A 55561-nucleotide genomic window follows, 5' to 3' on the forward strand; every position below is an offset into this window, starting at 1 on the left:
GCATGGGAAATGAACCGGGAGGTGGTTCTGAACCCGGACGAAAAGTGAACAATTTTTTTCAAAAAAAAGCGACATCTCTGTTGACATAAAGCGCCTTCAATCCTGCCTTGCCACCAAAACGCTACCGTTACATTGCGAAAAACGATACGATCCACAAAACCCGAAAGAGCTTGCGGACTTTAAAAAACAACTGCACTCATTCCTCGCCAATCTGGCTTCCGAATCCCCCTACATCGCTCGTGGCATTATTAATCAAAGACCATATGCCCCTGAAGAGCCATCATCCCGTTTAGGTCTTGCAGCCATACTCGTCAAACGTCTCGATGCCAGAAACGCACCCGGACTTCAAGCATTGAGCGATGAGGAAAAAGATGAATTGAGAGCAAAGGCAAAAGAAGAGCAAGAGTGGCTCAAAAACTCAGACTGGTAAAACACTCACCGCCCAACGAACGGGTTAACGATTCTCAAGCCCATAATGTTGTGCTCGTTGTGAAGGTCTTCTGAATAGAGAGTATCGCAATCTGCCTGAAGCGCGGCAGCGACAATCAGTGAATCGTAGTAACTGTAACCCCAACGCTCCTTTACGTCGAGCGCTACCCGGCAGAGATCAATCGTTGTGTTGACCCGACACAGTCCTGCAAGCACCGAATCGAGATATTTCCGGCAATCAGCGACTGAAAAGGGAACCTCGAACTTTTTGGTCGCTACGTTGATGAACTCCTGAACGACCTGCGCGCTGATGCCCCCTTTGCCACCCTGCAAGGCACTCCTGATGAGGCCGGTCGCAACCTCCTTCTTTGAGGGATTCGCTTGATCCAGAGAGTAAACAATAATGTTGGTGTCAAGAAAATAGTTACCGCTCATTCATCTCCTCCCGGCTGAACTTTCTTCCCGGCCTGACGTAGTTAAGAGAGTGCATCAGTGCATCGAACTCCCTTGCCCGCGCTTCCGCCTTCACATATTGCCGGAGCCAGCCCCTGAAAGTTTCGTTCAGGGTGGTATGCTCACGTTGCGCCTTCTCCCGCGCCTTGCGAATCAGCTCTTCATCGGCGCTGAGGGTAATGTTTTTCAACATTTTTGACTCCTAATTAATCTTCTTGGTGTACACGGCTTTCGCGTACAATATACCAAAGAATCATCAAAATAGTTCATGAGATACTCCCCGATGCCGATGGAGTAAAATCCTATCCCACCCGCTCGAAACAGGCTACCGTCTCGATGTGGTTGGTCTGCGGGAACATGTCCACCGGCTGGGCGGAGCTCATGCGATAGCCTCGGGCGGCGATCTCTTTGCCGTCGCGGGCGAGGTTGTCGGGGTTGCAACTGACGTAAACGATGCGGTCGGGCTGAAGCTTGAGCATGGTGTCGAGCGCTTTGGGGTGCATTCCGGCGCGTGGGGGGTCGGTGACGATGATGCGGGGTTTGGCGTAGGGTTCGAGCGCCTCCTGCATGGCGTGGAAGTTTTTGAGGTCGGCCTGAAAGAAAACTGTGTTTGCGAGGCCATTGAGTTCGGCGTTCATCTCGGCGTCCTTGACGGCGCTTTCGACCACCTCGATGCCGATGGCCTGCTTGCAGTGGCGGGCGAGGTAGAGCGTGATGGTGCCGGTGCCGCAGTAGAGGTCATAGACCGTGTCCTCCGGCGTGATGCCGCCGACGGCGATGATCTGGTCGTAGAGCGTTTCGGCCTGGCGGGTGTTGGTCTGGAAGAAGGAGTTGGCGGAAATCCGGAAGTCGAGGTCGCCGAGCCGTTCGGTCACAAATCCTTCGCCGCTGATGACGTACTCTTGCTCACCGACCGCGACCGTGTTTTTGCGCGTGGTAACGTTGTTGAGCAGGGTCATCTGCTGCTCCGGCATGGCCACTTCGAGCTGCTCCTTCAGCGCTTGCATAAGCGCCGCGTCATACCACGAGGTGACGATGTTGACCATGAGCTGATCGTAGCGCTCGCTGTAGCGGAGCATGAGGTTGCGCAGGTACCCTTCGTGCGCTTTGGCGGCGTAAGGCGCGAGGCCGCGTTCGAGGGCGAAGTCGCGTACAGCGTTCAGCACCCGGTTCATGCACTCTTTGGCGAGGTAGCAGGTGTCGAGGTCGAGCACCTTCTCGAAGTTGCCCGGCGCGTGAAAGCCGAGGGCGAAGGTTTTGGGTTTGGCGAGCTGGTCGCTGTCGATCTCGCTCTGGAGCAGGTAGCGCATGTTGGAGCAGGAGAACTCCACCTTGTTGCGGTAGTGCAGCGCGTCGGGCGCGGCCAGCACCGGCAGCACCTCGGGGTTCTCGAAGCCGCCGATGTGCGCGAGCGAGTCGGTCACCTTTTTGTGCTTGTAGCGAAGCTGCGCCTCGTAGCTGACGTGCATCCACTTGCACCCGCCGCAGGAGCCGAAGACCGGGCAGACCGGCTCGACGCGATCCGGCGACGCTTCGAGCACCTCGATAGCCTTCGCTTCGAGGTAGCGCGACTTGACCTTGTAAACCTGCGCCGAGACGCGGTCGCCGGGTGCGAGAATGCCGGAGACCATCACGCCCATCCCCTCGGTTGTTTTGCCGAAGCACTTGTCGCGCTCGGCGTGGTCGATGATGTTGAGTTCGATGATGTCGCCTTTTCTGTAGCGGATTTCCTGTTGTTCCAATGGAGTTCGATGAAAAGATTATCGTGAATGCAATGGCGGGCCGACAAGCAACGCAGCGCCGAAGACCCCCGCGCTGTCGCCAAGCAGCGGCGGCAGAAGCGGAATGTCGAACGAGTGGTTGAAGACGTTTTTGGCGATGGCCTCGCGCGCCTCCGGGGTGTAGAGCTGGCGGATGTTGCCCACGCCGCCGCCTATGATGACGAGGTCGGGGTCGAGAATGTTGATGACCGCGGCCAGCGCTACGCCGAATTTTTCGACGAGCCGCTCGATGGTCTGCCGCGCGAAGTCGTCGCGGCCCGTCGATGCGGCGATCTGCTTCAGTGAGGCTTTGCGACCACTGAGAGCCGCGTAGTGACGTTCGAGCGCCGGGCCGGAGATGACCGTCTCGACGCAGCCGCGCCACCCGCAATAGCATTTCGCGTTTTCACCCGGCACCGGATTGTGGCCCCACTCTCCGGCGATGCCGTGCGCGCCGCGTACCACCCGCCCGTCGCGCACGATGCCGCCGCCAACGCCGGTGCCGAGGATGATGCCGAAGGCCGTCGCGCCGGGCCGGGCCATCTCGTCGCGCCCCGCGCCAAGCATCGACTCGGCGAGCGCGAAGCAGTTGGCGTCGTTCTCGATCAGTACCTCCAGCCGGAGCGCCTCGCGCAAATCGCGCAAGAGCGGCATTCCGTTCAGGCAGACGGTGTTCGAGTTGCTGATAACCCCGTCGCTGCCATCAGCGCGTCCGGGCGTACCGATGCCGATTTGCTCCGGCAGATCGAGGCCCGACTTTTCAGCCATCGTCTCGACGAGACTTTTGATCTGCATCAGGATGTGGCCGTAGCCTTGCTCCTGCTCCGTGGGGATTCGGTGGCGCAAGACGGGGCGCGATTCTTCGTCGAGAATCACCCCCTCGATCTTGGTGCCGCCGAGATCGATTCCCCAGCGATTCATTCCGCGCCTCCTGTCCGCATCGCCCGCTGGTGGATGAAGTTTTTGACAAACCAGGCGAACGCCGTATAGATCACCGCCGCGCAGGCGAGGCCGATCACGATACCGCCAAGCACGTCGCCGGGGTAGTGCACGCCGATGTAAATCCGCGAAAAGGCAACCATGGCGGCGTAGAAAATCACGACCACGGCGAACGCCTTGTCAACCGTTTCGCCCTTCCAGAAGAAGAGCCAGACGAGGCTCGCGATGACGGTCGAGTTGGCGGCGTGCGAAGAGGCGAACGACCACGAGCGCGTCTGATCAACCAGCAACCGCACCCCGTCGAGAGCGAAGCAGGGGCGCACGCGCTGGAACAGTGGTTTGAAAATACCGGAAGCGGTGTAGTCAGCGAGGCCGATGGCGAGAAGGATCAGGGGAACGACGTAGAGAGCGTCCTTCCCCTTTCTGACGAAAATGAAGAGTCCGAAGAGCACGAAAAGGTGAAACGAGAGCTTCGGGCTGGTCAGCATCAGCATCAGGTCGTCCAGCTCCGGACGGACCAGGCCGTGGTTCAGGAGCTGGAAAAGCCACGCATCCGCCTGTTCGAGACCGCCCATCTTGGGTTACTTTTTCTTGCCTCCCTTTTTCGAGCCCTGCGCCGGTTTGGTGGCGGCGGCAACCTGCTTGGCCGCAGCGGCCTTGTCCTCGTCGGTGATGGTGGCGTTCATGTAGGCCTGCTGGGCAATGCTGAAGACGTTGAACATCAGGTAGTACAGCCCCAGGCCCGCCGGCATGTTGTTGAAGAAGAGCAGCATCATGATCGGGAACATCCAGAGCATGATCTTCATCTGCTCGTTGGGCTGCGCGGTCGGCGTGATCTTCTGCTGGAAAAACACGGTCACGGCCATCAGGATCGGCATGAGGGCGATATGGTCGCCGTAGAGCGGAATCGAGAAGCCGAAGTCGAAGATCGAATCGGGCACAGAGAGATCCTTCGCCCAGAGGAAGCCGTGCTGGCGAAGCTGGATCGAGGAGCGGAACACGTAGAACATCGCGAAAAGCAGCGGCATCTGGATCAAGGTCGGCAGGCACCCGCCGAGCGGATTGACGCCCGCCTCCTTGTAGATGCGTCCGAGTTCGCTCTGCATCTTGGCGGGGTTGTCCTTGTACTTCTCCTGAAGCTCCTGCATCATCGGCTGCAGGGCGGCCATCTTTTTCATCGACTTGGTCGAGGCCAGCGAAAGCGGATAGGTCACCATCTTGATGAGGAAGGCGAAGATGATGATGATGAGACCGTAGTTGGTCACATACTTGTTCATCCAGTTGAAGATCGGCAAAATGAGATATTCAGCGAACGGGCGGGTAAGCCAGTCCCAGCCGAAGTCCATGATCTTTTCGAGCCCGACGCCCAGCGAGCGCACGGTGTTGTAGGAGAGCGGCCCAACATAGAGGCGGTAGCGGTCATCAACGACGTTCTGGCCCACCGGAACCGCCATTTTCAGGGCCGCGACGTAGTTCTCGAATTCGCCGCCAGCCTTTTTCGAGCCTTGCAGATAGACCCCTTCGGTGCTCCTCTGCGGTATGATTGCCGAGACGAAATACTTGTTCCTGACAGCAATCCATTCAGCCTTTCCCGACTCCTCTTCCTGATAGGATTTCTTGGCGTCGCTGGCATCGAGCTTGAGCAGACCGCCGCCGAGATAAGCGCCGGCAAGCGCGTTGGCCGACTCGTCCACCTTATCCTTTTCGGAGTACACCAGGCCCCCGTCCCAATTGAGCTGGTACGCATTGCCAGCAATGGTCGAACCGAAACCATTGAGCTTGAGGTCGTAATCGACCACATAGCTGTCGCCGCTGAAGGTGTAGGTCACCGTGATGCTGCGCGCGGCATCGACATCGAGTACATAGCTGACCGAGAGCTTCTCTTTGCCGGTTACCGTTTCGGAGGTTTTGGCGTCGAGACTTCTGAAATAGAGATCGCGCGTGTCGATGCGCTTGCCGTCACTGCTCAAAAAGAGCATGGAGAGCGCGCCTTTATCGCCGGAGGAGACCAGATTGAAGGGCTTGCCGTTCACATCGAAGTGCTTTTTGAGCACGAGCGACTTGAGCGTGGCGCCTTTGGAGGAGAGCTTCGCCGTGAACAGATCGTTGTTGACGGTGATGGTTTTTTCCGTGCCGACCGAGGCCTGTGCGAACGAACCGAAGCTGTCCGCCTTTGCCGTCGCCGCCATTGCCGGTGACGGAGCAGGCAATGAATCCGTGGGTGCTTTCTGAACCGCCTCGCGTGGAGCCGTCGCCTTTTCAAGCCCCAGCTTCTGCTCGGGCTTCATGAACTGGAGCCATACGATCATGATCGCAGCAATCAGGGCAAACCCTATCACCGAATTTCTGTCCATTACTTCGAATCTTTTGAATTACCTGCGGATTTCACTGATTTTGGCGGCACCGGATCGTAACCGCCTTTTGAAAACGGATTGCAACGAAGCACCCTCCAGACGGTCAGCCAGGAGGCGTAGAAAAAATTGTGCTGCCGGAACGCCTCAATGGCATAGTGGGAACAGGTGGGATGGTACTTGCAGGAGGGGCCAAGCATCGGAGAAATGAACGACTGGTAAAACTTTATCAGGAGAATCGGCACGAAGTTCAGCAGTTGACCAGGGGTACTGCCGTTGTTTTCCGTCCCGTTATTCCGTTGATTGCCCGTATTATTCAACCCTGTCGCCCTCCCGCGCCTGCGGCAGCCTGTTCGATAGAAGATTTTTCAGCATGTGCCGTATTTCAGCCCGGAACCTCTCCAGCGCCGGAATGGCATCGGCCCGGCCCCGGTATAAAAACGCCAGCATCACCTGATAATCAACTTTCCCGGCTTCAGAAGCAAGCGCTCTGGTCAAAATATTTTTTTCGAGCCGGTAAGCCTCGCGCATCAGGCGCTTGATCCGGTTGCGATCAACGGCTCTTGGGGCAAGCTTCTTGCCAACGGTAAACAGCACCCTGACCGGCATTCCGGGGGCCTGATCGACCGGTTGCGTAAAAGAGTAGATCAGCAGGAGCGAACCTCCCTTTAAGCGGCCGCCCTGGTTGAACAGACGGGAAATGGCGCTTTTTCCCCGGACTATTTCGGCCTTTGGCAGGGCATTTGAGCGTTTTTCCGAAAGCATGCCGTTCATGCACGCTGAACAGTCCGGAAGTCGAAGCATGGCTCCCTTCCGGCCTGTACGTTACCGTTTCGACGAGCTCATCGAGCTGCTGACGCTCAGGGAGTGACGACCCTTGGCGCGGCGGGAGTTAATAACCCTGCGACCGTTCTTGGTAGCCATTCTCTGCCTGAAGCCATGCTTGTTGCGCCTTTTCCTGTTGCTCGGCTGAAAAGTCCTTTTCATCTCCTCAAAACTCCTCTCAAATGATTGATTAAAAATACAGGACGTTCAATGTATCATTTTACTCACTGATAAACAAGAAAACTCGACATTCAAACACTTGTCAACACCCTCGACCCAAACAGATTTCCACACTGTGGATAACTTGTGGATAAAAATATTTCCGCCCACCAGAACCCAATAAACAGCGCCATACCAAGCCATCAACATATGTGGACAACTTTTCCGCACAAAACCAATAAGTAAATACAAAACAACAGGATACGATGTTGAGAAATCCGTTTGCGAACCACACTCGATCTGTTGCCAAAATCGGTAGCGTGATTGTTTTTTGTCCACCGAAAACAGTACCTTGTAAACAGAAAATGTTGATGAATCACCAAAACAGCGCCTTTCCCGCTCCACTCCCATGCCCGATACGATCCAGCAAGAAGCTCCAGAGCAACTGAAAATAACCCCGACGCATGGCAAGCCATTCGCGGAAAAGGTATGGAGCGCGTGTCTCGGGCTGATCGAGGAGAACATCAACAGCCTGGCCTTCAAAACCTGGTTCCTGCCGATCAAGCCACTCTCGTTTTCCGGAAGCGAACTGACCATCGAGGTGCCGAGTCAGTTTTTCTACGAGTGGATCGAAGAGAACTACTCGGTGCACGTCAAGCAGGCGCTCCGCCAGGTAATCGGTCCGGAAGCGAAGCTGATGTACTCCATCGTGATGGACAAATCACAGGGCCAGCCAGTGACCATCGAACTACCCCACCAGACCGACGCCGCTCCGGCGGAAAGAAAGGGGCGCGCAGAGGATTTCGGAGAGAAAGCTCCGACCAGACGTGAACGATTCGAAAACGGACGCGCCAGGTTCGAGTGTAACCTCAACCCGAAATACACCTTTTCGACCCTCATCCGGGGCGATTGCAACTCGCTGGCGTTCGCCGCATCAAAATCGATCGCCCAGAATCCCGGCCAGAACGCCTTCAACCCGCTGGTCATCTACGGTGGCGTGGGGCTGGGCAAGACTCACATGATGCAGGCCATCGGCAACTCGGTACTTGAAAACCGCATCTCCGACGCCGTACTCTACGTGTCGAGCGAAAAGTTCGCCATCGATTTCGTCAACGCAATCCAGAACGGCAACATCCAGGAGTTTTCGTCGTTCTACCGGAACATCGACGTGCTGATTATCGACGACATCCAGTTTTTCGCCGGCAAAGAGAAGACCCAGGAGGAAATCTTCCACATTTTCAACACCCTGCATCAGTCCAACAAGCAGATCATCCTCTCGGCTGACCGGCCAATCAAGGAGATCAAGGGGATCGAAGATCGGCTCATTTCGCGCTTCAACTGGGGACTCTCGACCGACATCCAGGCTCCGGAGTACGAAACCCGCAAGGCGATCATCCAGAGCAAGCTCAAGCAGAGTGGCGTGTCGCTCGATCCGGTAGTGATCGAATTCATCGCGACCAACGTCACCAACAACGTTCGCGAGCTCGAAGGGTGCATCGTCAAGCTGCTGGCCGCCCACTCGCTCGACAACCAGGAGATCGACCTGGCCTTCACCAAATCGACCCTCAAGGATATCATCCGGTACAATACCAAGCAACTCACTCTCGAAACGATTGAAAAAGCGGTCTGTGGCTATTTTTCGATCACCCCGAACGACCTCAAGGGCAAATCGAAAAAAAAGGAGATTGCCGTCGGACGGCAAATCGCCATGTATCTGTCCAAAGAGATGACCGGCTCATCACTGAAAACCATCGGTCTGCACTTCGGTGGACGCGACCACTCAACGGTCATCCACGCCCTGAACACCATCGAAAAAAAGGTCGTCGCGTCAAACGATGAGCGCAAGAAAATCGAGGAACTCAGGAAAAGAATCGAAATCATGTCGATGTAACCGGTAAACTGTGTATAACCTGTTAAATTCCTGTTGACGGATTCTTGATGAGTACGCACTTATCAACACTGAGCGGAATTCATGAAAATGCCCCAACAAACCACCAACATGGCCCCCGGTAAGAAATGCACAGTTCATCCACACAAAAAAACGTCTCAAGCATCCCGGTAAACTGTTCATTTATAAAAAGATAGAATCAAGGGGCGGCAAGCAGTCCAGATTTCCACACGATCAACAACAACAACAACTCCTTTATATAAAAGAATAAAGATTGTAAGAAGATGAAATTCAATACGACCATCAAGCGACTCCAGGAGGCTGCCAACCGGGTCATTCTTGCCGTACCGGCCAAGTCACTGGATGCACGTTTCGACAATATCAACATGACCCTTGAAAACGGGATGCTTACGATGTACGCTACTGATGGTGAGCTGTCGATCACCACGAAGTGCGACGTGGCTTCGACTGACAAAGGGAACATTGCTATCCGGGCCAGGACATTGCAGGATTTTCTGCGCAGTATGTATGAAACCGACGTCACCTTCGATATTGAGCGGCAGTCGATCGGCGAACTCGGTACCATTCACATCGCTACCGACAAGGGGCGGTACCGCATTCCGTGTACCTTCACCTCAAAACCGGAGAACCAGGAGCGGAATTTCGACCTCTCCATTGAGCTTCAGCCCAACGAGTTGCAGGACATGATCCACAAGACGCTCTTTGCGTGCAGCGTTGATGGCATGCGCCCGGCGATGATGGGGGTTTTGTTCGAGTTCGATGAAGAGCACATCACCGCCGTATCGACCGACGGCCATCGGCTTGTCCGTTGCCGCAAAAAAGCCGTGGTAGCAGTTACCGAAAAGCAGAAGATCGTCGTGCCTGCACGAGTCCTCTCCATCATTCAGAGAATGGTGACCGGCGAAGAGGTGAAGATGACCATCGACTCGGAACGCCGGAACGTCAAATTCAAAACCGATACCATGGAGCTGGAGTCGGCGCTCATCGTTGAACCCTATCCCAACTACGAGGCGGTCATACCGGTCGAGAACGACAAACAGCTCGTCACCGATCGTGGGCAATTGCACGATTCGGTCAAGAGGGTCGGAAGGTTTTCGAGCATCGGCGACCTGAAGCTCAGCGCCCAGGATTCGCAGATCAGGGTGATGGCCGAGAACGCCAGCGAGGGAGAGTCCGCGCAGGAAGAGTTTGGGTGTACCTTTAACGGAGAGGAGATCACCATCGGCTTTAACACGAAATTTGTCGAGGCGGCGCTTTCGCATATCGACACCGACGAGGTGCTGATCGAGATGAATTCGCCGAAAACCGCCGTGCTTTTCAAACCGAAAAGCGCGGAAAAGACGGATGACCTCATGATTCTGGTCATGCCGGTCAGAATCAATAACTGACTGGAAGTGAGTTGCGGCTGAAGAACATCACCGTCGAGCATTTCAGGAACCACCGCCACCTGGAGTTCGAGCCGGGACAACGCATTACCAACATTCACGGTAGTAACGGCTCAGGTAAGACAACGATACTCGAGGCGATCCACTATTGCGCACTGACCAGAGGGTTCAGTGGTAACAGCGACAGGGATTGCCTCAGGTTCGGGGAGGAGCTGTTCACCATACGCTCCTCCTTTGAGAGTGACCGTGGCGGCGAAACCAGGGTCGTCGTGGCATACGAGCCAGAGAGGCAGAAGCGGATTCTGGTCAACGACCAGGAGTTACCGACCTTTTCAAAGCATATTGGCCTCATTCCGTGCGTAACCTTCACGCCGAGGGAGCTGGTCATCATCACCGGTGGGCCGGTTGAACGACGCCGGTTCATCGATACGGCTATCTGCCAGTACGACAGGAAGTATCTTTCCGATCTGTTGCAGTATCGCAGAGTACTGCAACAGCGTAATGCCCTGTTGGCTTCATACGGCGACCCGGCGGCCGTCGAAACATCGCTGGAGGTGCTCACCGATCAGCTCGTTACGCACGCCGTAGAGATCGTCGCGGCAAGAGAGCGATTTATCAACAGTTTCAGCGTAATGCTCGATGAGGTGTATCGATGGCATCCGGATGGGGCAAAAAACGCAATTACCTATCACTCAACGCTTCAGCACGGTGAAACGCACCTCTCGAAAGCAGAGATGCTTACCTGTTTCAGCCAACGGTATCGCGCCCTGAAGCGGCAGGAGTTGCTGAGAAGACAGACCCTGGCAGGCCCGCACAGGGATGATCTGCAATTATACCTCAATGGCAGGGAGATACGAAAATACGCCTCGCAGGGACAGCAACGCGCGTTCCTGGTGGCGATGAAAATGACCATGCACGCCTATCTGCACGAACATTCAGACGAGATGCCGGTCGCGTTGCTCGACGACCTGTTCAGCGAACTGGATTCGAAGGTATCGGCCATCATGCTTGAAACGCTCTCGTCGAAGGGACAGGTCATTATCACATCGACGGAAAAAAGAGAAGGAGAGGCAATGACGGCATTTTCAATCGATGATTACAGGATTACGTCAGGAAAAGAAAAATGACGAAAAAAAAATCACCAAGAGCGCTTGGTTCACTCATGTCTGATGTGTGTCGGAAAATTGGCATGACCGAGGCATACGAAGAGTACAGAACGCTTCAGATGTGGGAGAGCGTTGTCGGAGAAGCTATATCGAGGGTAACGTCGGTTGAGAAGATCAAAGAGGGTGAGTTGTATGTCAGGGTACGGAATCCATCGTGGAGGATGGAACTCAATTTTCGGAAACGGGATATTGTGGCGCGACTGAACAAGGCTATCGGTTACCAGATGATCAGAACGATCATTTTCAGATAAACAGGAAACGCTGCTTTTCCACAGCGTTTCCTGTTTATTATAAGTTACTATAAATAAATAACTTAATCAGATATTGCAGGTGAGGTTGTACATCTCGATCATCTTTTCCGCGAATGATTTTCCAAACACTCTGCACTGCTCGAATTCAGGCTCGTGAGGTTGGAACTTCACCATCAGGTTCTTGTCGAACACCTTGAGCTTGAGATTGGCCAGATTGCTTTCGATGATCTTCACACCTTCACCGCTCCAGCCATATGAACCAAAAGCTGCGGTCAGTTTGCCACGATCGCGCAAAGGATTGAGCACAGCAAAGATGTTGTAAATCTGCTGGACGATGTTCTGGTTGATGGTCGGAGAACCGATGATGATGCCCATCGAGTGAGCGATCTTCTCTTCGAGCTTTTCGGATGACATATTCTCGATATCACAAACATCGACGTTGAAGTCACATGCCGACCGCAAACCTTCGGCAATCTTCTGGGCGAGCACCGAGGTGTTTTCGTACGCGGAGACGTAGGCGATGAGAATGCTCTTTTCGTTTGGCATCGCGATGGCCGCTTGTGAAAAACGCTGGGAACGATCGACGTACTTTTTCCAGTCCGAACGGAGAATCGGGCCGTGACCGGGACAAATTGTGTGAATGTCAAGCGGACGAATCTTTTCAATCGCCTGAAGCATGTACTTGCTGAAGGGTCTCAGAATTGCGTCAAAGTAGTATTTGAAAGCGTCGTCGAAATCACCGCAAAGGTCGTCATACATCGCTTCGTTGCAGTAGTGGGAGCCGAAAGAGTCGCAGGTGAAGAGTACGCGATCTTCTTCGAGCCACGAGTAGATCGTGTCGGGCCAGTGCAGGTTGGGCGCGCCGATAAAGTGGATCGTCTTGTTGCCGAGGTCGAGCTTGTCGCCGTTCTTGACGACAATGTGCTTGAAGTCGTGACCGGTCTGGTCGCGCAGAAATTTGATGGCGTTACCGCTACCGACCACGGTGGCGTTGGGCGCAACAGAGAGTAGGTTATGCACGTTGCCGGAGTGGTCTGGTTCGGTGTGATCGACGATAATGTATTCGATCTCCTCGGGATTGACCACCTTCTTGATTTTCTCGAGGTAAGTTGGCCAGAACTTCAGCTTGGTGGTTTCGACTACTGTTTTTTTTTCGGCATTGATGAAGTAAGAGTTGTAAGTGGTGCCGTATTTGGTTTCCATGACGATATCGAAAGTGATAAGGCCCGGATCGAGTACGCCAATCCAGGAAACATCGTCGGTAATCGGGAGTATTTTGTCGTCAATCATAAAATGTTAAGTATTTTGTTTGATAAAATCATGATATATAATCGCAAGATCGTATGAAAAGTTTAAAAAATTAGGAGAATTAAAACGGCGTTGCATCCCGATAAATATCCTGCGTATCAAGAATACGAATTTCGCGAACTACTTCGATACCGTCAGGCGAAAAGGCGAACAGGGTGTCAGCGGAAAAGATCGTGCTGAAATCCTGTGGTTTGAAAAATGGCAGGAACTTCTGTGTGAATTCATCGAGGCGTTTCAAATAGAAACCGGTGTTTTCATCAGGTTGTTCCTTGTTCCAATCATCAGCAAGACGCCCTTTGTCAACGAACGTCGAAGGATTACCGGTTCCGGCGATGTAATAGGTCATGCGGTCGCCTTTTGAAACTTCCATTCCCTGCCTGAGTGCGATTTCGTAAGTTATTGATTTGGAACGCTTTCCGGAACGCACATCAGCCGCATACTGATCGAGCGGAGTTTTCATAGATTCGGTTCTGGAAAACTCGGTGATATTGAGTCGATGGTTCATGAGGTCGTCGCGATAGCGGACGTACAGATCGTGAAGAGCCTGAATGTCATCCCTGAGCAGGAGAATGAATCCTTCCCGAATGAAATCACGTCCGAACTTTTCCCCGCTTCGGCTCACGAAGGCTGACCCTTTCAGCTTCAGCTTGTCATGATAGTCGAGCAACACGTAGTTCTTTTTCATGTAGGAGATCATCTTTCTGAAACGGCCGTCGAAAGAGATTCTGATGCCAGAAGGCATGGTCGATGAAACCTCCTCGACCAGCTTGCGTTCATCTTCTTCGGAGATGACGTTGGTCGGAGGAACCAGAAAAATACCGTCGGTATCGACTTCGATAACTTGTGCTCCGCGAGACTCGAACTCTCTTATCATTGATTTGGCTATCTCTTGTCCTTTGGAGGTGACGCGGTCAGCTTCTTCAAAATCATTGAAAATACCACTGCTGAAGCCAAGATAACCATACATGGCGTTGATGATGATCTTGAACGATGATTGCATGGCGTCGAAGTTGTAGGCAACTGATCGATTACCGGCCTCACTCTCCTCTTGTGCTCGTTTCTTGGCTGAAAAGCGCAAGTCTTTGATATCCTTGAGAATAGTAGGAAATGCTTTCAGGGTGTCGGTTTTCGGACAGACTCCGTACGAAAGCATGATCGAAGGATAGAGCGATTCAACGTCGGCATAGACAATCGGACCGAGAATGCCTTTGATGAAAACTTCGGTAAATCCACCGGAGTGCTGCTGACCGATGGATGGACGGGGAATGGAGACTTTCTTTTTGAGATATTCACGAATCATAATTGCTTCGATCTTGGCGGCAGGTCCGAGTCTTGACGTGTTGGCATAGGTGTAGGGCACCATGCTGGTCATGCTGAAATTGGTGCCGGAAAGCAGGGTGGCTAATTCACGGGTTTCACGCACATCGTCGAGCGCGTAGGCGAGTAACGTTTCGGGATTGTTGTCCCAAGTCGAGGCGATATCCTTGTAGCTGACGTAGGTCCTGTTCGGAGAGGCAAAGCCGAAAAATTTTGCGACCGCCTTCAGTCCGTAACTTGGGAGAATACGTTTGGAGGTGTCGTAGTTCTGGACGAGAAAATACGTGTCGATAACGTGCCGTCCGGGAATGTCAAAAAACTGGAAATCCGCCGACCGTTCAGCGAAACGGATGGTTGATGGATAAGAGCGAGGCATCTGGCCATCGCGCCCGATGGCAAAGCGAACGCCGTTCAGTTCGCAACGACGTTGCAGATAGGGAAGGTCAAAGCCGAAAATATTGTGTCCTTCGATAACGTCAGGGTCTTTCTGTGCAATGATGGCAACCAGCTCTTCCAGCAACGCCTTTTCGCTTCTGCTTTTTGAGTGAATGACGTGCTCCCACGAACGGTTGTCGCTGAGAGAGACGATGATGACCGGATCCTCGCCAATTCCCTTTCGGTTGCCATCGTTTTTGCCTGGGCGGAAGTAGGTTTCGATGTCGAGCTGGAGGCGATACAGGTCGTCGAACAGCATTCCTTTGAAAAGGGTTTTGCCGGTTTGCATGAGGTACTGTGTGATGGCATCACCCCTGCTGTAGGTCAAATGACTGTTAAAGCTGGAACTGTTCTGCGAATCGCCACCCGAAGAGGAGTCAGCGTTGCCCGAATTAACAAAATCGAGCGCCGCGCGATAATTTTTCCAGCTTCTGAAGATGGCGAGATGCTGGTAATAGTTTGCGCCTTCGAGCGGAATCAGCCAGAATTTCTCCTTGTCGAAGGGAGTGAAGCCGTCAAGCAGTTCGCTGTCGGAAAGAAAAAAAAATGGGTAGAATGGTTCGTCTCGCCGGGTAACGCCGTCAGAAGATCGGATGAACAGGCGTATCTGTGAATCATTGAGCTGATACGCACCAACAATGTTTTCCTCGGGGTCTTTCCCGAAAAGCAAATTATTTCCGCGGGAAAAATCGACAATGTTGTTCATGGTGCCAGAAAGCAAGATTGAAAAAATGTTTCACGTGAAACAGTGTCACCGGCCAAGCCTTATTATGAGTATCGAGACGTCGGATGGCGAGACGCCGAGAATTCTCGACGCCTGCCCAATGGTTGCAGGACGGTGCTTCACGAGCTTTTCTCTCCCTTCGTTCGAAAGAGAATTCAGTGAATCATAATTGAAATTTTCTGGAATATGCAAGAAGTCGAGTCGAGCTATCCGATCGGCGACAAGCTGCTCGCGCTTGATGTAGCCCTCATACTTGATCTCGATCTGCACCTGCTCTATAACTCTTGGATCATGGCAAAGCTCTTCTGCGGAAGAGCGAAGAGAAAAAGAGTGATCCAGTATATCCTGAAGTGTAATTCCAGGCCGCTTTATCAAACTCAACGCGCTTGCGGGTGATTTGAGTTCCTGTAACCCTTTATCAGAAAGAAGGCTATTGATCTCGGTCGGTGTTACTTTGATTGTCTTCGTCAGTTCGAGACAGCGGCGAACACGGTCGATAATATTTTCAGCCAGCGTGAGATCGGTAGCGGATACGAGGGAGCAGTTGTATCCAATTTCGCGAAGACGAAGATCGGCGTTCTCGTGCCGCAGGATCAGGCGATGCTCCGCCGATGAGGTGAACATGCGATAAGGCTCTCTGGTCTCCTTCGTTATCAAATCATCGACAAGTACGCCGATGTATGCCTGGTCGCGTCCGAGGACGACGGCATCTTTTTCAAGAATCTTGCGAACGGCATTGATTCCTGCCATAAGGCCTTGCGCGGCAGCCTCTTCATAACCAGATGTGCCGTTGATCTGACCTGCAAAAAAAAGGTTTTCAACGGGCCGTGTCTCCATTGTCGATCTGATCTGCCAGGGATGGAAAAAATCGTACTCGATGGCATAGCCGGGCCGGATCATCTTTGCCTCTTCGAGGCCAGGAATAGAGCGTAGTCCTGCGAGCTGAACATCTTCAGGCAATGAGGTCGAAAAGCCGTTGACATACATTTCGATGGTATCAACCCCTTCAGGTTCAAGAAAAATATGGTGGCTCGTTTTGTCCGGAAACCGGAAAATTTTGTCTTCGACTGATGGGCAGTATCGCGGCCCAATCCCCCGCACCTTGCCGGTAAAGAGCGGCGAGCGATCAAAGCCGGTTCGAAGAATGCCGTGAGTCTTTTCCGTGGTCTTGGTCAGATAGCAGCAGACGAGGTTTCGGTCGGCAACGCTTGTTGATGAAAATGAAAATGCTACAGGGTTGTCGTCACCGGGTTGTTCGGTGACAATGTTGTAATCAACGCTTCTTGAATCGATTCGAGGCGGCGTACCGGTCTTGAGTCTGCCGAAAGAAAAACCGAGTTTCGCCAGAGATTCGGTCAACCCGTCAACGGGCGGTTCGGCGGTGCTGCGGCCACCGGGGAAGTGGTTCATGCCGATATGAATCAGGCCGTTCAGAAAGGTGCCGCACGCAAGAATAGCCGTTTTGGCCGTGATGGCCCGGCCGGATCGAACCGTGACAGAACTGAATTTTCCACCGGATGCGGACACGCCGATAACCGTATCCTGCAAAAGGTCGATGTTTGGTTCATGCTCCACAACCCTTCTCATGTAGAGGCTGTAGAGCGTCTTGTCAGCCTGTGCGCGTGGCGAGTGCATAGCCGCCCCTTTGCTGCGATTCAGCAGGCGGAACTGAATGCCTGTGGCATCGATAGCTTTAGCCATTTCGCCGCCAAGCGCATCGATCTCGCGGGCCATTTGCCCTTTCGCGACGCCGCCAATCGCCGGATTGCACGACATTCGCGCGATAGCCGAAAGATCGGAGGTGATGAGCAGGCAATGCAGGCCACTTCGCGCAACGGAAAGCGCCGCTTCGCAGCCGGCATGTCCAGCGCCGACAACTATGACATCATACATGAAGAAGAGGTTGTTTCACGTGAAACATTGAAAGAGAGTGATTGAAGAGCTATTGAAATACAACCGATCAGGATACTGTTTTGATGCGTTATCTTTATATTAAAAAATGAGATACGGGCATTTTTCCGGATAGCCCTGATCCGGTAATCCTAAAGATTTCATGGAATCGGATTAAAGAAAAACGGTTTGCCTTCTGCTATTTCAGCGATTATCGATTAGCCGTCCGACTTGTTATGGCTTTTCCGGTTGGCAAAAACCTCATAATAGTAAAAAAAGGTTAAAGAGGTCAACGCAACGGAATGAGATTAGCGTAAGCGCAAGATGATTGCCATCACAGAATCTGACGACGTAAGGCTTGGAAAAAACAGGTATCAAAAGTGATTCACCGCAATGGAGTCGAATATTATTACTCCGTCCATTAACTCGCTTAACAATTACCTCGTCCCGAAAGCTTTCGGGACGAGGTTTATGAGTAATGCTTAATAAGTCAGGGTGTTAGCTCAATTTCTTTCTGCGGTGACTTTTGCAACTTATTGTTGTTGGAGCCATAACTCCAATCCACTGCATGAGTGTGGTCGCAAGTGGTCAATGGTAAGGCTCTCGGCGGCGGGCGATTTTTCAGTTATGTGATTGATGATGTCCTCAAAGCGAAGGCGACTGAAAGCTCGTTCAGTCGCCTCGTGGGGATGCTTGCGCCGTGCAGCGGAATTCAGACGCTGCCGCTCGCTTCGAGTTCGCGCTTCAAGGCTTCACGCTCGATTTCGAGGCGGCGAAGTTCGCGGTTGATTCGGTCGAGCTCCTCCGGCTCGCTGTCGATTTCAAGCCTGAGCCGCGAGGAGGCCTCGTCAATCAGGTCGATCGCCTTGTCGGGCAAAAAGCGGTCGGCGATGTAGCGGTTCGACAGCTCCGCGGCAGCTACCAGCGCAGCGTCCTTGATGCGCACGCCGTGGTGGATTTCGTACTTCTCTTTCAGGCCGCGCAAAATCGAGACGGTGTCCTCGACGCTCGGTTGATCGACCACCACCGTCTGGAAGCGCCGTTCGAGCGCCGCATCCTTTTCGATGTGCTTGCGGTACTCGTCGAGCGTGGTCGCGCCGATGCAGCGCAGCTCGCCTCTGGCCAGCGCGGGCTTGAGAATGTTGGCCGCATCCATCGAGCCTTCGGCGGAGCCAGCTCCGACCAGCAGGTGCAGTTCGTCGATGAAGAGAATCACCTCGCCGTCGGAGGTTTGCACCTCTTTGACGAGAGCTTTCAGCCGCTCCTCGAACTCGCCCCGGAACTTTGTGCCTGCCACCAGTGACGCGAGGTCAAGGGCGGCGATTTGCTTCGACTTGAGGTTCTCCGGCACGTCGCCCCCCACGATGCGCTGGGCGATGCCTTCGACGATGGCCGTCTTGCCAACGCCGGGTTCACCGATGAGCACCGGGTTGTTCTTGGTGCGGCGGGAGAGAATCTGGAGCACCCGGCGGATTTCGTCGTCCCGGCCAATCACCGGATCGAGCTTGCCCTTGCGCACCAAGTCGTTCAGATTGCGGGAGTATTTCTTGAGGGAGTTATACTGATCTTCAGCGGTCTGGCTGGTCACGCGCTGTGAGCCGCGGAACGAGGTCAGCACCTTGAGGATGGCATTGCGGTCGATGCCCGCGTCCTTCAGGAGCTTCGAGACCTTGACGCCCGCCTCGCCGAGGGCGATGAACAGGTGCTCGGAGCTGATGTACTCGTCCTTGAGTTGCTCGGCCTCCTTGAGTGCCGTGTCGAACACCTTGCCAAGATCGCTTGAGATGTACTGGCCGGTCGCTGATGCGCCGGTCACTTTGGGAATACGGTCGATCTCCCGATCTACGACGTTAAGCAGCGTATCGATGGGTGCTTCGAGTTTCCGCGCGATCTGGCAGGCAATGTTGTCATGATCGCCAAGCATGACGCTCAACAGGTGCTCTGGTTCGATCTGCTGGTTCTGCTTGCTGCTGGCCATCATCGAGGCCGCCTGGAGGGCCTCCTGGGCCTTGACGGTGAATTTGTTCGGATCGAAATGCATAGTGGATCGTTTCTTGCTGTTTTCGTTACGTTCTTCATCGGGGCGGCCAGCTCAAGAGCTTTTGCCGCCTTGCCTTGTCATCATAACAACCACCAAAAAAGCAAAAACGTCACACCATGGAATCCGAAAAAAGTGACGGACGCCACGTTCAGACTCCAATGCGTCATCCAGTCACGAAAAGCATTTTTTCGATCAACCGCGATCGAAATTCTTCGGCAGGTTCTGCATAAAGGAGCGAGTGATGAGTTTGACGATCTCTCCACCTGTAACCAGAAGCTCCGCGCCTTTTTCGCGGATATGGATCTGGGTGGCCACCTGATCCTTGAAAAAATCGACGCTCGCCGGGTCGTAATTCTTGCCACTCACGTACTCGTCGATCAGCACTTCGGCCTGGCTGTAGGGCAGATTAAAAACTTTCACGCCAAGTTTGGCGCGTTCGATGGGATCGAGAATTCTCTGTCCCGTTGCTTGCTGCTCCATATCGCTGCGTATTGTTCTGGTGAAATGAAAAGATGAGCGTCGCCCGGAGCCGCTACAGCTCAGGCTTTCGGGAATTTAACAATCTTTCCGTCAAGATACCAGCGCCGCTCTTTCCATGCAGGAAAGTTCAGGTGCTTTGCCTCGGCGGACGACGGACATCGGTCATCATCGAGCCGGAGACGAAAAGCAAGAGGGCGGCAAGAATTGTCTCCCCGTGCACCGGCGTCCGCTGACCCGGCGCCATGATCCAGCGGGCGTCGGCGGCCTCGGCGGCAATATCGGCCGCGACGGCATCGTGTACCGGAGCATCGGGTCGGCTGTAGTAGAATTTTCCATCAGCCGTTTTGATAAGGCTGCCAAGCAGTTCAGGCCGGAACGAAGTCAGGACGACGTTTCCCTGCCGGTCACGCTTCGGGCCGCCCGGCATGGGGATCGGCACCGGCTGCACCCCGCCAACGCCGATCACATGGAGATGAACGCCCCGCGCTTTCATCATCGCGGCAAGATCGCCAAGATCGCTGCCGTGATCCTCTCCGTCGGTGGCCAGCACCAGCACCGTTTCGTTGCCCGACGGTTCGGCGCCTGAACCGGTCAGTTGCAGGGCCGCTTCGAGGGCGCGGCGGTAGTCGGTGCCCTGCGTTGTTATCAGATCGGGTGTCGCCATATCGAGCAGGAGTTCGAAATCGTCCTCGTCGTCGGTCAGCGGGCACTGCACGACGGGCGTTCCGGCAAACAGCAGCAACGCTTTTCGACCCTCGCCGACCGATCGGCTGATTTGAAGCAGCTCCGATTTGGCTCGCATCAGCCGGTTGGGCGCGGTATCCCTGGCAAGCATTGAGTTGGATATATCGAGCATGAAGACGACATCAATCCCTTTCTGGCGCACCGGCTTCTGGCCTCGGCACAGTTGCGGGCCAGCGATCGAGACGATCATGAGTGCGACGGAGAAAAGCAGCATGATCCGGCGCAGAACGAGTTTTCTGAAGCTCATGGCAGGCAGGATTCCGGAGACGCCTCCGGTGGCGTCGATGTTTTTCCAGACCGAGAGCTTGCGATGTACGCCGTAGAACACCAGCACGGCAAGCGGAACGAGCAGCCACAACAGGAGGAGGTAGCCGGGCCTTGAAAAGCACATGGTTATGGAATCCTGATGAAACGGGTTGCCGAAAGCGCCTGTTCGACAAGTAGAAGAAGGCTCGCCGAGATGAGCAGCCACGGATACAACTCCGTGGTACGACCTGGAATTCTGCCTTTCAGGCGTGTTTTTTCGAGGCGGTCGATGTCGCGAAAGCTCTGCATCAAGCCAAAAACATCTCCGGCGCTGAACATGCGCCCGCCGCTGATGCGGGCCACTGCGTCCAGCTCGTTGCGCCCTTTGCGGCTCAAATCCGCCCCCTTGACGTTCTCGAACGGGCGGGCCTCCTTGCTGGCGAAAACCGTGTAAATTCTGATCCCGTTTTTTGCGGCAAGACGGGCCGCCGTCTCCGGCGTGACCTCTCCGGCGTTGTTTTCGCCATCGGTAATCAGCACGAGCGCCTTTTCTCTTGACGATGAGGCTCCGAGGCGGTTGGTGGCCGTCAGGATCGCCGTGCCGATTGCCGTGCCCGGCTCCTCGAAAAAGCCGGGAGAAACCGTTTCGGCCAGCCTCGCGAGCACATCGTGATCGAGCGTCAGCGGGCAGCGCGTGAAGCTTCCGCCGCTGAACACCACCAGCCCGATCCGGTCGGCAGGCCGGTTGTCGATAAAGCGCATCGCCGCGTCGCGAGCGCCCTCGAAACGGCTCTTGCCGCCGAAATCGGGCGTGTTCATCGAATCCGAAACATCGAGGGCGATCACAATGTCAATGCCCGTCGTATCGCGCGAAGAGGCCGGAAACGGCGCTCTTGGGCCGGCGAGCGCCAGCACGACGAGCACCAGCACCAGCCAGTGCAGCCATTCGGGAAATTTCGAAAAGAGCGACAGCGCAGCAAAGCCGGAGTTGCGCAGCGCCGAAACCGAGGGAAAGAGTACGCCTGGCCGGTTCTTGCGCCAGAACAACCGGTAAACAGCCGAACCGGCAACGGCCAGCGGCAGCAGCAAGAGCCACCAGGGTTCATCGAACCGGATGCCGCTGACTATCGTGAACCAACCATTCATCTCCAGGCCGCCTTTTTCCGGAAGATGCAAAATCCCCCGAACATCCACAGCATTTCACCACGCCCTGTTCGACTCGCAAGGCAGAACTCTTGGCTATTCGAGGGCAATGGAGCTTTTTTTCGAAGAAGCCCTGAGTGTGCTTTGCTCTCTCTAAGGGATGCCACTGCGTATTTCATGGACAGATTCAAGAGGAACAACCGCTATTTCGTCGCCAATACAGCAAATAGATCAAGGCGGCCTCGATAGGCCGATCAATCTGAGCGAAGATATTGCTGTTTTGAAAAAAATCTGGTCGGCGTTCATCTCGCGCCGGTACCCGCGATCTCCTCCTCTCAGAGATTCTCCTGCAGCTTTTTGAGGCGTTTGGCCGGGTTGCTGAATTTTACCTTCGTGATGTCGAAGATTTCGGGATCGAACGAACCGGCGTCTTTGTGCTGATTACTGAGCCACGTCATGACCTCTTCATGTCCTTCAGCGTCCGGGTCTGAAAGCACTTCAAGCAGTTCAGCGTATCCGCCGCGGCCGCCCGAGTCTTCGGGTGGCGCGGCTCGCCTGCCGTCGATGCACCGGGGCAGCTTCACTCCTTTTTGCCAGAGCAAGATGCCTTCAAGCAGTACTTCGTGCACCCAGTTGTCTCCGAAATCATAGACATAGTACATCTTGTCGCCCGGCCTCCGGAAGTGATCGCCGATGTTGACTTGCCAGCACGCGACGAGGTTCGGGTCTATTATTTCGTCGTCATCGAGCGGAATACCGAACCGCATGCTGTGGCCGGAGGGGTGATGCTCATGCCGGAATTCGTGCAGGTGTTCGTCAAGCCAGCCCATGGCGTCCTGGATGGCGACATGAAGTTCCCAGAAGGTGTACTCTCCGGGCACCTGAATGACCCGCCAGACCTCTGGCTTATCCATTTGCAGGGTGATCCTGAACTGTAAGAATACTTTCGCTTTCGGCTTGATCCGGGTGATATTCGGGTGCTGCATGGCACGGGTAAAGGGTTGCGTGCAGTGTTCGATGAAGTGCGCCTCTAAAAAACTTCTTGCGCATCCCTGTCGCTACGTCGGGGGCGGTGCTCGAACCGCTCATGACACATTTCAGCAGTGCGCTTAAGTTCGGCCCGGCATTTTCCTGAAAAAGAAAGACCGGGCCGACGAGGAACTCTTATGGCGGCGGCAGTGTAATTACTGGAGTTTGGAAGGGCTTTACGCTTCCGCGCCCTTGCGGCTCCGCTCCTGCGATATCATGACGAGGGCGGCCACCACTCCGGGTACCCAGCCCCATAGGGTGAGAATGCCGGTAAGCATGATGGTGCCGGCTTCCTTGTTCATAACGGCGGCGGGCGGCAAAACGAATGCCAGAATAAGGCGGCGAATGTCCATGATGATCTCCAGGTTTGAGGTTGTGCTTGCTGACACGAAATTTACGATTTGCGTCAACAACAAACAATGCCTAAGCCGAAGGTCAGCATTTCCGCGTAACTCCCCGGTACCTCCAAAAACTTGTTTCTCGACGCCGATTGCCGCGTTGGCGCCGAACGCTTTCGAGCCTTCCGTTGACTCTTTTGAGCGGCAACTTCAGATAAGGGTGCGACAGCAAAACACCGTTTTGCTTTTTTCAGGCGAAATTGTTAATTAAGGGTCCTTGCCGAAAACGCCCCAAAGCTGTTTGCCGCTCAAGGTTTTGTAAACTTAACGCTCTACCAACTTGTACAACAAGATTCATCCTGACGTGGTCCTGGATGAGGCTGACGAGGCTCTCGACGAGCCTAACTATAATAATTTCAATACGTCGCCGGACCCACCGAGTCCTTATGCCGACCTTGAAAAAAAGTACCGCAAGAACAAATTCAACAAGACCCGCACCAGCACCCCACCCGGTCTTTACGGTACTCACGGGCTTGTTCCGGTCAATGGCGTCAAGCCTGCCGGCAAGAACTTTCAGAAAAAAAGAAACAAGAAAGCAGTAGCGCACAAACCGTTCAGGGCGTCGAACGGAAACAAGAGCGCCTGAGCTGACGGGCGAAACCGCGTGCCGTGACTCTGATGGATCGCGAGAAAGGAATTTGCCTTTTGCCTGATTCTTCAAAGCCGGAAGCCTGCGAGGGTTGCCTGTGGCCGGTGCTGTTCATCAAACTGCTTCCATGACGTTTGAAATTCAGGCTCATCGCGGAGCCAGGGCGTTTTATCCCGAAAATACCCTTCAGGCCTTCTGCAAGGCGGTCGATCTGGGGTGCTGCGTGATTGAACTCGATCTCAATGTTTCCAGAGACCTTCGCCTGGTTGTCGCTCACGATCCGAGGGTGCTTGCCGGAGGCTCGTCGATGCGTTCTCTCTACGCCATGAGCTACGACGAGGTCGCCTTGCTCGACTGCGGCGACCCGTCGCCCGATTTCCCGCTCCAACAGAGGGTTTCGGCGGTTCGTCCGGAGCTGCGCGAGGTTTTTCGGGCGGTAGAAGCGCGCCTTCGACGTGCGGGCCGTCCGGGAGGGATGATCTACAATCTCGAAGTGAAGTCGTGGCCGAAGCTGGACGGCGTGGCGCATCCGCCGCCCGAGGAGTATGCCTCGCTCGTGATCCGGCAGATCGCTGCTTCGGGGCTTGAACGCCGAGTGCGGATTCAGTCGTTCGACGCTCGTATTCTCGCCGAGGCAAAACGTCTTTCGCCCGATCTCTGCTATGGCCTGCTCGTTGAGGATCGAGCGGCGCTGGACGCTTTTCCGGAGTGCCCCGGTTTTGTGCCGGAGTATGTCAATCCCCGGCTCGATCTGGTCGATGAATCGCTGGTATCGCGGCTGCACAGCCTCGGCGCGAAGGTGCTGGCGTGGACGGTCAATCGTCCGGAGGATATGCTCAGGATGAAACGCTTTGGCGTGGATGGCCTCATCACCGATCATCCCGAAATCGCCCTGCATCTGCCTGGGCTGGCTGGCGTCTGAGGTTTCCGGGCCGGGGTTTTTACTTGATTCGGCTATCCTTTACCTCGTCCATTTTCTCTATCGCAGCCAACCTTGTCCACGGCATTACCTGCAAATTGCCGTCACCGTTTCGACAGACTCGCCATAATCTCGGCGGCGTTCCGGTTCATGGTTTCGAGCTTTTTTGGCGAGACTTCGCCCGGCGCGTAGAGGGCGTGGTCGATGGCCGAGAGCAGCGCGGTTATCTCCGAAATGGGTTGCGTCTTTACCCCTTTTTCCTTCAGCAGTTTGCCCAGCTCCTTCGAGGTCAGGCCAGACGGGTTTCTGATCCCGGTTTTTTTCAGAGCGCTGTACAGCTCGTTTCGGAGCGCTTGCGGTGATTTTTCTCCACCGGCGCTCTGCGCGGGCGGAGCGCCGGATGGTTTTGACGGTTCCGCCGGATTTTTTTGAGAGGCCCCGCTTTGCTTGTACCGCTTCAGGAACCGAAGGTGCAGGCCGAAAATGAGCGCCAGCACCGCGGCGGCCATGATCGCTATGAGCGGCCTGCTCATAGCGTCCGGCGATTCCGCATCGCCACGGGGCGGTATTTTAGTGGCGGGCTGCGGTTGTGTTGGCGGCGGCGTCGTCGCCGTCTGGGCGGGCGCGACCCGGATCGCGATGGCGTTCGAGGCGATGGTTTCGTAACGCCCGGTTTCCGGATCGAAAGCGGTCAGCTTTACCGGCACGAACCGGAACGCGCCAACCTTCGACGCAATCAGGGTCATTGTTATGCTGACTGACGAGGTGGAAGCTTTTTTCGAAGCGGTGCCGCCGGGTGGCGTGGCCGAGGCTTCTCGCTGGATGCCGTCCGGCAGCAGCACTGTCAGGGGCGGCGGCGTATCGAGGTTTCCTTTGCCGCTGATGGTGACGGAAAGGCTCAGTGGCTCGCCAGCATGAACCGTGCTGGCCTTCGGTGACACCGTGAGGATGAAGTGGCCGACGGCTCCGCTGAACTCTGCGGGCGCGGGCTTTGGCAGCGCCCTTGCCTGAAGCGTGGCGGTTGGCGCGGTCACGATGGTTTCGATGTCGTTGCGGCTGTCGAGCGACGCCTCGCCCTGTTGCGGCACGAGGCCGCGCAGGCGGTAGCCGGTGACCGGCAGCTTGCCGCTCTGCAACGGCACCAGCCGGAGTTGCTTGACGACCGCTTTGCGGAAAAGCTCGCCGTTTTTCGACACCGGGGTGCTGTCGATATAGTTTTCCGGCGGGAGTTCATGCGCCCAGATGCCCGGATGCTCCGGCTGGCTTTTGTCCTCTATCTGCGGCGCGGTGCCGCTGAAGAAGAGCGTGTAGGTCAGCCGCACCTCCTGGCCGACCCACGGCGCGGCGTTGTCGAGCGTTGACTCGATGAAAAGCATGCCGGCGGGAGGCGTTCCTGAGTTCGCTGCCCGTACGTTCGGCGCAGGAATCGCGAGCAAAAGCGGCAGCAGCCAGAAGAACAGGCGCGTGAACATGGTCGCTACTTCATCAACTCTTTCGAGCGGGCGGCGGCGGCCTTGACCGTCTCGATGAGCGCGCCGCGCAGGTCGCGCAGCTCCATCGCTTGCAGCCCGGCCTCGGTCGTGCCGCCGGGGGTGGTCACTTCGCGAACCAGCTCTTCCGGGCTTTTCCAGCCCGACAGCACCATTCTGGCCGCGCCGAGCATCGTCTGGGCGGCGAGCAGTTGCGCGGTATCACGGTCGAGGCCGCACGTCTCTCCCCCTTCTGCAAGGGCGTCGATAATCCGGAACATGTAGGCCGGGCCGCTGCCTGACACCGCCGTCGCGCCGTCCATCCCGCCCTCTTCGATGATGGCCGTTTTTCCGATGGCGTTGAAAATCCGTTCGGCGGCCAGAAGGTCGTCCGTCGTGGCGTGCAGTCCTTTGCACAAGGCGGTCATCCCCTCGCCCACGAATGCCGGAGTGTTGGGCATCACCCGCACCACTCGTGCGCCTTCAGGGCAGTTTGTTTCGATGAAGCCCGTCGAGATGCCCGCCGCCACGCTGATGATGAGATGCCGCCCGTGGAGCGCCGACGTCAGCTCCGCGAGCACCTCGGCCACCTGGTAGGGCTTGACGGCGATGACGATGACCTCTACATCGCGCGCGAGACTTTCGATCGACGTCTCCGCCACGACGCCGTATTGCAGGGACGCCGAGCGCAGGGCATCGGGCATCTTGTCGTAGCCGCAGATGACGATGTTCGGGTCGTGCGAAAGCCCGGAGATGAGCGCCTGGGCGATGCGGCCGGTACCGATGAAACCTATGGAGAGCCGTGTCATGATGATGGAAATATGATGTTCAGGATTCGGAATTACCCTGATCCCGGATTTTGAAAAAAAGGATGATGAAGAGCAGCACGAGGGTAACGCAGTTAGCCAGAATCATCGGCAGGCTGTGCATCATGATGCCGTAGCAAAGCCACAGGAACACGCCGGCGGTCATGGTGATGGCCCAGGTCATGCTGACATCGCGAGCCTGCCGCGTACGGATCATCCGGAGCGCCTGGGGGAAAAAGGCGAAGGTGGTCAGTATGCCCGCAGCATAGCCGAGCAGTTCGGTATCCATGGTCGGTTCCGGTCGTTATGATGATTTCGCTCGTGACGAGCTACAGGCAAAGATAACAAAATATCGGATCACCGGCGGGAGGCGAGAGTGAATCGGGGTATTGGCGGGCAACAAAAAACGGGAGGCGAACTCCCGTTTTTTGTTGGTATTGCAAAGAGAATTTATTTGCTCAGGCCAACCATGTAAGCAACAGCGTTGCCGACCTGTGCATTGGTCAGTTTCGGGTTGCCGCCCTTGGCAGGCATCATGCCCTTGGCGCCTTTGTAGCCCTTGATCGAATTGGCGACCATGGCATCCATGCCTTTTTTGATGTGAGGAGCCCACGCGGCTTTGTCGCCGGTTTTTGGCGCGCCCATCATGCCAGCTTTATGGCACATGGCGCAGCTTGCATCATAGGTGGCTTTGCCGGCAGCAGCATCGTAAGCGAAAGCATTGCCGGAGAGCAGGAGAGCTGCACCAACGAGGGCGGCGGAAACGAAACGGGACATAGTTCTTTCTCCGTTGTGAGTTGTTATTGCTTTTTTGATGACTTAATGACGATGTAACGATATGGAGTTTATCATTTTGAGCGCTGACCTCCAAATCATTTCAGAACCGTGAACGGACAATGCAGACCGTTGAGCGGAGTCCACGTTGTTCTTGAAGTTCGTCGCGTTCATAATGAAAACCTGCGGGAGGTCTGGAATTACGGGCCTCCCGCAAAAAAACGGGGCGCTCTTATTTCACGTCCTTGATCATATAATCCACAGCACCCTTAAGCTGTTCGTCGGTCAGCTCCGGGTGTCCACCTTTTGCAGGCATACCGTTCAGACCTTCGATGGTGTTCTTCATCACGGTATCCATGCCCTTGGCCAGGCGCGGTTCCCATGCTGCCTTGTCGCCAGGTTTCGGCGCGTTCATCATACCGCTGTCGTGGCACATGGCGCAGCTTGCGTCATACGCCTCTTTGCCTGCCGCAAGCGCGGGATCGAGCGGGGTCGCAGCGGGAGCCGGAGCAGCGGCGGGCGCGGCGGCTTCGGTCTTTGGCTGATCAGCCTTGCTGGCCTCGTCGATCTCTTTGGCTAATTCGGCTGGCGGTTTTTCCAGACCGCAACCGCCAAGGACAATGAGTCCGGTGGCGAGTAATGGCAGAAAACGTTTCATGTCTCTCTCCTTGAATTTATCGGTGTTGGCGTTGAGGCTATTCTGTAAAAAATAAAATGAATTTCATTTTAATCATAATTCATCTCCTCTCAAAGCACTTTCAGTTGTAGCCAAGCGTTTCGAGCTGCTTGCGGAGGTCGTTTCTCGACAGACGGTACAGATGGGTGTAAAAAAGGTTGAAGAAGAGCACGGCGGCGTTGATGCCCGGAGCCTCCAGGCCGCGCCGGAAGGCGTTGCCGACGTTGAAGACCTTGCGGGTCAGCTCGGAATAGCTTTCGATGAACTCCGGCAGCGGGATGTTTTTCGGACGGTAGAGCATCTCCTGGCCGAAGGTGTAGCGAAACGCCGTGATGTCGTCGGGATCGAAAAGCAGCCGCCCCTCTTCCCGAAGCCGGTCGAAGACCTTCGTGCCGGGAATGGGGCGCAGGGTGTTGATGCCGGGCACGTCGAGCCGCGTTTCACGGATGAAGTCGAGGATGGCTCTCGGTGTCTGGAGCGTGTCGCCGTCGAGGCCGTAGATGAAGCTGCCGTAAAGACTTATGCCGCTCTGCCGGATTGCCCGGATGTTGCCTGCCAGCTCGTCGGTGCGGTTCTGCGTTTTGTGATGGGCGCTGCGGCTCGACGGCTCGATGCTCTCGATGCCCACCAGGAGAGCGCGGCAGCCGGAGCGGGCGAAGGTGTCGAGCAGCTCCGGCTGCTGGCCGAGGGCGGTGGTCGCCTGACCGAACCAGGTGATGCCGAGCGGAATCAGCTTGCCGAACAGCTCCTGCGCGAAGAAGGGGTCGCCGTTGATGGAGTCATCGACGAAAAAGAAGATGCGCTTGTCGTCCTCGCTGAATCGCCGGACTTCATCGACGATGTGGTCGATTTTGCGCTGCCGGAGCACTCGCCCGTTCAGCACGTGTACGTTGCAGAAGTCGCACTGCCAGGGGCAGCCTCGCCCGGTCTGGACGAGGTTGGTGGTGAAGTAGCGGCTTTTTTTCAGGAATGCGCGGCTGACCGGGCGGTGAAGCTGCAAATCCGGCGCGGCCTCAGCGCTGTACTCCGGCTTGAGCGACCCGGCGACGAGATCTTCGAGCACGTCGCGCCAGAGGTCGTCGGCTTCGCCGTGCACGAGGCAGTCGGCGTGTGGGCGGCACGAGTCGGCAAACATGGTGACGTGCGGGCCGCCGAGCGCCACCGTGATGCCCCGGCTCCGCAGCCTTCCGGCCAGCTCGAAGGCTTTCGAGGCCATGCCGGTCTGCACACTGATGCCGACAAGATCCCACTTTCGGTCGAACGGGAACTCATCGAACCGGAGGTCGCAGAGCGTTTGCTCCACCCCCTCGACCTCGATCGAGGCGAGAATCATCAAGGCGAGCGGCGGAATGGCGAACTGCGTGCGCTTGATGAGGTTCCTGACGCCAGCGTCGAGCCATCGCTTCAGGCCGGATGGCTCGGTGTCGCCGTAAAGCGATCGAGCGCCATCCACGCCGCTGTCGGAGGGCAGAAAGACCAGGGCAACCTGTTTGTTCAGCGCCATTTGGTTCACCAGTCGGGTTGGTTCCGCTCCGAGGGCTTCGTTGGCAGCGGCTTGAAATATTTGCGCATCTGCCGGGCCTCCTCCTGCCGGGCGTTTTCGAGAATCAACCGAGAGACCGCGCCACCGCCATCCTGCCCGTTGCCATCCGGAGCGCCGCCGCCTTGCGGAGCGGGTGCGGGTGGCGGCGGCTGGTGGCGCTGCATCGCCCGCAGCACGATTTCGTAGTTGATTCGCGCATCGGCGTTCTGTGGATTTTCAAGCAGGGCGCGTCGGTAAGAGGCCAGCGCCCGGCCAAGCAGCTCCTGCTGGTCAGCGCCCTTGCGGTTCCGGAACGCCTCCATCGCCAGCGCGTTGCCCTGGTTGTAGCCCGCCGTCCGGCTGAGCGCGGCGTTGCCGGGCGGGAGCGCGGCGAATTGCTCCGCCGAGCGGCGGTAGTGCTTCATGCGGTATTCGGCGCAGGCGAGATTGAAGGAGGCCTCGCATCGCAAGAGGCCGTCCGGGTACCGGTCGAGCAACTGCCGGTAGTGCTGAACGGCTGATTTGAGCTGACCGGCCTGGGCCAGCCGGTTCGCGTCCCGGAACCGGCTGTACTGCTCAAAATTGGACTTGATCGCATTGAATGAAGAGAGCGCGATCAGTAACAGCAAAGCTCGTTGCATGGCGGATTTTTCTGCAATATAGTCAACCGTGCCCGGCCATTCGGCAAAACATCCGGAAGCTACGCTCCGAGAAAGGCCTGCTGGACGGCGCTGACGCCAGCTCCGACCTCGAAAGGCATCTCCATCATCCTGAGCGTGTGCTCCAGGCCGCCGATCATGGTGAGCATGTCGAGTTCGTCGTAGTAGCCGAGATGCGAAATGCGGAAAATTCTGCCCTTGTACTCATCCTGTCCGGCGGCGACCGTAATGCCGTTTTTGACCTTCAGGGTGGTGTTGAACTGCTTCCAGTCCACCCCTTCGGGCAGCCAGACCGCCGTAACGGCGTACGAGGGCGAGTCGCTGAACAGCTCCATGCCGAGCGCCTGGCATCCGACGCGGCAGGCTCCGGCAAGCGCTTTGTGGCGCTGCCACACAGTTTCGATTCCTTCATCGCGCAACATCCGCAACGCTTCGTCAAGGCCGATGATGAGCGACACGGCAGGCGTGAACGGCGTGTCGTTGCCCGCATGGGATTTCAGCGCTTTTCTCAGGCTCAGGTAGTAGTTCGGCTGATGCTTGTGGTTGTGGATGATGTCCTGCGCCCGCTCCGAGATCGCCACCAGCGCCAGGCCGGGCGGCATCATGAGGCCCTTCTGCGATCCGGTGATGCAGATGTCCGCGCCCCAGTCGTCGAAATGGAACTCGTGCGCTCCGATGGCCGTGATGCCATCGACGAGGATAAGCGCGTCGGACTTTTCGTGAATGGCCGCGCAGAGCGCCTGGACGTCGGATGCCGTGCCGGTCGAGGTCTCCGAATGGGTGATGCAGACTCCCGCCGCGTCCGGATGCTCGTCGAGCAGCTCGCCGATGCGTTCGGGCGAAATGGCCGTGCCCCACTCGATCTTCTCCTCGACGCAGTTGCCCGTGTAGAGCCGGGCCAGCTCGCCCCAGCGTTCGCCGAACTTGCCGCCGTTGACGGTGATGACTTTGTCTCCCTGCCGGAAAAGGCTCGAAATGGCCGCATCCATGCCGCCGGTGCCCGAACAGGTCATGACCACCACCGGCTGGGTCGTTCTGAACAGGTACTTCAGATCTTCGTGCACCCGCTCCAGAATCTCCATGAATTCAGGATTCCGGTGGTGGATGATCGGCGCAGCCATGCGAAGCATGACATTTTCCGGAACCGGAGTCGGCCCAGGGGTGAAGAGTCGTTTTTTCATGAAGCAAGCGTTGCCTGAACGGCGTCTTTTTGTTTGATGGTGAAAACCGGCCTCGACCAAGCCGCCGCCAACAGCGATTCAACGGTCGGGGATCAAGTTGAGACAGGGGGACAATATAAGCATTTCAGGGAAGCTGTAAAGCGGTTGACGGGTTGCTCAATGACGAGCATGATGCAGGAAGCCGTGATGGTCACAATAAAAAAACCGGAAGCAGCGATTGCTTCCGGTTTTGATTTGCGCTGATGTTTCAGGCGTGTATCAGAACTGATACCTGAGACCAAGCGTCACGTTGTGAGACTCGAATTTCACATTGTTATCGAAATCATTCGGTTTCAGATAGCGATATCCGAGGTCGAGCGTTGTGCATTCGGCGACTTCAAAGCCGAGTCCTGCGCCGACCTGCCAGGCAAAGACCGTTTCGCTGTCATCATCGGAAGAATCGGCATTAGCAATACCGGCACCGGCCATGACGTACGGCTTGACGCCTGAGCCTGCATCGAAGTCGTAGTACGCATTCGCCATAACAGTCAGGAGCGATACATCTTCATCGTAATTACTCAGGTCATGCGACTGATAGCCAACAGCAGCTTCGAGCCTTGCCGAACCAAAATTGTAGCCGAGTGCGCCATTCAGCACAAGACCGCTATCAAGGTCGTCGTTGAAAATATTCTGTCCAGAGTCTAATGAGGCGAAGCCGATACCGGCAGCGCCGCTGATGTACATGCCTTCGTCACAGGCTTTCACAACCGGAGCCGGAGCGGGAGCTGGCGCTTCCATAGGTGCCGGAGGAGGGGTGTAGGGGGCTGGTTCCGGAGGCATCTCTGTGCCGTTAGCCCAAGCGTTACCGCTGAATCCCGCGAGGAGCGCAGCAGCAACCATTACCATTTTCGATGTCTGTTTCATGGTTGTTCCATTTAAGGTTACATGTTAAAAAAGAACTGCGTGCAAAACTGACTACTCCAATAATCGGTCATGTCGTTATAGTTCATGGCCTATCATATGAAAGAATATAAGTATTTAGAACACTCTTAATAACAGAAAGACAACATTGGGATAAAAAAAATAGTTCCATGCCCGATCATGGAGCGCATCGGTTATGGCGCGAGGCGGAGGCGGACGCCTGAAAAGAGAGCGCAGGATAAGGGCAGAGAGGCTGTCCCGGTTTTGCTTCCGGTACAGCCTCTGCCGATTGGCGTCGAATGTTTCAGGCGGGCATCAGAACTGGTACCTGAGGCCAAGCATGATGTTGTGGCACTCCAGTTTGCCGTCACCCAGGCTATGAGAATCGAAATTGCCGGGCTTCAGGTAGCGGTATCCAAGATCGAGCGTCGTGTTTTTGGCGACCTTGACGCCAACACCCGCGCCAACCTGCCAGGCAAAAACATCTTCGGTTTCATCCGTCCATGACATATTGACATGGGCCATGCCAGCGCCACCCATGATGTACGGCCTGATGTTCGACTCTTTGCCGAAGTCGTAATAGACGTTCGCCATGACGGTCAGAAGCGAAAGGTCTTTATCTCCTTCGTTGAAGTCGTGCTTCTGATAGCCCACCGCGCCTTCAAGCCGGGTCGAGCCGAAATTGTAACCGATAGCGCCATTGAGCGCGAGACCCGATTTCAGGTCGAATTTGGAGCCGTTCGCCGTGTCGAGGGCCTCTACGGTTTGAGTCGTGCAGGTCTGCTGTGGCACGTAGCGACTGGTGCGCATGTCGCGTTTGTCACGTTTGTCGTAGCTGTCGCGCTTGTCTCGTTTATCGCGCTTGTCGTAGCCGTCACGCTTGTCGCATCCCTGGTCTCCGCTGGTGCACGTTTCAACCGCGCGCTCGACCATGCTGTAATCGGTATTGAAGGTGCCGGGAATTCCGATGCCGACCGCGCCGCTGATGTAAAAGCCTCCGGTCGCCGGTGGTGGCGGAGCCGGCATTTCAACCGGAGCGGGTGGCGGCGTGTAAGGCGAAGGTTCCGGAGGAGGTATTTCCGTGCCGTTTGCCCAGGCGCTACCGCTGACTCCGGCCAAGAGCGCAACGGCGAGCATCACCGTTTTTGAAGTCTGTTTCATGGTTGTGTCGTTGTTGAGTGTTTAAAAAGAACCTGTTGCGCCACTTTTTCACCAACCAGCCATGCTGTCGTAATCAGTGACGGGTTTCGTTAAAGAAGTAATTTATCAAAAGGTCTTTCTAAAGTAAAGCTAATTGCGAATAAAAAAGCCGGTGATGGTCGATCACGGTTTCTGTCGGGAATAGTACGAGCGGAAGGGGGGGGGAATGCGTACGAGCGCGAACGGAATAAAGAGGAGCGGCGCGGATGCTCATATCGGAACGTCCGCGCCGGGAAGGGTCAGTTCTTCGACCTCTCCATCAGTTCGGTGAACTCTTTGAAGAGGTAGTGCGAGTCGTGCGGGCCGGGGGCGGCTTCGGGGTGGTACTGCACCGAGAAGCAAGGCAGCTCGCGGTGGCGGACTCCCTCGACGGTCAGGTCGTAGAGGTTTTTGTGGGTCAGTTCGAGCGCTTCGGGCAGCGTTTCCATCTCGACGGCGAAGCCGTGGTTCTGCGAGGTGATTTCGATGCGGCTGTCGAGCAGGTTCTTGACCGGGTGGTTCGCGCCATGGTGGCCGAACTTGAGCTTGTAGGTTTTTGCGCCGAACGCCAGCGAGAGCAACTGGTGGCCGAGGCAGATGCCGAAGATCGGCAGCTTGCTGTTCCGGGCGGCCAGCTCGCGGATGGTGTCGATGGCATACGTCACCGCGAAGGGATCGCCGGGGCCGTTGGAGAGGAAGACGCCGTCGGGATTCAGGGCGAGCACCTCGTCGGCGGTGGTTTTCGCCGTGACCACCGTGACCTTGCACCCCTCCGCCTTGAGCTGGCGCAGGATGTTGGTTTTGATGCCGTAGTCGAAGGCGACAACGTGATAGTTCGCTTCCGGATTGTCAACCGTGTAGCTCTCGCCGGTCGTGACGCGCTGCACCAGGTCGAGGCCGGTCATCTCCGGGATCGCCGCCGCCTGCGCCTTGAGCGCCTCGACGTCGTCGCCTGCGGTCGAAATCACCGCCCGCATTGCGCCCTTCTGGCGAATCTCTCTCACCAGTTTGCGGGTGTCGATGCCTGCCAAGCCCATCACCCCAGCCTCCTTGAGGGTTTCGTCGAGGCTGCGAGTTGATTCGTAATTACTGTAAATATTCGATGACTCGCGCACGATCAGCGCCGAGGCCCAGATTTTTTTCGACTCGTCGTCGTTCGGCGTGATGCCGTAATTGCCGATCAGCGGATAGGTCATGACCACCATCTGCCCTGCGTAGGAGGGATCGGTGAGAATCTCCTGATAGCCGGTCAGCGAGGTGTTGAAAACCACTTCGCCGGTCGCTTCGCCAGCGTGGCCGAAGGCCGTGCCGCGATAGACCGAGCCGTTTTCAAGAACCAGAATTGCGGGTATTTCCTGCATCGATCTCTCTTACTCCTTCGAGGCGAGCTTGTCGCCGGTTTCCTGTTTTTCTATGTTGGCGATCGCCGAACGCTCGAACTTGAGCTTGACGTTGTCGGCAACCTGCACAAGAACCGTTTTTTTCTCGGTTTCGATCCCGGCGACGGTTCCGTGGATGCCGCCGATGGTGACGATCCGGTCGCCGCGCTTGATATCGTTGAGCAGCGACTCGCGCTCTTTCTGTTTTTTCTGCTGCGGGCGGATCATGAAGAAGTAGAAGACGACGAAGATCAGGACGAGCGGTACGAGCTGGACGAACGGATTCGGCGTCGCGCCTCCTGCTGGCGGGGCGAAGAGCATCAGGGCAAGGATGGTGTCAGACATGGTCAGTGGCTTGCGGTTGGTATTCGGAGCTTGCCTTTCCGGCGGAATTCGGGCCGGATCGGGCGCTTTTTTTGGAATCCGAAGATAATTTATTTCCCGAACTATTTCAACGCGCCCCTTTTCTGGCCGCCTCGAAGCGGGCGAAGGGGGCGACGCCGTAGGAGTTCATTTCGGGCCGGTACTTGCCGCGCTCCAGCATCAGTCGCGCCATCGTGGCGATCATGGCGGCGTTGTCGGTTGAGTAGGCGGTTTTGGGGATGAAGAGGTCGAAGCCCTGCCTGTCGCAGGCCGCCTGCATCGCCCTGCGCAGGCCGGAGTTGGCGCTCACGCCGCCCGCCACCGAAATGGCATTGACTTTATAGAGCAGCGCGGCGGCGATGGTCTTTTCGACCAGCACCTCCACGATGGCCGACTGAATCGAGGCGGCGAGGTCCGCCAGGCGCTCTTGGGCGTACTCCGCGCTGTGACCTTCGAGCCAGGTGCGCACGGAGGTTTTGAGGCCGGAGAAGCTGAAGTCGAAGTTGCCCCGGTAACTCTTGCTGGTCTGCGAACTTGACGTCAGTGCGCGGGGGAAACGATGGAACGCCGGATCGCCGTCTCGCGCCAGCCGGTCGATCACCGGCCCGGCGGGATAGCCGAGGCCGAGCATCTTGCCGGTCTTGTCGAACGCCTCGCCCGCCGCGTCGTCGATGGTGCGCCCGATCACTTCGTAATCGAGCGTCTGCCGCACGACCGAGAGCAGCGTGTGGCCGCCGGAGACGGTGAGCGAAACGAAGTCGCCCTTCGGCTCGCGGTGGCCCGTCTCGTCGCTGATGAAGGGCGAGAAGATGTGCGCCTCGACGTGGTTGACCGGCACGAACGGTTTGCCGAGCGCCCAGGCCAGTCCCTCGGCGAAGCAAAGCCCAACCATCACCGCGCCGATCAGCCCCGGCCCGGCGGTGGCGGCTATGAAGTCGAGGTCATTTTTTGCTATATTTGCTTCGGTTATGGCGGCCTCGACAATCGAGACGATCAGCCGCTCATGCTCCCGTGAAGCCAGCTCTGGCACCACGCCGCCGAAATCGGTATGGCATCGCTGGGAACTGACGACGTTCGACCGTACCACGCCATCGCCGAGCACGGCTGCCGAGGTTTCGTCGCAACTGGTTTCTATCCCTAAAATATTCATTGTTCAAGAGTGGAAATGCGTAATGGCCAAAGCTAACAAAGAGGAGAACAATAGCAAACCGCGCCGCAGAATCAGCTTTTTCAAGGCGTTCCTGATTCTCATCGGCGCCGATCTCGTCCTGCTCCTGGCGCCAGGCATCGGCCTGCTCAACAGTGCGTTCTATGTGGGTGACATGGTATCCTGGCCAGCGCTCCTCATCGGCCTCGCGCTGCTCGCGGTCGGCATCAAAGGCCTTTTCCGGCAGGAGTAGGTGATAATGGATAATGGACAATGGATAATTTCTTGTAGGGGCGAACGGCGATCCCATATTCAGGCGGGTTTCAACCCGCCGGACATTCAGAATTCTTACATTCATGTTGCCCCGGCTTTCAAGCCGGGGAGAGGAATCACAAGCTCCCGAACATTCGTAATTCACCCATGAAACAGGAAACGGATATCGAATCGCTCGGACGGCAGATCGTCGAGGAGTCGGCATTTATCGACCGGGCGCGCCAGGCGCTCTCGACGACCATCATCGGTCAGACGGCGGTGATCGACAAGGTGATGATCGCCCTGCTCGCCAACGGCCATCTGTTGCTCGAAGGGGTGCCGGGGCTTGCCAAGACGCTTATCGTGCGCACCTTCGCGTCGGCGATGAACCTCTCGTTCCACCGCATCCAGTTTACCCCCGACATGCTGCCCGCCGACCTGATCGGCACGATGATCTACAATCCGAAAACGATGGAGTTCCATCCGCGCAGGGGGCCGGTGTTCGCCAACGTGATTCTGGCCGACGAGATCAACCGCTCGCCCGCCAAGGTGCAGTCCGCCTTGCTCGAAGCGATGCAGGAGAAGCAGGTGACGATTGGCGATGTCACCTACCCGCTCGGTGAGCCGTTCATGGTGCTGGCCACGCAGAACCCGGTCGAGCACGAGGGAACCTACATGCTGCCCGAAGCGCAACTCGACCGCTTCATGATGAAAATCATGGTCGAGTACCCGACCTTCGAGGAGGAGCTCGAAGTGATGCAGCGGGCCTCTGCGGTGCAGGCTCCCATCGAGGTGCGGGCGGTCGTGCAGCCGGAGGAGGTGTTCCGGTCGCGAAGCCTGGTGGATCGCATCTACGTCGATCAGCGGGTGCAGCGTTATATCGTCGATCTGGTGACGGCCACGCGCTCGCCGGAGCGTTACGGCCTCGGCAACCTCTCGACGATGATCGAGTACGGCGCGTCGCCGCGAGCCTCGATCTTTCTTTTGCTCGCCTCCAAAGCCCACGCCTTTTTGCAGCGCCGCGCCTACGCCACGCCGGAGGATGTCAAGAGCATCGTTTATGAGGTGCTGCGCCATCGCGTCCGGCCGAGCTACGAGGCGGAGGCTGAGAACATGAAGCCGGAGGAGTTCATCCGAAGCATTCTCGAACATGTCCAGGTGCCCTGACGACCTTCGCGTCCTCAACGGAGCGCCCGATCCGGGCGAACTGTCCGCGATGGTGCGCAAGCTCGAAATCCGGTCGAGGCGGCTGGTCAACGAGCTGTTCAGCGGCGAGTATCACTCCTCGTTCAAGGGGCGCGGCATCGAGTTCAGCCAGGTGCGCGAGTACCAGTACGGCGACGACGTGCGCACCATCGACTGGAACACCTCGGCGCACAAGAACGACCTGTACGTCAAGATGTTCACCGAGGAGCGCGAGCGTACGCTGATGCTGGTGCTCGACGGCTCCGGCTCGATGCTTTTCGGCAGCGGGCGGCTGAAAAAGGAGCTGGCCGCCGAGGTCTCGGCGGTACTCGCCTTCAGCGCCGTGCAGAACAACGACATGGTGGGGTTGCTGGTCTTTTCCGACAAGGTCGAGACCTACATTCCGCCCCGTAAGGGTCGCGCCCACGCTCTGGTGATTCTGAACGAAATCTTCTCGCTGAAGCAGTGCGGGCGCAAGACCGACATCGACGCGGCGCTCTCGTTTCTGCGTCGCACACAGAAGCGCAAGGCGATCATCTTTCTGCTTACCGACCTCTGCGGCTCGGAGTACGAGCGGGGCATGAAGCTGCTCAACACTCGCCATGAATTCGTGCTCATCCACATCGGCGACCCCCTCGACCACGAGCTTCCCCGCTCCGGCCTGCTCGATCTGGTCGATCCGGAGACGGGCGAGCGCATGACGGTTGACGCCGGAAGCCGCGCCTTCCTCGCCCGCTACGCCAAAGAGCGGCAGGCGGAGCGCGAGGCGGTGCAGCGGCAACTGAGCCGCATGAAGGTCGATGCGGTCTTTCTCGATACCGGCAAGTCGATCATCGGCGGCCTGAACGCATTCTTCCGCCACCGTGAGCGCAAGGTGTAACATCCGGGCGGTTGTGGCGCTGCTGCTGGTGATTGCTTGCGGACCGGCCAGCGCCGCGCCGGTTCCGGGCGACGTCACCGTCAGCGCCGAGCCGGACAGCCTCTTTGCCGGCGAGCGGCTGCACTACGTCATCACCGTGCGGCACGACCGGCGCGATTCGGTCTCCGTCGCCTCGCTCAAGACCGGCCAGGGCACGCCGTTCGAGATCACCGGCGCCAAATCCTTCTTGAAAAAGCTGCCGGATGGCCGCGCCGAATTCCGCATGGACGCCGAACTTGCTGTCTTCGGTTCGGGCCGCCAGCCGCTGCCTGGCTTCACGGTCGTCACCGGCAACGCATCGGCGGCAGGCCCGGAGCGTCTCGCCATCACGCCCACGGCCTCGGTGACGGTGCTCGGCATGAGCGACTCGACCGTCACGGAGCTGCGCCCCATCGCGCCGCCGGTCAGTGCGCCGTTTCCGGCGTGGCTGCTTGCGCCGGTGCTCATCGCGCTCGCCGCGCTGGGGCTTGCCGGATACCTCGTCGCCCGGCTCGTCACCGCCTTGCGCCGCCACCTCGACGACCCGGTACGCGCCGCCCGCCAGAAGCTCCGCGCCATCCGTCGCCAGCTCTCGAAAGGGCTTGTCCCGGCTGACGGTTACGAATCGCTCAGCAACATTTTGCGTGAATTTCTCCAGAAGCGCTACCGCTTCGGCGCGATGGAGATGGTCACGCAGGAGATCGCCGAGGAGCTTGCCGACCGCAAGATCAACATCCGCCAGGAGCTGATCGAGCTGCTCGACCGGGCCGACCTCGTCAAATTCGCCGACCGCCGCCCCGACATCGAAGAGTGCCGCCGCTCCCTCCGAGTCGCCGAAGTGCTCGTCGCCACCGCCGAAGTCGAGGCGGAGACGACGGCGGATGTGGAGAATTGAACACTGAAGGCGGCCACAAGAGCCGCCCCTGCAGAATTCGCGCGGCATCGTCAGCCTGACCCGGCTGATCTCGTATTTTTTGTTACTTTTGACGGTTAAGCCCATTCAACCGCCATTCACCATGCCACCAACCCACAAGCGTATTATCGGGATCGATTTCGGCGCCAAGCGGATCGGGGTGGCGGTGAGCGATCCGTTGCGGATGTTCGCCCGACCGCTGGGCACGTTTGATTTCGAGGGACTTGCGAAGTCGCTGTCGAGGGTGCGAGACGATGAGGGGATCGAGTTGATCGTGGTCGGCTATCCGCTGAGCGACCGGGGCGAAGAGAACCGCATGACTGGCGTGATCGACCGGTTCGTCGCGGAGCTTCGGGAGGCGTTTCCCGCCGTTCCGGTGGAGACCTTCGACGAGCACCGCTCGTCACGCAGCGCGATGAAGATTCTCGCCGCTTCGGGCGGCAGCCGCAAGAAGCGCAACGAGAAGGGGCGGCTCGACGCCGCCGCCGCCTGCCTGATTCTGCAAGGCTGGCTCGACAGTCGCCACTGAGCGCATTCTGGCGACCTTCCGCCGGATTTTAGGTTTAGCATTTCGCAAGGGCTTCTGTATCTTTACAGGCTTGTCCTTCTAATGTTATAATGACCGATTTTCCCCCATGACCAATTCGGAAACCCTCGCGATGTTCAAGTCGAGCGGCGCTTTGCTCGATGGCCATTTCCGGCTCACTTCAGGCCGCCACAGCAACTCCTATTTCCAGTGCGCCAAGGTGCTGCAATACCCGGACTACCTTTCGGCGATTTGCGGCGAAATCGCCGGGTTCTTCAGGGAGAGCGGCGTCACGACAGTCATTTCGCCCGCCATCGGCGGCATCGTCGTCGGCACGGAGGTCGGGCGGCAGCTCGGCGTCAAGACTATCTTCGCCGAGCGCAAGGATGGAACCATGATGATCCGGCGCGGCTTCTGTATCGATCCGTCCGAAGAGGTGCTGGTGGTGGAGGATGTCATCACCACCGGCGGCTCCGTGGCGGAGGTGATCGAGCTGGTCAGGGCCGCCGGAGCCACGGTGGCGGGCGTCGCCTCGGTGGTTGACCGCAGCAACGGCAAGGTGCGGCTGGCCGAGCGCCAGTTCTCGCTGCTCACGATGGAGGTGGTCAGTTACGCGCCGGAGGAGTGCCCGCTCTGCAAGGAGGGCGTCCCGATCGACGCGCCGGGCAGCCGAACCAATCCCCAGGGCTGAACAGGCAGATGCAGCAGGGCATCCACACCATTTCGTTCGTCGGACTCGGGCTGATCGGCGCGTCGCTGATGCAGGCGCTCAAACGCGCCGCCGAAGCGACCGGGCGGAAGATCAAGATGATCGGCTTCGATCCGTGCTTTGAGGCCGAAGACATCGCGGCGATCACCGGCGAGTGCGGCCTCGACCGCTTCGAGCCGAATCCGGCGAAGCTCTACGACGCCGATCTGGTACTGCTTTGCGCGCCGGTCGTCACCAACATCGCCCTGCTCGACGAGGTAAAGCGGCATATCCGCAAGGACGCACTGGTGAGCGACGTATCGAGCACCAAGGCTGAAATCGCCACGAGAGCGCGGGAGCTTGGCATCGAATTCATCGGGATGCACCCCATCGCCGGGCGCGAACAGCAGGGCTACCGCGCGGCATCGCCGGAGCTGCTCGACGGGCGGCTCGTGATTCTCTGCGCCGATTGCGCCAACCCCGAAACCGCCCGCGCCGCCGAACTGGCCGGGCTGCTCCGCGCCGCCGGATGCACGCAGCTCTTCATGACTCCCGAAGAGCACGACCGGGTGTACGCCAACATCAGCCACCTGCCGCAACTCGTCTCGACCGCGCTGATGGAGCACTGCCGCGAGAACGTCGCGTGGGGCGGCCCCGGATTGGCCTCGATGACGCGGCTGGCCGGCAGTCCCTGGGCGGTCTGGCGCGACATTGTCGAAACGAATCGCAACAACATCGCCGATGAGCTGGAGGCGTTTTCCGCGCTGCTCGGCGACGTCGCCAAAGAGGTGCGCGGCGGAAACGTCCAGCGCCTCGACATGCGATTCCGCGAAGCCAACGATCTCTATCAACGCCTTCAGGAGAGGAGCCGCCCATGAAGTTCGCCATCTTCGTGAACATCACCAGAGACAAAGCGCTGGAGCTGGCCCGCGAACTGGTCGCCTGGCTGGAGGCGCACTCGATCGACTACGCTTTCGACCCCCAGTCGGCCAAGGCGCTCGACTGCGGAAAGTGGGAAGAGAAGTCGGACCTCAGCCAGCACTGCGACGCCTTCGTCGCGCTCGGCGGCGACGGTACGCTGCTGCTCGCCTCGCACTACTCGCGCTCCAAGCCTGTGGTGGGCATCAATGTGGGCGACCTCGGCTTTCTGACCGAGTTCAGCCCGGACGAAATGTGGACGGCCATGGATCATCTGGTGAGCGGCAACTACTCGTTCCATACGCGCTCGCAGCTTGAAGCTACGCTGAAATCGGGCGAACTGCTGACCTCGCTCAACGACGTCATCATCGAAAAGGGCACCGCAACGCGGCGGCTGCCGGCCTTCACCATTTGGCTCGACGACGAAATGCTCGCCTCCTACCGCGCCGACGGCATCATCATCGCCACCTCGACCGGCTCGACGGCCTACTCGCTCTCGGCAGGCGGCCCGATCATCGCACCAAAGTCGAACGTCTTCGTCATCACCCCGATCTGCCCGCACATGCTGACCGTCCGGCCAATCGTCATCAGCGACGACAAGACGGTCAAGGTTTCGGTCGATTCGCAATCCGGGGAATTTCCGCTGAAAATGGATGGCATCCAGAAAAAATCGCTCCTTCCGGGCGAGGTGGTCACGGTGAAAAAGTCGCCGCACCACATCAATCTGGTGGCCAACGAAAAACGGAACTACTGCGAAATTCTTCGCAAAAAGCTGCTCTGGAGTCACGAGCATCCCACGGGAGAGTGACCGCCGCCGCCGTCGATACCCTCTCATTATCGTCCAACGAACGAGTTACCTTTTCCATGACCCGACACCTCTCCCCCTTCTGGCTGAACCGGCTGCTCGGCATTCCCGCCTCGACGCCGCTCACCCCCCGCGCCATGGCTTCGACGTTGCGCGTGGCCTTCTGCCCGCCGCAGGAGGAGAGCCCGCGCCTCGACCGCTTTATCGCGGCGTTGCGGGAGGCGTTCGCGGAGTGCGGGGTGACGATGGCCGAGACGGCGGCGGCAGTGGCGGGCGGGCGGGAGTCACGCGTCGAGGCGGGCACGGCGCTCATCGCGCCGGGCAGATTCGCGGACGGGGAGCTGCCGATCAGCCGCGTTTCGACGCTCTACAACAACCTGATCGTCGGTGTTTACGACGAAGCGCCGCCGGTGCATAACGGCCAGACGCCGCAGGAGACGCTCGACGCAGTGGTCGGCAAGCTCGCCTGGGAGATGGTGCATCTGCTTATCTACGTGACCGAAACGTCGTGGACGGTGTGCAGCATGAACGGCGGCATCACCACTTTCGACACGCCGCTGCCGGAGCCGCGCGATGTGCTCGAATCGCTGATTCCGAAGCTCACCGCGCAGGTGGTGCCGCCGCGCGACGGCGAGCTGGAACTTCGCCCCGGCTCGCTCGACACCGGGGCCCCGGAGTTCCTGAAGTTCGCCGCTGATTTCGTGGAGTGCGGGCGCATCTGGGCGAAAAACCCGCGCTTCATGAACCACACCTCGCGCGAGTCGCTCGACTACCGTAACGGCTTTTGCCGCAAGATCGTCTCGCGCTACCTCGACGACCGCAGCGGCATGAGCTACGGCTTCTTCGCCCGCCAGCTCCCGGTGAAGGTCGCGCCTGCAATCGAGGCGGACGGCGGCGGCGAAGCGTCAGGCAACGAAGTATTCGCGCCGGTGACGATTGCCGGGAAGCGCCTGCTTGTGCCGGTGCCTGCCGTGCGCATCCTCACCACCCGGTCGGGCTGCCGGAAAACGGCCCTCGACCCGCGCCACGACCTGGTGGAGATCGGGCTGGAAAATGGCCGCGCATGGCTGGCCACGCCTGCCGGATTGCCGGAGGGCCTCGTCTCGAAGCCCTCGTTCGACACCCTCACCATCATCGCCCACGCCGTCGGCAACGCCATGATCTCAAGCATCCTGCTCGCGCTCGCTCCCGGCAGCCGCTTTCCCGCACTGCTCGAACGCTTCGGCTGCGGCATGACGCACTGGCACCACTACCCCGACGAGGACATGGTTCCGGACGGCTACGTGGTGCACGGCTTCGACAATCCGCCGGTCTCGTGCTCGACGCCGCAATCGGCGGCCTACAGCCTCCTCGGCAAGCTCGACGCGCTGGAGCGCGCAATCGAAGATGGCGACGGCCTCGACTACCTCGGCGACGTGCACATCGAGCCGGGCCACGGCACCAACGTCGTCGGCACCAGGTCGCTGGCGAAAATGGCGATGTTTCTCAACGCCGACTGCTGCGTTTGTTCAAAAAGTGAGGAGTGAGGGGAAGAATCGAGCGTGTTGCATTTGTGTAGGGGTAGGCCTTGCGCCTACCCTTGCAGGGCAATCAAAAAACCTTCAGGGCAGGCGCAAGGCCTGCCCCTACAGGAAAATTGCCGATCCCCTAATTTTCAATTATTCGGCTTTTCGCTGTGCTCCCAGCGGTTCTGGTGGTCGAGGATCATTTCGGCGATTTCGCGCACGCAGCCTCGTCCTCCCTCGAACACCGAGATGTAGGCGACGCGGTTGCGCAGGTACTCCGCGCCGTTGATCGGCGTCACCGGCAATCCCGCCTTTTTCAGCAATTCCAGATCGTCGATGTCGTCAGCGATGCAGGCGCACTCGTCGTCCTGCAAGCCGTGGCGGCTTTTGAACGCTTCGTACGCTTCGAGCCGCTCCTCGCCGTCGAGAAAGAGATCGACCGGTCCGGCAGCTTCGAGCACCTGGCGGTAGGCCCCGGCCTGCCGTCCGGCGATGACCGCCACCTTCATGCCGAGGCGCAACGCCTCGCGGATGCCGACGAGGTCGCGGGCGTAAACGCCGGGCATTTCGCGCCCCTCGCCGTCGAGGGTGATTGTGCCGTTGGTGAGGACTCCGTCGAGAGAGATGACCAGCGCCTTGACGGCGTCAAGGGCGGCGTTGATCTGTGAAGAGGGGTCAGCCTGGTAGGGCTGCATTCCGAAAAACTGGAAAGAGCTCAAGAGTGTAACTGGTTAACGTGAATGAAATTCTTCCCTGATCGACTGCATACATCGCTGGAGCTGCATCAGCGCCCGCACCATTTCGCCGAATTCGGCGAGCGGGGCCTGCGTCGAGGCGTCGGACATGGCGGTCGCCGGATCGGGATGCACCTCGAAAAAGAGGCCATCGACTCCTGTGGCGACAGCGGCGCGGGCCAGCGGCATCAGGAACCGACGGTCGCCACCCGACACGCCCGCCCCCGCGCCCGGAAGCTGAACGCTGTGCGTGACGTCGACAATGACCGGCCAGCCGGAATCGGCCATGATCGGCAGCCCCCTGAAGTCAACGACGAGGTTGTGGTAGCCGAAGGTGGTTCCCCGCTCGGTGAGCATGATTTTTTTGTTGCCCGTCGAAGCGGCCTTCTCCGCAGCGTAAGCCATGTCCTCCGGCGCGAGGAATTGCCCCTTTTTGATATTGACGGCGAGGCCCGTCGAGGCGGCGGCCACGATCAGGTCGGTCTGGCGGCACAGGAACGCCGGAATCTGGAGCACATCGACGTACGACGCGGCGAGCTCGACCTCGGAGGTTTCGTGAACGTCGGTCAGGACAGGCATCCCGAAATAGTCCCTGATCTCGCGCAGGATTTCGAGTGCCTCGCGGTCGCCGATGCCGGTATATGAAGAGGCCGACGAGCGGTTCGCCTTGCGGTAAGACCCCTTGAAGATGATGCGCACATCTTCCTGCTTGCGGATGCGGTCGAGTTCGGCGGCGACCTCCATCGCCATCCGGCGGTTTTCAATCAGGCACGGCCCCGCGATGAGGAACAGCCCCTTCGGGCCAGGCAGCGACACAGGGCCAACCGAGAACTTTTGCATCCTTTGTCCTGTTTGATTACAAGAGTTAACGGCAGCAACAAGTGAGGCCGGTTTGTTTTGACTCTGATGAATCAGGCACTGAATTTAATCAATAATTTATCTTTTCATTCTCCAACAAAGATAGCTGATTATGAATACCGCAGATACCAGACAGAGGCTGCTCGACATCGAAAAGCAGATCGCAAGCCTCAAGGAGGAGCAGGCGACCGTCAAAGCGCAGTGGGATGCCGAGAAGGAGCTGATTCATACTTCACGCCGCCTCAAATCGGAGCTTGAAGAGCTGCGCGTACAGGCCGAGAATTATGAACGCAGCGGCGACTACGGCAAGGTGGCCGAGATACGCTACGGCAAGATCGCCGGAATCGAAAAGGAGCTGGAAGAGAACAACCGCAAGATCGAGGCGCGACAGGCCTCCGGCGACCTCATCATGAAGGAGGAGATCGACGCGGGCGACATCGCCGACATCGTCTCGCGATGGACGGGCATTCCGGTCAGCAAGATGCTCCAGTCGGAGCGCCAGAAGCTGCTCGGCATCGAGGCCGAGCTGCACCACCGCGTGGTCGGCCAGGACGAGGCGGTGCGGGCGGTCAGCGACGCCGTCAAGCGCTCCCGCGCCGGCATGGGCGACGAGAAGCGCCCGATCGGCTCGTTCATTTTCCTCGGCCCGACCGGCGTCGGCAAAACCGAGCTGGCCCGAACGCTTGCCGAATATCTTTTCAATGACGACGAGGCGCTCATCCGCATCGACATGAGCGAGTACATGGAGTCGCACACCGTCAGCCGCCTGGTCGGCGCGCCTCCCGGCTACGTCGGCTACGAAGAGGGCGGCCAGCTCACCGAAGCAGTGCGGCGCAAACCATTCTCTGTAGTGCTGCTCGACGAAATCGAAAAAGCGCACCCGGATGTGTTCAACATCCTGCTCCAGATTCTCGACGACGGGCGCCTGACCGACAGCAAGGGGCGCACGGTGAACTTCAAGAACACCATCATTATCATGACGAGCAACATCGGCGCGCAGCTCATCCAGAGCGAGATGGAGCAGCTCGAAGGGCGCGATGCTGACGTGGCGATGGCCGGTTTGCAGGAGCGGCTCTTTCAGCTCCTCAAGCAGCAGGTGAGGCCGGAGTTCCTGAACCGCATCGACGAGGTGATTCTCTTCACGCCGCTCAACAGGGAGCACCTGCGCGAGATCGTCACCATCCAGTTCAACCGGATCAAGGAGACTGCGAGGCGTCAGCGCATCACGCTCGAAATCTCGGACGACGCGCTCATGTGGCTCGCCAAAACAGGCTTCGATCCGGCCTTCGGCGCGCGCCCGCTCAAGCGCGTCTTGCAGCGGCAGATCACCAACCGCATCTCCGAGATGATTCTTTCCGGCGAGGTCGGCGAGAACGACGCCGTCGAGATCGGGCTGGAGGGCGAGCGCATTGTTATGCACAAAAAGTAGCCCTTAAGCGCAAGCTGGACGGAGCTTCTTGCAGTTCCGTCCGGCGTAAACAATTACAAAAGGCGTAACAGGATGAAATTGGGCTAAAGCCCCGATTTGTATTATTGTAACTCTCGACCCCGGACTGAAGTCCGGGGCAATGGTTTTAAGAGAATTACTGGCCGGAGCTATAATGGATGCAGCTATAACCACCCTGCGCTATATGAACAAGAGCCTCCTCGCCGCGCTGCTGCTTCTTTTGAGCTTCACCTCTGCGCTTGCCGACACATCACGCCAGCCCGACAGTCTTTCGATTAAAATCGGCCAGATGCTCATGATCGGCTTCCGGGGCATGGAGGCCAAAGCGGGGTCGCCTGTCGCCGCCGATATTCGCGAGCGGGGCATCGGCGCCGTGGTGCTCTTCGATTACGACGTACCGTCAAGATCGCCCGTGCGCAACATCGAGTCGGCGGAGCAGCTCCGGCGGCTCTCCTCGGAGCTGCAACAGCGCTCGTCGATTCCGCTGTTGGTCGCCATCGACCAAGAGGGCGGGCGCGTCTGCCGTCTCAAGCCGTCGCGCGGCTTCCCGCCAACCCTCTCCGCCGCCCGCCTCGGCAAGCTCGACAACGCCGACAATACACGGCAGGCCGCCGGATCGACCGCCGCGCTCCTCGCGAGCCTCGGCGTCAACATGAACCTCGCGCCGGTCGTCGATCTGAACGTCAACCAGAACAATCCCGTCATCGGCAAGCTCGACCGGAGCTTCTCCGCCGACCCGGCGGTGGTCGCCCGGCAGGCGCGAATTTTCGTCGATGCGTTCCATCGGCATGGCGTCATCGCGGCGCTGAAGCACTTCCCCGGCCACGGCAGCTCGACGACCGACACCCACAAAGATTTCACCGACGTCACCGCCACCTGGTCGAAAAAAGAGCTTGAACCGTACCGGAAACTGATCGGCGAGGGGTACAATGATCCGGTTATGACCGCCCACGTCTTCAACGCCCGGCTCGACAGCCGCTACCCGGCGACGCTCTCGAAGGCGACGATTGACGGCTTCTTGCGCCAGAAGCTTGGCTTCCGGGGCGTGGTCGTCAGCGACGACATGCAGATGAAGGCCATCGCCGACCGCTACGGCCTCGAAGAGGCGATCCGGCTGTCGATCGATGCTGGCGTCGATATTCTGATTTTCGGCAACAATGTCAGCTACGATCCCGACATCGCCAGCAAAGCGACCAGCATCATCCGCCGCCTCGTCGAAAAAGGCGCCATTTCACCGAAACGCATTGATGAGTCGTACCGGCGCATCATGGCCCTGAAAACCCGAACCATCGCTCCACGCCCATGAAAACCCTTTACCTCGTCCGCCACGCCAAAGCTGGCTGGCACGATCCGGCTATGGCCGACTTCGACCGCCCGCTCACCAAGCGGGGCCACAAGCAAGCCGAAGAGATGAGTCGCCGCCTGCACAAGAAAAAGATTACGCCGGAGTTGCTCGTTTCGAGTCCGGCGAGCCGGGCGCTCGAAACGGCGGAGATTTTCGCGGACGCTTTTGGCATCGAGCGGCGGGAGATCGTGCAGAAAATCGAAATCTACGAAGGAGGTATCGACGCGCTCGCGGCCCTCGTCCGGTCGCTCGCCGACGAGGAGAATACGGCGATGCTCTTCGGCCACAACCCCGCCATCAGCGCCTTCGTCGGCTGGCTCACCGGCCAGCGCGCCGAAGCGATGGACACCTGCGGAGTCGCGAAAATCGAGCTGGATTGCGATCACTGGCGTGATACCGCCGAAGGCAGCGGAAGGTTCGACTGGTACGAGTTTCCGGAGAAAGAGTGAGTGCAGGTCAACAGTAGGGCGTACGCAATTCGTCCCATAAGGCTTATAGGTCATATACGACCTATAAGCCTTATAGACCTAAACTTCAATAATGCTCGGGCTTCGGCTCTCGCTCCATCAGATCGAGTATGGCTTGCTGGGCGGGTTTGTCTTCAAAAAGCATTTCATAGACGGCTTGCGAGATAGGCATCTCCACGCCGAGGCGTTCGGCCAGTTTGACCACGGCCTTTGAGGTGAGCACCCCTTCGGCCACCATGCTCATTTCGCTGATCACATCGTCGAGCTTTCGGCCTTTGCCGATCTGCTCGCCGACGTAGCGGTTGCGGCTGTGCTGGCTCAGGCAGGTGACGACCAGATCGCCGATCCCGGAGAGGCCCGACAGCGTCAGCGGATCCGCGCCAAGCTTTGTGCTGAGGCGTGAGATTTCAGCCAGCCCGCGCGTGATGATCGCCGCTTTGGCGTTGTCGCCGAAGCCGAGTCCGTCGGAGACCCCGGCAGCGATGGCGATGATGTTCTTGACCGATCCGGCGATTTCGACGCCAATGAGGTCAGTGTTGACATAAACGCGAAAGCCGTTGGTGTGGAACACCTCCTGAACCAGGCAGGCGGTCTGTTCCGAAACGGAGCAGGCCACGACGGTTGTCGGCTGCTTCTGGGCGACCTCCTCGGCGTGGCTTGGGCCGTAGAGCGCGGCGATCTGCTCCGGCGCGACGCCAGGCAGCGTTTCGAGCAACACCTCGGACATGCGTTTGCCGCTCTCCAGCTCGATGCCCTTGGCGACGTTGACGATGACTTTGCCGCTGAGCGGCAGGTCGGCAAACGCCGCAGCCGTCTCCCTGAGCGCATGTGACGGCACGGCGGCGACGATCATTTCGGCCTGCTTGACCGCTTCGTGAAGATTTTCGACTACGTGAAGGTTTTCGGGAAAAAGCACCCCCTTCAGGTAGCGCTTGTTCTCGCGGTCAGCCTCCAGCGCACGGGCGAACTCCGGGCGATGCGCCCAAAGCCGCACTTCGTGCCTCTTGTTGGCCAGCAGAATGGCGAGGGTGGTGCCCCAGCTCCCCGCGCCGAGAACGGTGATCTTCATCGCGCCTCCGGCTCCTCAGCTCTTCCGCCCGAAGCTCAGGCGGTTTTCGGTTCCTGAAAAGAGACGCCTGATGTTGGCGCGATGGGTGTAGATGATCGCCACGGCTACAATGCCTCCGAATATGAGAAGGTGATAATCGAGGCTGTCATGCACGAACCAATGGTCGAAAAAACGGTAATCGAGGCCGGAGCCGAGATCGAACAGGTACTTGCGGATGGCGATGATCAGCGGAAAGGCGATGGCGGCAAAGATCGAACCGACCGACACATAGCGAGAAATCGTGACGGTGAGCAGGAAGATGCCGATCACCATGAGCATACTCACCGGCGCGAGTCCTATCAGCATTCCGGCGGCGGTGCTGACCCCCTTGCCCCCCTTGAATCCGGCGAAGACCGTGAAGACGTGGCCAATGACGGCGGCCATGCCTGCGACAAGGCTCAGGGCGACCTCGTTCATATCAGGAAACGCGCCGAGGGGATGGGCCTTGAAAAAGGCGACCACCGGCACGGCGGCAATCGTTCCCTTGGCGATGTCGATGAGCGTCACGACCAGACCCACCTTCCAGCCCAGCACCCGGAAGGCGTTGGTGCCGCCAGCATTGCCGCTGCCGTAGTCGCGGACATCGATGCCCTTGAGCAACTTTCCGGCAATGATGCTGGTCGGAATTGAGCCGATGAGGTAAGCAACGGCGACGATGGCAAGAAATGTCAGCATGTCAATCAGGATTGAATGATGAACGAACACTCGATCTGAAGATCAGGCCTTGACGACCTCGCCTGCAATGTAGGCATTTTCCTCTCTCGACTTCAAGTAGCCCATAAGGTGATCGACGCGATCCTTCGAGACAATCATCACCAGGCCGAGGCCGAGGTTGAAGGTGCGGCGCATATCCTCTTCGGGCACCGAGCCTTCGCGGCGGATCAGGTCGAAAATCGGCAGTTCGGGCCACGAGTTCCAGTCCACCGACAGCGTGAGACCTTCCGGCACGATGCGCATGGTGTTGCCCATCAGGCCGCCGCCGGTGATGTGCGACATGCCGCGCAAGTCGCCCGTGCCAAGCAACGGCTCGATGACCGACAGGTAGGAGCGGTGCACCTTCAGCAGCTCCTCGCCGACCGTGCCGTCGAGTTCGGCGAAGGTCTCGTTCATCCGCCCTTCGAACACCTTGCGGGCCAGCGAATAGCCGTTGGTGTGCAGGCCGGTCGAGGGCAGGCCGATCAAGACGTCGCCCTCTTCGATCTGCGAGCCGTTGATGATGTGCGGCTGATCGACCACGCCGACAATCGTTCCGGCCAGGTCGAAATCCTCCGCGTCATAGACGCCCGGCATCTCGGCGGTCTCGCCACCGATGAGGGCCGCGCCGTTCTCGCGGCACGCCTTCACCATGCCGGTCACGACCGACGCGGCGATCTCCGGCTTGAGCTTGCCGCAAGCGTAGTAGTCGAGGAAAAAGAGCGGACGCGCGCCGCAGACCAGAATATCGTTCACGCAGTGGTTGACCAGGCACGAGCCGACCGTGTCGTACTTGCCGAGTTCGATGGCGATCTTGAGTTTGGTGCCCACGCCGTCGATGCTGCTCACCAAAACCGGCTGCTCGTAGTTGGCGAAGTCAGGCCGGAAAAAGCCGCCGAACGCGCCGATGTCGGTCATCACCTGCGGGGTGAAGGTCTGGCGAACATGAGGTTTGATGAGGCGGACAAACTCCTCGCCCGCAGAAATATCGACTCCGGCTTTCTTGTAATCCATAGTTCTTTTTCGTGATTATCCTGTTGTTGCTCCGGCCATGAAAACTCCTGACAATTGCCCCGGACTTCAGGCCGGGGTATGCGAATACAGTAACATAAATCTGGGCTTCAGCCCAATTGCTGCTGCGGAGGAGGTCGCCATTGATTGTTGCCGGATTAACAACTCTATTCTCGACCTGCCGCAGATTTTCAGCTTCCCGCCGGTTTTTCGAAAATCGCGTCGCACTGCGATTCCGCGAAGAACTCGCAGTGCAGGCCTGAAACAGCCGCTTTCACGTCGCTCTCATCGACCACAACACCCACGTTGATTTCCGAGGCGCCCTGCGAAATCATGCGCAGGTTGACGTTGCAGAGCGAGTTGAAAATCCGGCCTGCAACCCCCTTCGACAGGCGGAGGTTGTCGCCGACCACGCTGACCGTGGCCACCTTGTGCTCGATCTCGACCTCGCCGAGAGCGCCCAGCGCCTTGATGAACGCCTCGCTCACCGAGCCGTCGTCAACCGTCAGGGAGACCGACACCTCGCTGGTCGAAATCATCTCGACCGAAATGGCGAAGCGCTCGAACACGTCGAACAGTTCGCTCATGAAGCCGTGACGGCCAAACATCCGGTTGGAGCGGATGTTCAGGATCGCCTGCCCCTTTTTGACGGCGATCGACTTGACCAGACCACCGTGGCTCTTGCCCTTCAGCAGCTCCGGATCGTTGGTAATCAGGGTGCCTTTGGAGTCCGGATGCCAGGTGTTGAGCACATAGACCGGGATGTTCTTTTCGACCGCCGGGGCGATGGTGTCGGGATGGAGCACCTTGGCGCCAAGGTAGGCCAGCTCGGCGGCTTCGGAGAAGGTCATGACCCGGATGCTGCGCGCGTCAGGAACCATGCGGGGATCGGTGGTCATCACGCCGTCCACGTCGGTCCAGATTTCGATGGAGTTCGAGTGGAGCCACGCGCCGAACAGCGCCGCCGACAGGTCGGAGCCGCCGCGTCCGAGCGTGGTGGTGCGGCCCGACCCGGTCGAACCGATGTAGCCCTGCGTCACCACCACCGTGCCCGCGTCGAGCAGCGGCTTGATGATCTCGCTGGTGTTCTTGCGGCAGGTTTCGGCGAGCGGGCGGGCGAAGCCGTAGCGGTCGTCGGTAATCATCACCGTGCGCGCGTCGAGCCATTCGCAACGCACGCCCGCTTCGTTCAGCGCGGCGGCGAAGACGCTGGTCGAGAGCAGCTCGCCGAAGGAGCAGAAGCGGTCCCGGGAGCGCTCGGTCAGTTCGCCGACGATCTCGATGCCCTCGGTCAACCGTTCGAGCCGGGTGAGATAGACCTCGATCTTTTCGATCACCGCCGTCCGCAGCCCCTCGCTCCCGATAAGCTCCCCGATCAGATCGAGGTGGAACCGGCGAACTTCGGAGACCAGTTGTTTGGCCTCTTCGAGTCGGCTTGCGCCAGCCGTGTCGGCGATCCGGATCAGTTTGTTGGTGATGCCGCTGCACGCGCTCAAAACGACGAGCGGCGCGCCCGATCTCATCCTTTCAGCGACGTTGGCGATCACCTGCCGCATGGCCGCAGCCGTGCCGACAGAGGTGCCGCCAAATTTCATGACTACCATAACCTCAATCGAAAGAAGTGGATAGTGATCGTTTCAGGATCGTTTTCCGGTTCGGATTTACTATACTTCCATGATCGGCATACAACTCATGAACCCAGAACACCGGAAACCCAGTCTTACCGGCCCCATGAACGAGATTACCCGATTCGCCCCGAAAGGAGCAAATGCAGAACGCATTCTCAGGACGGCGGCGCTTCTTGCGCTTTCGTGCCTCACGCTCGTGCTTGGCGCATGTCAGAGCACACGGTCACTCTCCGATCGCATGGAGAGCAAATATAGTTTAAAAAAGAGAAAAACTTCTATCTCCCGCCTCTGGCCGCAAGGCCCGGAACGGTGCAGCCTGCCGGTACAGGTCTCCGGACGCGCCTTCAGGTCGATGCTCGATTCCATCGAAGACTCCAGAGGAGTCAGGTACCGCTTTGGCGGAACCACGCCGGATGGCTTTGACTGCTCCGGCTTCGTGCAGTATTTGTACAACCTCTCGTTCCAGATGCTGTTGCCCCGTACCTCTGGCGAACTCGCGCTGGTAGGCCCGATCATTCGCCGGGATCGCCTGCAACCCGGCGACCTGGTTTTCTTTGCCTCCGGAGACGAGATCACCCACGTCGGCGTCTATATCGGCAACCAACGCTTCGCTCACGCCTCATCAAAGGCTGGCATCAGCGTAAACACGCTGTTTCAAAGCTATTACAACGCCCGCTTCGCCTTCGGCACGAGAATTATTCGGGTGGAGTAGCCGCGCGGTGGACTTGGTGGACGGAAGAACGGGAATTCCGCAGTTCATTCCCAATAGTCCCAATAGTCCCACAAGTCCCAACAGACCCATTCGTCCCAATCTCGCCGTTTTGCTATCTTGCCGCACTGGCAACACGCAATACACCAACAAAACCTCCATGCAACCGCCGAAAACTCACAACCACATCGAACTCGCCTTCGAGATCGACAGCGACCTGTACGAACTCTACATCGCCCTGCTCTCGCAGGAGGGGATCGAATATTTTCTCGAAGAGGACACAAAGCTGCTGGCCTATCTGCCCGAGGGCGAGTGGAACGCCGAAAAGGAGGAGGCCATCAAAACGCTGTTGCAGGAGACCTTTGGCTCCGCGCCGCACTTCACGGCGTCGTTCATGGCCGACCGGAACTGGAACGCCGAGTGGGAGGCGCATTTGCAGCCGGTGGAAATTTCCGACCGCTTCCTCATCGTCCAGCACCAGAAGGATTATACGGTCAAGCCGGGCCAGATCGTCATCGCCATCAACCCGAAAATGTCGTTCGGCACCGGCTACCACGCCACCACACGCCTGATGATGCGCCAGATGGAGGAGCTCGACCTCGCCGACAAAAAGATCATGGACATCGGCACCGGCACCGGCGTCTTGGCCATCGCGGCCCGCAAGCTCGGCAACCGCAACCCGATTCTCGCCTTCGACAACAACGCCTGGGCGGCCGAGAACGCCGTCGAAAACGTCGCCGAAAACAGCGTGGCCGACATTCGGGTGGAGCTGCTCGACGCCGAGGAGGAGCTGGTGGCAAACCTCAAGGAGGGCTACGACCTGATTCTGGCCAACATCAACAAGAACGTGCTCGACCGCATCCTGCCGGTCATCGGCCGCCACGCGCCAACCGCGCAGGTGCTGCTTTCGGGCGTGCTGGTCTATG

Annotated in this window: 58 protein-coding genes (1 of these 58 cut by a window edge); 21 read left to right on the forward strand and 37 right to left on the reverse strand. The window is 58.0% G+C overall.

The window, feature by feature from the left end; translation table 11 throughout:
• Positions 1-435: 435 nt before the first annotated feature.
• The 9 genes from EST62_RS05915 to rpmH form a co-directional block, all read right to left on the reverse strand.
• On the reverse strand, positions 436-864 hold the full coding sequence (locus EST62_RS05915; RefSeq protein WP_129051188.1) for a PIN domain-containing protein: 429 nt from the start codon (positions 862-864) through the stop codon (positions 436-438).
• Entirely contained in the window at positions 854-1075 is a 222-nt protein-coding gene (locus EST62_RS05920) for a hypothetical protein (RefSeq protein ID WP_209019411.1), read from the reverse strand. Before EST62_RS05920 ends, EST62_RS05915 begins: the two co-directional genes overlap by 11 nt.
• A gap of 109 nt (positions 1076-1184) precedes the next feature.
• Positions 1185-2624 carry a 23S rRNA (uracil(1939)-C(5))-methyltransferase RlmD gene (gene rlmD, locus EST62_RS05925; protein WP_129051189.1) on the reverse strand — a complete coding sequence of 480 codons (1440 nt, stop codon included), beginning with the start codon at positions 2622-2624 and terminating at the stop codon, positions 1185-1187.
• 18 nt (positions 2625-2642) lie between these two features.
• Positions 2643-3563, reverse strand: a complete 921-nt coding sequence (locus tag EST62_RS05930) for an ROK family protein (protein ID WP_129051190.1) — start codon at positions 3561-3563, stop codon at positions 2643-2645.
• The gene (locus tag EST62_RS05935; RefSeq protein ID WP_129051191.1) at positions 3560-4156 is read right to left on the reverse strand and encodes a phosphatase PAP2 family protein; all 597 of its coding nucleotides are present in this window, start codon (positions 4154-4156) and stop codon (positions 3560-3562) included. The genes EST62_RS05930 and EST62_RS05935 overlap by 4 nt, the downstream gene beginning before the upstream one ends.
• A gap of 6 nt (positions 4157-4162) precedes the next feature.
• Positions 4163-5935: a membrane protein insertase YidC gene (yidC, locus tag EST62_RS05940; RefSeq protein ID WP_129051192.1), complete on the reverse strand. Its 1773-nt coding sequence runs from the start codon at positions 5933-5935 to the stop codon at positions 4163-4165.
• Positions 5935-6186, reverse strand: coding sequence for a membrane protein insertion efficiency factor YidD (gene yidD, locus EST62_RS05945; RefSeq protein WP_129051311.1), 252 nt, complete (start codon positions 6184-6186; stop codon positions 5935-5937). The genes yidC and yidD overlap by 1 nt, the downstream gene beginning before the upstream one ends.
• A 58-nt stretch (positions 6187-6244) precedes the next feature.
• Positions 6245-6706, reverse strand: a complete 462-nt coding sequence (locus tag EST62_RS05950; protein WP_129051312.1) for a ribonuclease P protein component — start codon at positions 6704-6706, stop codon at positions 6245-6247.
• A 51-nt stretch (positions 6707-6757) separates the two neighbouring features.
• Positions 6758-6919: a 50S ribosomal protein L34 gene (gene rpmH / locus EST62_RS05955; protein WP_129051193.1), complete on the reverse strand. Its 162-nt coding sequence runs from the start codon at positions 6917-6919 to the stop codon at positions 6758-6760.
• A 406-nt stretch (positions 6920-7325) separates the two neighbouring features.
• Between rpmH and dnaA the strand changes: the two genes are divergently transcribed.
• The 4 genes from dnaA (at position 7326) to EST62_RS05975 (ending at position 11627) form a co-directional block, all read left to right on the forward strand.
• A complete protein-coding gene (gene dnaA / locus EST62_RS05960) occupies positions 7326-8807 on the forward strand; it encodes a chromosomal replication initiator protein DnaA (protein WP_129051194.1) in 1482 nt (493 codons plus the stop codon).
• 281 nt (positions 8808-9088) lie between these two features.
• Positions 9089-10213 carry a DNA polymerase III subunit beta gene (gene dnaN / locus EST62_RS05965; protein ID WP_129051195.1) on the forward strand — a complete coding sequence of 375 codons (1125 nt, stop codon included), beginning with the start codon at positions 9089-9091 and terminating at the stop codon, positions 10211-10213.
• 11 nt (positions 10214-10224) lie between these two features.
• Positions 10225-11337 (forward strand): DNA replication/repair protein RecF, encoded by a 1113-nt coding sequence (locus EST62_RS05970; RefSeq protein WP_129051196.1) that lies wholly within the window; start codon positions 10225-10227, stop codon positions 11335-11337.
• A gap of 35 nt (positions 11338-11372) precedes the next feature.
• Positions 11373-11627, forward strand: coding sequence for a DUF721 domain-containing protein (locus EST62_RS05975; protein ID WP_245153493.1), 255 nt, complete (start codon positions 11373-11375; stop codon positions 11625-11627).
• A 66-nt stretch (positions 11628-11693) separates the two neighbouring features.
• Here EST62_RS05975 and EST62_RS05980 read toward each other — a convergent pair whose 3' ends face one another.
• From EST62_RS05980 to EST62_RS06020, 9 genes are all read right to left on the reverse strand, one after another.
• Entirely contained in the window at positions 11694-12917 is a 1224-nt protein-coding gene (locus EST62_RS05980) for an FprA family A-type flavoprotein (RefSeq protein ID WP_129051198.1), read from the reverse strand.
• 79 nt (positions 12918-12996) lie between these two features.
• On the reverse strand, positions 12997-15393 hold the full coding sequence (locus tag EST62_RS05985) for a DNA polymerase domain-containing protein (protein ID WP_167599208.1): 2397 nt from the start codon (positions 15391-15393) through the stop codon (positions 12997-12999).
• Between the two features lie 45 nt (positions 15394-15438).
• Complete coding sequence (mnmG, locus tag EST62_RS05990) at positions 15439-17304, reverse strand: tRNA uridine-5-carboxymethylaminomethyl(34) synthesis enzyme MnmG (protein WP_129051200.1); 1866 nt, start codon at positions 17302-17304, stop codon at positions 15439-15441.
• A 709-nt stretch (positions 17305-18013) separates the two neighbouring features.
• Positions 18014-19342, reverse strand: coding sequence for a Clp protease N-terminal domain-containing protein (locus tag EST62_RS05995; RefSeq protein WP_129051201.1), 1329 nt, complete (start codon positions 19340-19342; stop codon positions 18014-18016).
• 192 nt (positions 19343-19534) lie between these two features.
• Positions 19535-19822 (reverse strand): hypothetical protein, encoded by a 288-nt coding sequence (locus EST62_RS06000; RefSeq protein WP_129051202.1) that lies wholly within the window; start codon positions 19820-19822, stop codon positions 19535-19537.
• A gap of 127 nt (positions 19823-19949) precedes the next feature.
• Positions 19950-20957, reverse strand: a complete 1008-nt coding sequence (locus tag EST62_RS06005) for a VWA domain-containing protein (RefSeq protein WP_129051203.1) — start codon at positions 20955-20957, stop codon at positions 19950-19952.
• A 2-nt stretch (positions 20958-20959) separates the two neighbouring features.
• Positions 20960-21958 (reverse strand): VWA domain-containing protein, encoded by a 999-nt coding sequence (locus tag EST62_RS06010; protein ID WP_129051204.1) that lies wholly within the window; start codon positions 21956-21958, stop codon positions 20960-20962.
• A 332-nt stretch (positions 21959-22290) separates the two neighbouring features.
• Positions 22291-22941: a plasmid pRiA4b ORF-3 family protein gene (locus EST62_RS06015; protein WP_129051205.1), complete on the reverse strand. Its 651-nt coding sequence runs from the start codon at positions 22939-22941 to the stop codon at positions 22291-22293.
• Between the two features lie 219 nt (positions 22942-23160).
• A complete protein-coding gene (locus EST62_RS06020; protein WP_129051313.1) occupies positions 23161-23337 on the reverse strand; it encodes a YqaE/Pmp3 family membrane protein in 177 nt (58 codons plus the stop codon).
• Positions 23338-23662: 325 nt separating this feature from the next.
• Here EST62_RS06020 and EST62_RS06025 point away from each other — a divergent pair, with 325 nt between their 5' ends.
• Positions 23663-23968 (forward strand): hypothetical protein, encoded by a 306-nt coding sequence (locus EST62_RS06025; RefSeq protein WP_129051206.1) that lies wholly within the window; start codon positions 23663-23665, stop codon positions 23966-23968.
• Between the two features lie 130 nt (positions 23969-24098).
• Positions 24099-24893, forward strand: coding sequence for a glycerophosphodiester phosphodiesterase family protein (locus EST62_RS06030; RefSeq protein ID WP_129051207.1), 795 nt, complete (start codon positions 24099-24101; stop codon positions 24891-24893).
• 101 nt (positions 24894-24994) lie between these two features.
• Here the strand turns inward: EST62_RS06030 and EST62_RS06035 are convergent, their stop codons facing one another.
• The 8 genes from EST62_RS06035 to EST62_RS06070 form a co-directional block, all read right to left on the reverse strand.
• Positions 24995-26362, reverse strand: a complete 1368-nt coding sequence (locus EST62_RS06035; protein WP_129051208.1) for a BatD family protein — start codon at positions 26360-26362, stop codon at positions 24995-24997.
• 5 nt (positions 26363-26367) lie between these two features.
• Positions 26368-27168: a pyrroline-5-carboxylate reductase gene (gene proC / locus EST62_RS06040; protein WP_129051209.1), complete on the reverse strand. Its 801-nt coding sequence runs from the start codon at positions 27166-27168 to the stop codon at positions 26368-26370.
• Positions 27169-27187: 19 nt separating this feature from the next.
• Positions 27188-27454, reverse strand: coding sequence for a SemiSWEET transporter (locus EST62_RS06045; protein WP_129051210.1), 267 nt, complete (start codon positions 27452-27454; stop codon positions 27188-27190).
• A gap of 161 nt (positions 27455-27615) precedes the next feature.
• Positions 27616-27942, reverse strand: coding sequence for a cytochrome c5 family protein (locus EST62_RS06050; protein WP_129051211.1), 327 nt, complete (start codon positions 27940-27942; stop codon positions 27616-27618).
• Positions 27943-28171: 229 nt separating this feature from the next.
• On the reverse strand, positions 28172-28597 hold the full coding sequence (locus EST62_RS06055; protein ID WP_129051212.1) for a cytochrome c5 family protein: 426 nt from the start codon (positions 28595-28597) through the stop codon (positions 28172-28174).
• Positions 28598-28697: 100 nt separating this feature from the next.
• Positions 28698-30119: a radical SAM protein gene (locus EST62_RS06060; protein WP_129051213.1), complete on the reverse strand. Its 1422-nt coding sequence runs from the start codon at positions 30117-30119 to the stop codon at positions 28698-28700.
• Positions 30120-30124: 5 nt separating this feature from the next.
• Positions 30125-30778 carry a hypothetical protein gene (locus tag EST62_RS06065; RefSeq protein WP_129051214.1) on the reverse strand — a complete coding sequence of 218 codons (654 nt, stop codon included), beginning with the start codon at positions 30776-30778 and terminating at the stop codon, positions 30125-30127.
• A 59-nt stretch (positions 30779-30837) separates the two neighbouring features.
• Complete coding sequence (locus EST62_RS06070; RefSeq protein WP_129051215.1) at positions 30838-31977, reverse strand: alanine--glyoxylate aminotransferase family protein; 1140 nt, start codon at positions 31975-31977, stop codon at positions 30838-30840.
• Positions 31978-32010: 33 nt separating this feature from the next.
• Here EST62_RS06070 and EST62_RS06075 point away from each other — a divergent pair, with 33 nt between their 5' ends.
• Positions 32011-32220, forward strand: a complete 210-nt coding sequence (locus EST62_RS06075; protein ID WP_129051216.1) for a hypothetical protein — start codon at positions 32011-32013, stop codon at positions 32218-32220.
• A gap of 15 nt (positions 32221-32235) precedes the next feature.
• On the opposite strand, the gene EST62_RS06080 is transcribed toward EST62_RS06075, so the two are convergent.
• From EST62_RS06080 to tsaD, 5 genes are all read right to left on the reverse strand, one after another.
• Positions 32236-32880, reverse strand: a complete 645-nt coding sequence (locus tag EST62_RS06080) for an outer membrane protein (RefSeq protein WP_129051217.1) — start codon at positions 32878-32880, stop codon at positions 32236-32238.
• A gap of 312 nt (positions 32881-33192) precedes the next feature.
• Positions 33193-34038 carry an outer membrane protein gene (locus tag EST62_RS06085; protein WP_245153495.1) on the reverse strand — a complete coding sequence of 282 codons (846 nt, stop codon included), beginning with the start codon at positions 34036-34038 and terminating at the stop codon, positions 33193-33195.
• A 278-nt stretch (positions 34039-34316) separates the two neighbouring features.
• Entirely contained in the window at positions 34317-35417 is a 1101-nt protein-coding gene (gene carA, locus EST62_RS06090) for a glutamine-hydrolyzing carbamoyl-phosphate synthase small subunit (protein WP_129051218.1), read from the reverse strand.
• Positions 35418-35426: 9 nt separating this feature from the next.
• Positions 35427-35780 carry a preprotein translocase subunit YajC gene (gene yajC / locus EST62_RS06095; protein ID WP_129051219.1) on the reverse strand — a complete coding sequence of 118 codons (354 nt, stop codon included), beginning with the start codon at positions 35778-35780 and terminating at the stop codon, positions 35427-35429.
• Positions 35781-35886: 106 nt separating this feature from the next.
• Positions 35887-36948: a tRNA (adenosine(37)-N6)-threonylcarbamoyltransferase complex transferase subunit TsaD gene (gene tsaD, locus EST62_RS06100; RefSeq protein WP_129051220.1), complete on the reverse strand. Its 1062-nt coding sequence runs from the start codon at positions 36946-36948 to the stop codon at positions 35887-35889.
• Positions 36949-36970: 22 nt separating this feature from the next.
• Between tsaD and EST62_RS06105 the strand changes: the two genes are divergently transcribed.
• From EST62_RS06105 to EST62_RS06145, 9 genes are all read left to right on the forward strand, one after another.
• Positions 36971-37198 carry a hypothetical protein gene (locus EST62_RS06105; protein ID WP_129051221.1) on the forward strand — a complete coding sequence of 76 codons (228 nt, stop codon included), beginning with the start codon at positions 36971-36973 and terminating at the stop codon, positions 37196-37198.
• Positions 37199-37365: 167 nt separating this feature from the next.
• Positions 37366-38364, forward strand: a complete 999-nt coding sequence (locus EST62_RS06110; RefSeq protein WP_129051222.1) for a MoxR family ATPase — start codon at positions 37366-37368, stop codon at positions 38362-38364.
• Positions 38348-39262 (forward strand): DUF58 domain-containing protein, encoded by a 915-nt coding sequence (locus EST62_RS06115; protein ID WP_129051223.1) that lies wholly within the window; start codon positions 38348-38350, stop codon positions 39260-39262. Before EST62_RS06110 ends, EST62_RS06115 begins: the two co-directional genes overlap by 17 nt.
• On the forward strand, positions 39246-40175 hold the full coding sequence (locus tag EST62_RS06120; protein ID WP_129051224.1) for a hypothetical protein: 930 nt from the start codon (positions 39246-39248) through the stop codon (positions 40173-40175). Before EST62_RS06115 ends, EST62_RS06120 begins: the two co-directional genes overlap by 17 nt.
• Positions 40176-40296: 121 nt before the next feature.
• The gene (gene ruvX / locus EST62_RS06125; protein ID WP_129051225.1) at positions 40297-40722 is read left to right on the forward strand and encodes a Holliday junction resolvase RuvX; all 426 of its coding nucleotides are present in this window, start codon (positions 40297-40299) and stop codon (positions 40720-40722) included.
• A gap of 106 nt (positions 40723-40828) precedes the next feature.
• Positions 40829-41410 carry an orotate phosphoribosyltransferase gene (gene pyrE / locus EST62_RS06130; protein WP_129051226.1) on the forward strand — a complete coding sequence of 194 codons (582 nt, stop codon included), beginning with the start codon at positions 40829-40831 and terminating at the stop codon, positions 41408-41410.
• A gap of 8 nt (positions 41411-41418) precedes the next feature.
• Positions 41419-42285 (forward strand): prephenate dehydrogenase/arogenate dehydrogenase family protein, encoded by an 867-nt coding sequence (locus tag EST62_RS06135; RefSeq protein ID WP_129051227.1) that lies wholly within the window; start codon positions 41419-41421, stop codon positions 42283-42285.
• Positions 42282-43133 (forward strand): NAD(+)/NADH kinase, encoded by an 852-nt coding sequence (locus EST62_RS06140; RefSeq protein WP_129051228.1) that lies wholly within the window; start codon positions 42282-42284, stop codon positions 43131-43133. The genes EST62_RS06135 and EST62_RS06140 overlap by 4 nt, the downstream gene beginning before the upstream one ends.
• Positions 43134-43189: 56 nt before the next feature.
• A complete protein-coding gene (locus EST62_RS06145) occupies positions 43190-44656 on the forward strand; it encodes a hypothetical protein (RefSeq protein WP_129051229.1) in 1467 nt (488 codons plus the stop codon).
• Between the two features lie 128 nt (positions 44657-44784).
• Here the strand turns inward: EST62_RS06145 and EST62_RS06150 are convergent, their stop codons facing one another.
• Together EST62_RS06150 and kdsA are read right to left on the reverse strand one after the other, a co-directional pair.
• Entirely contained in the window at positions 44785-45330 is a 546-nt protein-coding gene (locus EST62_RS06150; protein ID WP_167599214.1) for an HAD family hydrolase, read from the reverse strand.
• Positions 45331-45366: 36 nt separating this feature from the next.
• A complete protein-coding gene (gene kdsA, locus EST62_RS06155) occupies positions 45367-46209 on the reverse strand; it encodes a 3-deoxy-8-phosphooctulonate synthase (RefSeq protein WP_129051231.1) in 843 nt (280 codons plus the stop codon).
• A gap of 130 nt (positions 46210-46339) precedes the next feature.
• Between kdsA and EST62_RS06160 the strand changes: the two genes are divergently transcribed.
• From EST62_RS06160 to EST62_RS06170, 3 genes are all read left to right on the forward strand, one after another.
• On the forward strand, positions 46340-47656 hold the full coding sequence (locus EST62_RS06160) for an AAA family ATPase (protein WP_129051232.1): 1317 nt from the start codon (positions 46340-46342) through the stop codon (positions 47654-47656).
• Between the two features lie 202 nt (positions 47657-47858).
• Entirely contained in the window at positions 47859-48980 is a 1122-nt protein-coding gene (locus tag EST62_RS06165; protein ID WP_129051315.1) for a glycoside hydrolase family 3 protein, read from the forward strand.
• Positions 48977-49468 (forward strand): histidine phosphatase family protein, encoded by a 492-nt coding sequence (locus tag EST62_RS06170; protein WP_129051233.1) that lies wholly within the window; start codon positions 48977-48979, stop codon positions 49466-49468. Before EST62_RS06165 ends, EST62_RS06170 begins: the two co-directional genes overlap by 4 nt.
• An 85-nt stretch (positions 49469-49553) precedes the next feature.
• Here EST62_RS06170 and EST62_RS06175 read toward each other — a convergent pair whose 3' ends face one another.
• The 4 genes from EST62_RS06175 to lysC form a co-directional block, all read right to left on the reverse strand.
• Complete coding sequence (locus EST62_RS06175; RefSeq protein ID WP_129051234.1) at positions 49554-50555, reverse strand: NAD(P)H-dependent glycerol-3-phosphate dehydrogenase; 1002 nt, start codon at positions 50553-50555, stop codon at positions 49554-49556.
• Between the two features lie 15 nt (positions 50556-50570).
• A complete protein-coding gene (plsY, locus tag EST62_RS06180) occupies positions 50571-51269 on the reverse strand; it encodes a glycerol-3-phosphate 1-O-acyltransferase PlsY (protein WP_129051235.1) in 699 nt (232 codons plus the stop codon).
• Between the two features lie 42 nt (positions 51270-51311).
• Positions 51312-52301 (reverse strand): phosphoribosylformylglycinamidine cyclo-ligase, encoded by a 990-nt coding sequence (gene purM, locus EST62_RS06185; protein ID WP_129051236.1) that lies wholly within the window; start codon positions 52299-52301, stop codon positions 51312-51314.
• 188 nt (positions 52302-52489) lie between these two features.
• On the reverse strand, positions 52490-53902 hold the full coding sequence (gene lysC, locus EST62_RS06190; RefSeq protein WP_129051237.1) for a lysine-sensitive aspartokinase 3: 1413 nt from the start codon (positions 53900-53902) through the stop codon (positions 52490-52492).
• Between the two features lie 127 nt (positions 53903-54029).
• On the opposite strand from lysC, the gene EST62_RS06200 reads away from it, so the two are divergent.
• Both EST62_RS06200 and prmA read left to right on the forward strand, forming a co-directional pair.
• On the forward strand, positions 54030-54638 hold the full coding sequence (locus tag EST62_RS06200; RefSeq protein ID WP_245153496.1) for a C40 family peptidase: 609 nt from the start codon (positions 54030-54032) through the stop codon (positions 54636-54638).
• Between the two features lie 157 nt (positions 54639-54795).
• Positions 54796-55561, forward strand: partial view of a 50S ribosomal protein L11 methyltransferase gene (prmA, locus tag EST62_RS06205; protein ID WP_129051239.1) — the 5' portion only. Its footprint extends 104 nt past the window's final position; the window shows 766 of its 870 coding nt (coding positions 1-766); it begins with the start codon at positions 54796-54798; its stop codon lies off the right edge, out of view.

The organism is Chlorobaculum sp. 24CR, from assembly GCF_004118635.1.
Lineage (GTDB): Bacteria > Bacteroidota > Chlorobiia > Chlorobiales > Chlorobiaceae > Chlorobaculum.

What these genes read in the sequence shown, in the direction of transcription:
- EST62_RS05915 (WP_129051188.1), bottom strand. Translation starts at nt 864, where the DNA reads ATGAGCGGTAACTATTTTCTTGACACCAACATTATTGTTTACTCTCTG.
- EST62_RS05920 (WP_209019411.1), bottom strand. Translation starts at nt 1,075, where the DNA reads ATGTTGAAAAACATTACCCTCAGCGCCGATGAAGAGCTGATTCGCAAG.
- EST62_RS05930 (WP_129051190.1), bottom strand. Translation starts at nt 3,563, where the DNA reads ATGAATCGCTGGGGAATCGATCTCGGCGGCACCAAGATCGAGGGGGTG.
- EST62_RS05935 (WP_129051191.1), bottom strand. Translation starts at nt 4,156, where the DNA reads ATGGGCGGTCTCGAACAGGCGGATGCGTGGCTTTTCCAGCTCCTGAAC.
- yidC (WP_129051192.1), bottom strand. Translation starts at nt 5,935, where the DNA reads ATGGACAGAAATTCGGTGATAGGGTTTGCCCTGATTGCTGCGATCATG.
- EST62_RS05950 (WP_129051312.1), bottom strand. Translation starts at nt 6,706, where the DNA reads ATGAACGGCATGCTTTCGGAAAAACGCTCAAATGCCCTGCCAAAGGCC.
- rpmH (WP_129051193.1), bottom strand. Translation starts at nt 6,919, where the DNA reads ATGAAAAGGACTTTTCAGCCGAGCAACAGGAAAAGGCGCAACAAGCAT.
- dnaA (WP_129051194.1), top strand. Translation starts at nt 7,326, where the DNA reads ATGCCCGATACGATCCAGCAAGAAGCTCCAGAGCAACTGAAAATAACC.
- dnaN (WP_129051195.1), top strand. Translation starts at nt 9,089, where the DNA reads ATGAAATTCAATACGACCATCAAGCGACTCCAGGAGGCTGCCAACCGG.
- EST62_RS05975 (WP_245153493.1), top strand. Translation starts at nt 11,373, where the DNA reads ATGTCTGATGTGTGTCGGAAAATTGGCATGACCGAGGCATACGAAGAG.
- EST62_RS05980 (WP_129051198.1), bottom strand. Translation starts at nt 12,917, where the DNA reads ATGATTGACGACAAAATACTCCCGATTACCGACGATGTTTCCTGGATT.
- EST62_RS05985 (WP_167599208.1), bottom strand. Translation starts at nt 15,393, where the DNA reads ATGAACAACATTGTCGATTTTTCCCGCGGAAATAATTTGCTTTTCGGG.
- mnmG (WP_129051200.1), bottom strand. Translation starts at nt 17,304, where the DNA reads ATGTATGATGTCATAGTTGTCGGCGCTGGACATGCCGGCTGCGAAGCG.
- EST62_RS05995 (WP_129051201.1), bottom strand. Translation starts at nt 19,342, where the DNA reads ATGCATTTCGATCCGAACAAATTCACCGTCAAGGCCCAGGAGGCCCTC.
- EST62_RS06000 (WP_129051202.1), bottom strand. Translation starts at nt 19,822, where the DNA reads ATGGAGCAGCAAGCAACGGGACAGAGAATTCTCGATCCCATCGAACGC.
- EST62_RS06005 (WP_129051203.1), bottom strand. Translation starts at nt 20,957, where the DNA reads ATGTGCTTTTCAAGGCCCGGCTACCTCCTCCTGTTGTGGCTGCTCGTT.
- EST62_RS06010 (WP_129051204.1), bottom strand. Translation starts at nt 21,958, where the DNA reads ATGAATGGTTGGTTCACGATAGTCAGCGGCATCCGGTTCGATGAACCC.
- EST62_RS06015 (WP_129051205.1), bottom strand. Translation starts at nt 22,941, where the DNA reads ATGCAGCACCCGAATATCACCCGGATCAAGCCGAAAGCGAAAGTATTC.
- EST62_RS06020 (WP_129051313.1), bottom strand. Translation starts at nt 23,337, where the DNA reads ATGGACATTCGCCGCCTTATTCTGGCATTCGTTTTGCCGCCCGCCGCC.
- EST62_RS06030 (WP_129051207.1), top strand. Translation starts at nt 24,099, where the DNA reads ATGACGTTTGAAATTCAGGCTCATCGCGGAGCCAGGGCGTTTTATCCC.
- EST62_RS06035 (WP_129051208.1), bottom strand. Translation starts at nt 26,362, where the DNA reads ATGTTCACGCGCCTGTTCTTCTGGCTGCTGCCGCTTTTGCTCGCGATT.
- proC (WP_129051209.1), bottom strand. Translation starts at nt 27,168, where the DNA reads ATGACACGGCTCTCCATAGGTTTCATCGGTACCGGCCGCATCGCCCAG.
- EST62_RS06045 (WP_129051210.1), bottom strand. Translation starts at nt 27,454, where the DNA reads ATGGATACCGAACTGCTCGGCTATGCTGCGGGCATACTGACCACCTTC.
- EST62_RS06050 (WP_129051211.1), bottom strand. Translation starts at nt 27,942, where the DNA reads ATGTCCCGTTTCGTTTCCGCCGCCCTCGTTGGTGCAGCTCTCCTGCTC.
- EST62_RS06055 (WP_129051212.1), bottom strand. Translation starts at nt 28,597, where the DNA reads ATGAAACGTTTTCTGCCATTACTCGCCACCGGACTCATTGTCCTTGGC.
- EST62_RS06060 (WP_129051213.1), bottom strand. Translation starts at nt 30,119, where the DNA reads ATGGCGCTGAACAAACAGGTTGCCCTGGTCTTTCTGCCCTCCGACAGC.
- EST62_RS06065 (WP_129051214.1), bottom strand. Translation starts at nt 30,778, where the DNA reads ATGCAACGAGCTTTGCTGTTACTGATCGCGCTCTCTTCATTCAATGCG.
- EST62_RS06070 (WP_129051215.1), bottom strand. Translation starts at nt 31,977, where the DNA reads ATGAAAAAACGACTCTTCACCCCTGGGCCGACTCCGGTTCCGGAAAAT.
- EST62_RS06080 (WP_129051217.1), bottom strand. Translation starts at nt 32,880, where the DNA reads ATGAAACAGACATCGAAAATGGTAATGGTTGCTGCTGCGCTCCTCGCG.
- EST62_RS06085 (WP_245153495.1), bottom strand. Translation starts at nt 34,038, where the DNA reads ATGAAACAGACTTCAAAAACGGTGATGCTCGCCGTTGCGCTCTTGGCC.
- carA (WP_129051218.1), bottom strand. Translation starts at nt 35,417, where the DNA reads ATGCAGGAAATACCCGCAATTCTGGTTCTTGAAAACGGCTCGGTCTAT.
- yajC (WP_129051219.1), bottom strand. Translation starts at nt 35,780, where the DNA reads ATGTCTGACACCATCCTTGCCCTGATGCTCTTCGCCCCGCCAGCAGGA.
- tsaD (WP_129051220.1), bottom strand. Translation starts at nt 36,948, where the DNA reads ATGAATATTTTAGGGATAGAAACCAGTTGCGACGAAACCTCGGCAGCC.
- EST62_RS06105 (WP_129051221.1), top strand. Translation starts at nt 36,971, where the DNA reads ATGGCCAAAGCTAACAAAGAGGAGAACAATAGCAAACCGCGCCGCAGA.
- EST62_RS06110 (WP_129051222.1), top strand. Translation starts at nt 37,366, where the DNA reads ATGAAACAGGAAACGGATATCGAATCGCTCGGACGGCAGATCGTCGAG.
- EST62_RS06115 (WP_129051223.1), top strand. Translation starts at nt 38,348, where the DNA reads ATGTCCAGGTGCCCTGACGACCTTCGCGTCCTCAACGGAGCGCCCGAT.
- ruvX (WP_129051225.1), top strand. Translation starts at nt 40,297, where the DNA reads ATGCCACCAACCCACAAGCGTATTATCGGGATCGATTTCGGCGCCAAG.
- pyrE (WP_129051226.1), top strand. Translation starts at nt 40,829, where the DNA reads ATGACCAATTCGGAAACCCTCGCGATGTTCAAGTCGAGCGGCGCTTTG.
- EST62_RS06135 (WP_129051227.1), top strand. Translation starts at nt 41,419, where the DNA reads ATGCAGCAGGGCATCCACACCATTTCGTTCGTCGGACTCGGGCTGATC.
- EST62_RS06140 (WP_129051228.1), top strand. Translation starts at nt 42,282, where the DNA reads ATGAAGTTCGCCATCTTCGTGAACATCACCAGAGACAAAGCGCTGGAG.
- EST62_RS06145 (WP_129051229.1), top strand. Translation starts at nt 43,190, where the DNA reads ATGACCCGACACCTCTCCCCCTTCTGGCTGAACCGGCTGCTCGGCATT.
- EST62_RS06150 (WP_167599214.1), bottom strand. Translation starts at nt 45,330, where the DNA reads ATGCAGCCCTACCAGGCTGACCCCTCTTCACAGATCAACGCCGCCCTT.
- kdsA (WP_129051231.1), bottom strand. Translation starts at nt 46,209, where the DNA reads ATGCAAAAGTTCTCGGTTGGCCCTGTGTCGCTGCCTGGCCCGAAGGGG.
- EST62_RS06160 (WP_129051232.1), top strand. Translation starts at nt 46,340, where the DNA reads ATGAATACCGCAGATACCAGACAGAGGCTGCTCGACATCGAAAAGCAG.
- EST62_RS06165 (WP_129051315.1), top strand. Translation starts at nt 47,859, where the DNA reads ATGAACAAGAGCCTCCTCGCCGCGCTGCTGCTTCTTTTGAGCTTCACC.
- EST62_RS06170 (WP_129051233.1), top strand. Translation starts at nt 48,977, where the DNA reads ATGAAAACCCTTTACCTCGTCCGCCACGCCAAAGCTGGCTGGCACGAT.
- EST62_RS06175 (WP_129051234.1), bottom strand. Translation starts at nt 50,555, where the DNA reads ATGAAGATCACCGTTCTCGGCGCGGGGAGCTGGGGCACCACCCTCGCC.
- plsY (WP_129051235.1), bottom strand. Translation starts at nt 51,269, where the DNA reads ATGCTGACATTTCTTGCCATCGTCGCCGTTGCTTACCTCATCGGCTCA.
- purM (WP_129051236.1), bottom strand. Translation starts at nt 52,301, where the DNA reads ATGGATTACAAGAAAGCCGGAGTCGATATTTCTGCGGGCGAGGAGTTT.
- lysC (WP_129051237.1), bottom strand. Translation starts at nt 53,902, where the DNA reads ATGGTAGTCATGAAATTTGGCGGCACCTCTGTCGGCACGGCTGCGGCC.
- EST62_RS06200 (WP_245153496.1), top strand. Translation starts at nt 54,030, where the DNA reads ATGAACGAGATTACCCGATTCGCCCCGAAAGGAGCAAATGCAGAACGC.